General features: G+C 43.4%; 50 protein-coding genes and 2 pseudogenes (2 of these 52 cut by a window edge). 34 read left to right on the top strand and 18 right to left on the bottom strand.

Annotated elements, in window-relative coordinates; genetic code table 11:
• Both OCT63_RS12140 and aroG read left to right on the top strand, forming a co-directional pair.
• A protein-coding gene (locus tag OCT63_RS12140; protein ID WP_060469496.1) for a DUF3820 family protein crosses the window boundary here: on the top strand, window positions 1-152 show its 3' portion. Its footprint begins 67 nt before the window's first position; the window shows 152 of its 219 coding nt (coding positions 68-219); the start codon falls outside the window, past its left edge; its stop codon occupies window positions 150-152.
• Window positions 153-462: 310 nt separating this feature from the next.
• Entirely contained in the window at window positions 463-1,515 is a 1,053-nt protein-coding gene (gene aroG, locus OCT63_RS12135) for a 3-deoxy-7-phosphoheptulonate synthase AroG (RefSeq protein ID WP_161674135.1), read from the top strand.
• A gap of 115 nt (window positions 1,516-1,630) precedes the next feature.
• Here aroG and OCT63_RS12130 read toward each other — a convergent pair.
• The 3 genes and pseudogenes from OCT63_RS12130 to OCT63_RS12120 form a co-directional block, all read right to left on the bottom strand.
• Window positions 1,631-2,941: pseudogene (locus OCT63_RS12130) on the bottom strand (phosphomannomutase CpsG); the annotation flags it as partial.
• A 259-nt stretch (window positions 2,942-3,200) separates the two neighbouring features.
• Window positions 3,201-4,652, bottom strand: coding sequence for a mannose-1-phosphate guanylyltransferase/mannose-6-phosphate isomerase (locus tag OCT63_RS12125; RefSeq protein WP_269983800.1), 1,452 nt, complete (start codon window positions 4,650-4,652; stop codon window positions 3,201-3,203).
• A gap of 58 nt (window positions 4,653-4,710) precedes the next feature.
• Window positions 4,711-5,823, bottom strand: a complete 1,113-nt coding sequence (locus OCT63_RS12120) for a mechanosensitive ion channel family protein (RefSeq protein WP_060469500.1) — start codon at window positions 5,821-5,823, stop codon at window positions 4,711-4,713.
• A gap of 187 nt (window positions 5,824-6,010) precedes the next feature.
• On the opposite strand from OCT63_RS12120, the gene OCT63_RS12115 reads away from it, so the two are divergent.
• Window positions 6,011-6,667, top strand: coding sequence for a potassium channel family protein (locus OCT63_RS12115; protein ID WP_269983799.1), 657 nt, complete (start codon window positions 6,011-6,013; stop codon window positions 6,665-6,667).
• A 19-nt stretch (window positions 6,668-6,686) separates the two neighbouring features.
• Window positions 6,687-8,053, top strand: a pseudogene (locus tag OCT63_RS12110) (TrkH family potassium uptake protein).
• 130 nt (window positions 8,054-8,183) lie between these two features.
• On the opposite strand, the gene msrB reads toward OCT63_RS12110, so the two are convergent.
• Window positions 8,184-9,326, bottom strand: a complete 1,143-nt coding sequence (gene msrB / locus OCT63_RS12105) for a peptide-methionine (R)-S-oxide reductase MsrB (protein ID WP_060469503.1) — start codon at window positions 9,324-9,326, stop codon at window positions 8,184-8,186.
• Window positions 9,327-9,526: 200 nt separating this feature from the next.
• Between msrB and OCT63_RS12100 the strand changes: the two genes are divergently transcribed.
• On the top strand, window positions 9,527-9,925 hold the full coding sequence (locus tag OCT63_RS12100; RefSeq protein WP_161686897.1) for an OsmC family protein: 399 nt from the start codon (window positions 9,527-9,529) through the stop codon (window positions 9,923-9,925).
• An 88-nt stretch (window positions 9,926-10,013) separates the two neighbouring features.
• Here OCT63_RS12100 and OCT63_RS12095 read toward each other — a convergent pair whose 3' ends face one another.
• The 4 genes from OCT63_RS12095 to phnW form a co-directional block, all read right to left on the bottom strand.
• Window positions 10,014-11,081 carry an OmpA family protein gene (locus OCT63_RS12095; RefSeq protein WP_269983798.1) on the bottom strand — a complete coding sequence of 356 codons (1,068 nt, stop codon included), beginning with the start codon at window positions 11,079-11,081 and terminating at the stop codon, window positions 10,014-10,016.
• Window positions 11,082-11,465: 384 nt separating this feature from the next.
• A complete protein-coding gene (gene phnX / locus OCT63_RS12090) occupies window positions 11,466-12,308 on the bottom strand; it encodes a phosphonoacetaldehyde hydrolase (RefSeq protein ID WP_269983797.1) in 843 nt (280 codons plus the stop codon).
• 97 nt (window positions 12,309-12,405) lie between these two features.
• Window positions 12,406-13,863 carry an aspartate aminotransferase family protein gene (locus OCT63_RS12085; protein ID WP_269983796.1) on the bottom strand — a complete coding sequence of 486 codons (1,458 nt, stop codon included), beginning with the start codon at window positions 13,861-13,863 and terminating at the stop codon, window positions 12,406-12,408.
• Window positions 13,863-14,966, bottom strand: coding sequence for a 2-aminoethylphosphonate--pyruvate transaminase (gene phnW / locus OCT63_RS12080; protein WP_161686905.1), 1,104 nt, complete (start codon window positions 14,964-14,966; stop codon window positions 13,863-13,865). Before phnW ends, OCT63_RS12085 begins: the two co-directional genes overlap by 1 nt.
• Before the next feature lie 326 nt (window positions 14,967-15,292).
• On the opposite strand from phnW, the gene OCT63_RS12075 reads away from it, so the two are divergent.
• The 13 genes from OCT63_RS12075 to gntR all read left to right on the top strand — a co-directional run bounded on the left by OCT63_RS12075 (window position 15,293) and on the right by gntR (window position 29,956).
• A complete protein-coding gene (locus OCT63_RS12075) occupies window positions 15,293-16,303 on the top strand; it encodes a putative 2-aminoethylphosphonate ABC transporter substrate-binding protein (RefSeq protein WP_161686907.1) in 1,011 nt (336 codons plus the stop codon).
• Window positions 16,304-16,423: 120 nt separating this feature from the next.
• The gene (locus tag OCT63_RS12070; RefSeq protein ID WP_161686909.1) at window positions 16,424-17,842 is read left to right on the top strand and encodes an FAD-dependent oxidoreductase; all 1,419 of its coding nucleotides are present in this window, start codon (window positions 16,424-16,426) and stop codon (window positions 17,840-17,842) included.
• A gap of 74 nt (window positions 17,843-17,916) precedes the next feature.
• The gene (locus OCT63_RS12065; RefSeq protein WP_269983795.1) at window positions 17,917-18,558 is read left to right on the top strand and encodes a haloacid dehalogenase-like hydrolase; all 642 of its coding nucleotides are present in this window, start codon (window positions 17,917-17,919) and stop codon (window positions 18,556-18,558) included.
• Window positions 18,559-18,843: 285 nt separating this feature from the next.
• A complete protein-coding gene (locus tag OCT63_RS12060) occupies window positions 18,844-19,953 on the top strand; it encodes a putative 2-aminoethylphosphonate ABC transporter ATP-binding protein (RefSeq protein ID WP_161686913.1) in 1,110 nt (369 codons plus the stop codon).
• A gap of 6 nt (window positions 19,954-19,959) precedes the next feature.
• A complete protein-coding gene (locus OCT63_RS12055) occupies window positions 19,960-21,684 on the top strand; it encodes a putative 2-aminoethylphosphonate ABC transporter permease subunit (protein ID WP_161686915.1) in 1,725 nt (574 codons plus the stop codon).
• A gap of 68 nt (window positions 21,685-21,752) precedes the next feature.
• The gene (gene phnR / locus OCT63_RS12050) at window positions 21,753-22,457 is read left to right on the top strand and encodes a phosphonate utilization transcriptional regulator PhnR (RefSeq protein WP_046223986.1); all 705 of its coding nucleotides are present in this window, start codon (window positions 21,753-21,755) and stop codon (window positions 22,455-22,457) included.
• A gap of 135 nt (window positions 22,458-22,592) precedes the next feature.
• On the top strand, window positions 22,593-23,495 hold the full coding sequence (locus tag OCT63_RS12045) for a multidrug transporter (protein WP_161686916.1): 903 nt from the start codon (window positions 22,593-22,595) through the stop codon (window positions 23,493-23,495).
• Window positions 23,496-23,695: 200 nt separating this feature from the next.
• The gene (locus OCT63_RS12040) at window positions 23,696-24,712 is read left to right on the top strand and encodes a TRAP transporter substrate-binding protein (RefSeq protein WP_161686918.1); all 1,017 of its coding nucleotides are present in this window, start codon (window positions 23,696-23,698) and stop codon (window positions 24,710-24,712) included.
• A gap of 64 nt (window positions 24,713-24,776) precedes the next feature.
• Window positions 24,777-25,334 (top strand): TRAP transporter small permease subunit, encoded by a 558-nt coding sequence (locus OCT63_RS12035; protein ID WP_060469516.1) that lies wholly within the window; start codon window positions 24,777-24,779, stop codon window positions 25,332-25,334.
• Window positions 25,327-26,649, top strand: a complete 1,323-nt coding sequence (locus tag OCT63_RS12030; RefSeq protein ID WP_060469517.1) for a TRAP transporter large permease — start codon at window positions 25,327-25,329, stop codon at window positions 26,647-26,649. The genes OCT63_RS12035 and OCT63_RS12030 overlap by 8 nt, the downstream gene beginning before the upstream one ends.
• A 118-nt stretch (window positions 26,650-26,767) precedes the next feature.
• Window positions 26,768-27,265: a gluconokinase gene (locus OCT63_RS12025; protein WP_060469518.1), complete on the top strand. Its 498-nt coding sequence runs from the start codon at window positions 26,768-26,770 to the stop codon at window positions 27,263-27,265.
• 3 nt (window positions 27,266-27,268) lie between these two features.
• Window positions 27,269-28,777: an NADP-dependent phosphogluconate dehydrogenase gene (gene gndA / locus OCT63_RS12020; RefSeq protein ID WP_269983794.1), complete on the top strand. Its 1,509-nt coding sequence runs from the start codon at window positions 27,269-27,271 to the stop codon at window positions 28,775-28,777.
• Window positions 28,778-28,954: 177 nt separating this feature from the next.
• On the top strand, window positions 28,955-29,956 hold the full coding sequence (gene gntR, locus OCT63_RS12015; RefSeq protein WP_136998231.1) for a gluconate operon transcriptional repressor GntR: 1,002 nt from the start codon (window positions 28,955-28,957) through the stop codon (window positions 29,954-29,956).
• Between the two features lie 143 nt (window positions 29,957-30,099).
• Here the strand turns inward: gntR and OCT63_RS12010 are convergent, their stop codons facing one another.
• Window positions 30,100-30,882: a siderophore-interacting protein gene (locus tag OCT63_RS12010; RefSeq protein WP_161686926.1), complete on the bottom strand. Its 783-nt coding sequence runs from the start codon at window positions 30,880-30,882 to the stop codon at window positions 30,100-30,102.
• A gap of 329 nt (window positions 30,883-31,211) precedes the next feature.
• Complete coding sequence (locus OCT63_RS12005) at window positions 31,212-32,582, bottom strand: L-serine ammonia-lyase (RefSeq protein WP_017058616.1); 1,371 nt, start codon at window positions 32,580-32,582, stop codon at window positions 31,212-31,214.
• Window positions 32,583-32,870: 288 nt separating this feature from the next.
• On the opposite strand from OCT63_RS12005, the gene OCT63_RS12000 reads away from it, so the two are divergent.
• Entirely contained in the window at window positions 32,871-33,767 is an 897-nt protein-coding gene (locus OCT63_RS12000; RefSeq protein ID WP_269983793.1) for a YdcF family protein, read from the top strand.
• Between the two features lie 4 nt (window positions 33,768-33,771).
• On the opposite strand, the gene OCT63_RS11995 is transcribed toward OCT63_RS12000, so the two are convergent.
• Both OCT63_RS11995 and OCT63_RS11990 read right to left on the bottom strand, forming a co-directional pair.
• The gene (locus OCT63_RS11995; RefSeq protein ID WP_269983792.1) at window positions 33,772-34,449 is read right to left on the bottom strand and encodes a hypothetical protein; all 678 of its coding nucleotides are present in this window, start codon (window positions 34,447-34,449) and stop codon (window positions 33,772-33,774) included.
• 249 nt (window positions 34,450-34,698) lie between these two features.
• Window positions 34,699-34,953, bottom strand: a complete 255-nt coding sequence (locus OCT63_RS11990; protein WP_060469523.1) for a putative hemolysin — start codon at window positions 34,951-34,953, stop codon at window positions 34,699-34,701.
• A gap of 372 nt (window positions 34,954-35,325) precedes the next feature.
• Between OCT63_RS11990 and OCT63_RS11985 the strand changes: the two genes are divergently transcribed.
• From OCT63_RS11985 to OCT63_RS11960, 6 genes are all read left to right on the top strand, one after another.
• Entirely contained in the window at window positions 35,326-35,844 is a 519-nt protein-coding gene (locus tag OCT63_RS11985) for an NUDIX hydrolase (protein WP_046223978.1), read from the top strand.
• 246 nt (window positions 35,845-36,090) lie between these two features.
• Window positions 36,091-37,857, top strand: coding sequence for an ABC transporter ATP-binding protein (locus OCT63_RS11980; RefSeq protein WP_269983791.1), 1,767 nt, complete (start codon window positions 36,091-36,093; stop codon window positions 37,855-37,857).
• Entirely contained in the window at window positions 37,851-39,635 is a 1,785-nt protein-coding gene (locus OCT63_RS11975) for an ABC transporter ATP-binding protein (protein ID WP_269983790.1), read from the top strand. Before OCT63_RS11980 ends, OCT63_RS11975 begins: the two co-directional genes overlap by 7 nt.
• A gap of 234 nt (window positions 39,636-39,869) precedes the next feature.
• The gene (locus OCT63_RS11970) at window positions 39,870-40,154 is read left to right on the top strand and encodes a hypothetical protein (protein ID WP_046223975.1); all 285 of its coding nucleotides are present in this window, start codon (window positions 39,870-39,872) and stop codon (window positions 40,152-40,154) included.
• A gap of 73 nt (window positions 40,155-40,227) precedes the next feature.
• Entirely contained in the window at window positions 40,228-40,662 is a 435-nt protein-coding gene (locus OCT63_RS11965; RefSeq protein WP_161674052.1) for a hypothetical protein, read from the top strand.
• 159 nt (window positions 40,663-40,821) lie between these two features.
• Window positions 40,822-41,661, top strand: coding sequence for a tetratricopeptide repeat protein (locus tag OCT63_RS11960; protein ID WP_060469528.1), 840 nt, complete (start codon window positions 40,822-40,824; stop codon window positions 41,659-41,661).
• A 143-nt stretch (window positions 41,662-41,804) separates the two neighbouring features.
• Here the strand turns inward: OCT63_RS11960 and OCT63_RS11955 are convergent, their stop codons facing one another.
• Both OCT63_RS11955 and OCT63_RS11950 read right to left on the bottom strand, forming a co-directional pair.
• Window positions 41,805-42,125: a heavy metal-binding domain-containing protein gene (locus OCT63_RS11955; protein ID WP_004730185.1), complete on the bottom strand. Its 321-nt coding sequence runs from the start codon at window positions 42,123-42,125 to the stop codon at window positions 41,805-41,807.
• 94 nt (window positions 42,126-42,219) lie between these two features.
• Window positions 42,220-43,128 carry a LysR substrate-binding domain-containing protein gene (locus OCT63_RS11950; RefSeq protein WP_161674050.1) on the bottom strand — a complete coding sequence of 303 codons (909 nt, stop codon included), beginning with the start codon at window positions 43,126-43,128 and terminating at the stop codon, window positions 42,220-42,222.
• Between the two features lie 91 nt (window positions 43,129-43,219).
• Here OCT63_RS11950 and OCT63_RS11945 point away from each other — a divergent pair, with 91 nt between their 5' ends.
• Complete coding sequence (locus tag OCT63_RS11945; RefSeq protein WP_269983789.1) at window positions 43,220-44,239, top strand: DMT family transporter; 1,020 nt, start codon at window positions 43,220-43,222, stop codon at window positions 44,237-44,239.
• Window positions 44,240-44,254: 15 nt separating this feature from the next.
• Here OCT63_RS11945 and OCT63_RS11940 read toward each other — a convergent pair whose 3' ends face one another.
• Window positions 44,255-47,272, bottom strand: coding sequence for an HD domain-containing phosphohydrolase (locus tag OCT63_RS11940; protein ID WP_269983788.1), 3,018 nt, complete (start codon window positions 47,270-47,272; stop codon window positions 44,255-44,257).
• 319 nt (window positions 47,273-47,591) lie between these two features.
• Between OCT63_RS11940 and OCT63_RS11935 the strand changes: the two genes are divergently transcribed.
• The 4 genes from OCT63_RS11935 (at window position 47,592) to OCT63_RS11920 (ending at window position 51,193) form a co-directional block, all read left to right on the top strand.
• Entirely contained in the window at window positions 47,592-48,338 is a 747-nt protein-coding gene (locus tag OCT63_RS11935) for a phosphatase (RefSeq protein ID WP_269983787.1), read from the top strand.
• 166 nt (window positions 48,339-48,504) lie between these two features.
• Window positions 48,505-48,900 (top strand): cytochrome b562, encoded by a 396-nt coding sequence (locus OCT63_RS11930; RefSeq protein WP_017058552.1) that lies wholly within the window; start codon window positions 48,505-48,507, stop codon window positions 48,898-48,900.
• A gap of 295 nt (window positions 48,901-49,195) precedes the next feature.
• The gene (locus tag OCT63_RS11925) at window positions 49,196-49,546 is read left to right on the top strand and encodes a hypothetical protein (RefSeq protein WP_161674040.1); all 351 of its coding nucleotides are present in this window, start codon (window positions 49,196-49,198) and stop codon (window positions 49,544-49,546) included.
• Between the two features lie 111 nt (window positions 49,547-49,657).
• Window positions 49,658-51,193: a PepSY-associated TM helix domain-containing protein gene (locus tag OCT63_RS11920; protein ID WP_161686944.1), complete on the top strand. Its 1,536-nt coding sequence runs from the start codon at window positions 49,658-49,660 to the stop codon at window positions 51,191-51,193.
• 263 nt (window positions 51,194-51,456) lie between these two features.
• Here OCT63_RS11920 and OCT63_RS11915 read toward each other — a convergent pair whose 3' ends face one another.
• Entirely contained in the window at window positions 51,457-51,645 is a 189-nt protein-coding gene (locus OCT63_RS11915) for a hypothetical protein (protein WP_060469536.1), read from the bottom strand.
• Between the two features lie 160 nt (window positions 51,646-51,805).
• Between OCT63_RS11915 and OCT63_RS11910 the strand changes: the two genes are divergently transcribed.
• The gene (locus tag OCT63_RS11910) at window positions 51,806-52,633 is read left to right on the top strand and encodes a LysR family transcriptional regulator (protein ID WP_269983786.1); all 828 of its coding nucleotides are present in this window, start codon (window positions 51,806-51,808) and stop codon (window positions 52,631-52,633) included.
• Between the two features lie 49 nt (window positions 52,634-52,682).
• Here OCT63_RS11910 and OCT63_RS11905 read toward each other — a convergent pair whose 3' ends face one another.
• Entirely contained in the window at window positions 52,683-53,615 is a 933-nt protein-coding gene (locus OCT63_RS11905) for a LysR family transcriptional regulator (protein ID WP_269983785.1), read from the bottom strand.
• A 430-nt stretch (window positions 53,616-54,045) separates the two neighbouring features.
• Between OCT63_RS11905 and OCT63_RS11900 the strand changes: the two genes are divergently transcribed.
• From OCT63_RS11900 to OCT63_RS11890, 3 genes are all read left to right on the top strand, one after another.
• Window positions 54,046-55,239, top strand: a complete 1,194-nt coding sequence (locus OCT63_RS11900; protein ID WP_176679902.1) for a glycine C-acetyltransferase — start codon at window positions 54,046-54,048, stop codon at window positions 55,237-55,239.
• 110 nt (window positions 55,240-55,349) lie between these two features.
• Window positions 55,350-56,381, top strand: coding sequence for an L-threonine 3-dehydrogenase (gene tdh, locus OCT63_RS11895; RefSeq protein WP_017059546.1), 1,032 nt, complete (start codon window positions 55,350-55,352; stop codon window positions 56,379-56,381).
• Window positions 56,382-56,929: 548 nt separating this feature from the next.
• Window positions 56,930-57,364, top strand: coding sequence for a YccF domain-containing protein (locus OCT63_RS11890; RefSeq protein WP_060469540.1), 435 nt, complete (start codon window positions 56,930-56,932; stop codon window positions 57,362-57,364).
• Window positions 57,365-57,573: 209 nt separating this feature from the next.
• Here OCT63_RS11890 and yiaY read toward each other — a convergent pair whose 3' ends face one another.
• Window positions 57,574-57,671, bottom strand: partial view of an L-threonine dehydrogenase gene (gene yiaY / locus OCT63_RS11885; protein ID WP_060469541.1) — the 3' end only. The gene runs 1,051 nt beyond the window's last position; 98 of the gene's 1,149 nt are visible here — the last part of the coding sequence; its start codon lies off the right edge, out of view; it ends in the stop codon at window positions 57,574-57,576.

The following is a 57,671-nucleotide window of genomic DNA, read 5'->3' as shown; positions in this document are numbered from 1 at the left end:
GTATATTAATTGACCTGCCTGACGAATATTTGCTGTGGTTTGCTAAAAAGGGCTTTCCATCTGGCGAGCTGGGTGACTTGTTAAAATTGTGTCTTGCCTTGAAAATCGAAGGACTTGATAGTGTCGTCAAGCCATTGAAAAAATGTGAATAAATCTAAGCTCACGCTAATAACGTGAGCTTTTTAATTATCCAGTTTCAAAATATTCTATGACTAGGGCGGAGTTTGAAAAACAGCGGGGTCCTACCTTGGTATAAGTTTCGTAATTCATAGGATGTAAATTAATTTATACGGGGTGTTGTTAATGTAAAACACAAAAAAAATTGCCTTTTTTTTTAATTAGTGATTGAAACTAGAGTTTTTACTAGTTAAGTTACAGGGAACAAGAAGATTAGTGCTGATGGAAAGTTACGTGAGACGACGTACATTCAGCTCAAGGATAGAAAATAGGAAGAAGTAAGCAATGTTTCAGACTGATGATGTAAGAATTAACAAAGTAAAAGAATTATTACCCCCTGTTGCTGTTTTAGAGAAGTTTCCAGCGACAGAAACTGCTTCTTCTACAACCTTTGCAAGCCGTAAAGCCATTCACGATATTTTAGAAGAAAGTGATGATCGCCTGTTGGTGATTGTTGGCCCATGCTCGATTCATGATCCAGAAGCGGCTCTTGAATACGGTAAGCGTCTAAAAGTACTGCGTGACGAACTTGGCGATAAGCTTGAAATCGTGATGCGTGTTTACTTTGAAAAGCCACGTACAACGGTGGGTTGGAAAGGCCTAATCAACGACCCATACATGGATGACACTTTTAAGCTAAATGACGGTCTTCGTCTCGGACGTAAGCTACTGCTGGACCTAACGGATCTTGGTATGCCAACAGCAAGTGAATTTCTTGACATGATCACACCTCAATATGTGGCAGACCTGATAAGTTGGGGTGCAATTGGTGCACGTACTACTGAATCTCAAGTTCACCGTGAACTTGCTTCAGGTCTATCTTGTCCAGTTGGTTTCAAAAATGGTACAGACGGCAATATTAAAATTGCAACAGACGCGATTCGTTCGGCAAGTGCTTCACACCACTTCCTATCAGTAACAAAGTACGGTCATTCTGCAATTATTGAAACGGCAGGCAATCCTGACTGCCATATTATTTTACGGGGCGGTAAAGAGCCAAACTACAGTGCTGAGCATGTAAGTAAAATAAAAGAAGAGCTAGCTGCATCAGGCCTCCCACAGAAAGTCATGATCGACTTCAGTCATGCGAACAGCTCTAAGCAGTTTCAACGTCAAATTAATGTGTCTGATGATGTAAGCACACAAATTGCGAATGGTGACAAAGCGATTTTCGGTGTGATGATTGAATCTCATCTTGTTGAAGGTCGCCAAGACTTAGTGGACGGCAAAGCTCCGACATATGGTCAGTCTATCACTGATGCGTGTATCGGTTGGGAAGATACTGAAACAGTGCTTCGCCAGTTAGCGGATGCAGTGGAAGCTCGTCGTAATAAGTAGGTTCGTTGCCAAAAGGTAGGCCAAAAATTAAAAAGCCCTCGTTCACATTCACGAGGGCTTTTTACTGGGGCTTACTTTTTATTGGACGCTGTTTTAGTTTGAGCTATCTGCTTTTTTAAACGAGAAAAGACAACAATTCATCGACTTTCTCAGCGAGCAATTTCGGATCCTTTCTGGATTCTACGTTCAAGCGCATTAATGGTTCTGTGTTCGACATCCTTAAATTGAAACGCCAGTTACTCATTTCAACACTGATGCCATCGATATCACTGATCGTTAACGCGCTATTCTTGTAGTGATTGAGCACGTTTTCGATGACTTGTTTTGGATTTGAGACTGTACGATTTATTTCACCCGACGATGGGAAGTTACTAATACTTGCTTGGGTGAGTTGATAGAGAGATCGTCCAGATTTTGATATTAGCTCAATGATAAGTAGCCATGGAATCATGCCTGAGTCGCAATATCCAAAGTCACGAAAGTAATGATGAGCACTCATTTCACCGCCATAAACCGCATTTTTATTACGCATCGCTTCTTTGATAAGAGCGTGTCCAGCTTTCACAGCGATAGCGTTCCCATCAAGTTTATTGGCCACTTCAATTGTGTTCCATGTTAAACGCATGTCGTGTAACACGGTTGCGTTAGGCTCTTTGAGTAAGAATGCTTCGATTAGCAGGCCAACAATATAATAGCCTTCTATGTAGCGACCTGTTTCATCAAAGAAGAAACAACGATCGAAATCTCCATCCCAAGCGATGCCAATGTCTGCGGCATGCTTTAAAACCGCTTCTCTTGTCGCGTTTTGATTCTCAATTATTAACGGATTAGGGATCCCATTAGGAAACTTAGCGTCTGGTTTATGATTAATCTTGATCAGCTTTATTGGGACACCAAGATTTATAAAACGGCTTTCTAGCGCATCAATAACATGTCCTGCAACACCGTTACCTGCGTTAACCACAATCTTTATTGGTGTGAGTTCAAAAGGGTTTATATAAGAGAGCAAGTGATCTACATAGGGATCCAATACACTTATCGATTTAGAGCTGGTGTAGTGCTGAGGTGCTTGGTTAGCCTGTAACCTGTAATTAGGTGTATTACCATCAGTGTTATTGCTATTACATGTTTTACCTAAAGCCTCAACTCTCCGTTTGATCGCATTTAACCCACTATGTTTGCTGATTGGGCTCGCATCAGATCCTACCAATTTCATGCCGTTGTAATTGATTGGGTTGTGGCTTGCGGTAATTTGTACTCCGCCAATAGCATTAAGATGACGGGTAGCAAAATAGACTTCTTCAGTCCCTGTCACTCCTAAGTTAACGACGGTGATACCAGACTCGATTAAGCCTCTTGTCATGGCGTCTTGCAATGATAGAGATGTATCTCGATTATCACGACCAACCACCACCTGAGCTACAGAGTTCGAGAATTGTTTTTTACCGTCGTGGTTCCGTTGCTGATAGGTAACCTCTAACGAATGTTCGACTCTTTGGTTCAAGAGGTGTTGTCCAAATGCCTTACCGAGTAGGTAAGCAAACGGTTCATTGATTTGACTGCCGATAATGCCGCGAACGTCGTTGTTCTTAAAGCAACTGAGATCTAATGTTGGTTTCACTATATTGCCGCCGCTTAATTCCGGTTGGTTGTTAGGCTTAGAAGGTTAATGTTCTCTTTTGGGTTTAAACATCTCGCCCATAACTGTCTTGGTATCTAATGATATCGTTTTCACTGAGGTAGCTGCCGGTTTGTACTTCGATCATCTCGAGAGGTGTGTCTCCGGGATTTTCTAGACAATGAATGTGGCCTAGCGGAATATAAGTGGATTGATCTTCCTCGACTAGATAGCTTTGATTGTTATTGGTGACTTTGGCTGTGCCAGCTACGACCACCCAATGTTCGGCTCTGTGATGGTGCATTTGCAAAGACAATTTCTGCCCTGCATTTACCGTAATTCGCTTCACTTTGTCACGCTTTCCAAGATCTACGACGTCGTATTTACCCCAAGGCCTAAAGACTTCTCGGTGATGTATATGTTCGGTTCGACCTGCTTGATTAATCTGTTCAACAATCGATTTCACGCCCTGAACCTTGTCTTTATTCGCAACCAATATCGCGTCTTTGGTTTCGACAATAATCAGGTTTTCGACCCCCACAGTCGCAACCAGCTTATTTTCAGCATGAATGTAGTTGTGTTGCGAGTCGACAGTCAACACATCGCCTTCAATCACGTTGTTGTGCTCATCCTTGTCACTCACATCCCAGATCGCAGACCATGAACCAATATCATTCCAGCCAACATCCATAGGAATTACTGCAGCGTGTGAAGTTTTTTCCATCACGGCATAATCAATAGAATCGCTTGGGCTGCTTTTAAACGCTTCAGTGTCAATGCGGATAAAGTCGAGGTCAGTATTTTGTTTTTCAAGTGCGAGTTTACAGGCGGTTAAGATCTCTGGGCTATGTTCGGCTAGTTCTTCAAGATAGCGGGACGCAGTAAACATGAACATGCCGCTGTTCCATAGGTATTGTCCCGAATCAATGTACTGCTCTGCAGTTGCTAGATCGGGTTTTTCAACGAAACATTCAATCGCGTAAGCATGATTGGAGAGCGGAGCTCCTTTCTTGATATAACCATAGCCCGTTTCGGGTGCGTTCGGAGTAATACCAAATGTGACGAGTTTGCCTTGTTTCGCGTATTCGACACCTCTCGCTACCGTTTGCTGAAATTCGGTCGTTTTGGCTATGTGATGATCAGCTGCCAGTACCAATAATATTGGATCTGACTCGTTCTGTTGGTTGCTGTTTGAGTGACTTACGGCCTTTAAGGCTGCGAGTGCGATGGCGGGCGCTGTGTTTCGACCTACAGGCTCTAGCAGAATACCACTGTGTTGGATGTTAGCCGATCGAGCTTGTTCTGCAGCAATGAAGCGGTGTTCTTCGTTACAGATAATGAAGGGAGCGGCACACTCGGTATCACTTAAGTGCGCTTCAAGGCCTTGCAAACGTAAAAGGGTGTGTTGAAGCATCGATTGTTCGCCAGCGATGTTGAGGAACTGCTTGGGGTAAAGCTCACGAGATAATGGCCAAAGGCGACTACCAGAGCCGCCAGCTAAGATGACAGGTAAAATCATAAGGTGGTAATTAGGTGTATAAGGGCTACTCCCACCATATTACCACGCTTATCACTTATCAATGAGCTTCAGGATGTGAATTAATAACATCTTCAGGCAGGCTGACTTTCTGAGAGTCGATCTTAAGTGTTTGGGTTGGGAAGGCGATTTTCGCATCGTGTTTATGAATAATCGCCAATACCTGTAATAGAACGTCTTGCTTCACCCTGTGGTATCTCGCCCAATTGACCGTTTTTGTGAAGGTGTAGATAAAAAAGTTCAGCGTTGATGGACCAAATTTATCAAAGTTAACGATCAACGTCTGTTTGGCGTCAATGTCTGGGTGGGTCTCAAGCATGGATTTTACATCGTTAACAATTAGCGCGAGTTTTGAGGCATCTTGATAACGAAGTCCAAAAGTTTCATGGATCCTGCGGTTCAGCATTCTAGATGGGTTCTCCACCACAATACTGCTGAACACTGAATTTGGAACGTACAAAGGGCGCTTATCAAAAGTGCGAATGATCGTCATGCGCCAACCAATGCGCTCTACTGTACCCTCAATTTGACGATCGGGAGAGCGTATCCAGTCACCGACTTTAAAAGGACGATCGAAGTAAATCATCATACCGCCAAAGAAGTTAGACAGCAGATCTTTAGCTGCCAAACCAACGATTAAACCACCTACACCACCAAAAGTGAGTAATCCAGATAAACTGAGCCCAAATGCCTGCATGATAGTGAGGCCACCTATTGTCATAAAGAATAGTCGGGCGACTTTGGCGATAGCTTGTACAGTGGTTTCGTCTCTGGTTTTCTGTTCCAAGACGTATGCTTCTGCATTACTGATCATTCTTAATGTAAACCAAACAAAGGTACATATAATCAGTATGTGTTTGAGAGTCTTTAACCAGTTGATTTCATTGCCAAACTGGTCTTGAAGGATCAATCCAACCGATACCGTTGCGGGCCAACACCAAAGTAACGTGCTGACAGGGCTTTTTAGTGCTTCTAGCAGGAGGTCGTCCCAATGAAAAGTCGTTTTTTGAGCCAGTACTTCTAAACGACTATGGATTATTCGCCAAACCACCCAAGCTAAGAAACTCGCGATGGTGATAAATAAGACGCTACTCCACCAGTTACTGTGGCTCTGGTTGATGTAGGTTTGAACTTGGGTTATGAATTCATTCATTGTGTGTACTGCCGCAGAAATTATGAGTTGGAAATTAGCAGAAATTGCTGTTGTTCTCTACCTTTATAAATCAAACGATTATGATAATGGAATAAGCTTATTATTGCATACTCGACTTTTTTTGAGATAGAAACTAATGTAGGTTTGGCTATCCGATATAATTCAACTTCTTAAACGGGGACTTCAAATGAGCGACAAACAATATGCAGTTATCGGCTTGGGGCGTTTTGGGTTATCTGTTTGTAGAGAGCTGCAAAGTTCAGGAGCACAAGTACTCGCCGTCGACATTGATGAAGATCGAGTTAAAGAAGCTGCGGCTTTTGTTTCACAAGCGATTGTTGCGAACTGTACGAGCGAAGAGACGGTAAAAGAGTTAAGGCTAGACGATTATGACATGGTAATGGTGTCGATTGGCTCCGATGTTAACTCTAGTATTTTAACCACTTTGGTGGTGAAAGAGTCAGGATCAAAAGCGGTTTGGGTAAAGGCTAATGATAAGTTTCACGGCAAGATTCTTTCTAAGATTGGTGCTGATTATATCATTATGCCAGAACGAGATATGGGCATTCGTGTGGCGCGGAAAATGTTAGATAGACGCGTTCTAGAGTTTATTGACCTTGGAAGTGGCTTGGCGATGACGGAAGTTGTTATCGGACATAACTTATTGGGTAAGAAACTTGGTGACCTTAAGCTGTGTAAAGGGAGCGGTGTTGATGTCCTTGGTTTTAAGCGAGGACCGCATTTAACCAAAGCACCAGAGCTTGATATCAGCTTAGAAACGGGGGATGTGGTGATTCTTGTTGGGCCGAAAGAGACCTTGTCTAACAAATTACGTAATTGGTGATTGGTAATAAGGTAAGAGTATGAATTCGTTTCAACGTAAAGGTATTTTCTACACGCTTAAGAGAGATGAAAAACCACGGAAAGGGTCTGAACCTAAAATCATCCTTACGAGTTTTTTAGGCGTCCTTATCCCTGCTGCATTATTGCTTACACTCCCTGTTTTTTCTGTCTCTGGACTTAGCTTTACCGATGCGCTGTTTACTGCAACTTCAGCAATCAGTGTGACAGGTTTAGGGGTTGTTGATACGGGGCAACATTTCACTTTGGCCGGTAAAATTTTACTGATGTTTTTGATGCAAGTCGGAGGATTAGGGCAGATGACTCTGTCAGCAGTATTGCTCTATATGTTTGGTGTTAGGCTAAGTTTGAAACAACAAGCGTTGGCGAAAGAAGCGCTTGGGCAAGATCGTAAGATTAACCTTCGTAAATTAGTAAGGAAGATCATTATTTTTGCATTGGTGGCGGAGTGTATCGGCTTTATATTACTTTGTTTCCGTTGGGTGCCTGAAATGGGATGGGCAACCGGAAGTTTTTATGCGCTTTTTCACGCTATATCAGCATTCAATAACGCAGGCTTTTCTTTGTTTTCAGACAGTATGATGAGCTTTGTTGACGACCCATTGGTGATCTCTACCTTAGCAGGCTTATTCATTTTTGGGGGACTTGGTTTTACGGTGGTGGGGGATTTGTCGAGTAATTGGCGCAAAGGTTTCAGCACTTGCATTTACACACCAAGATTATGCTAACAGCGACACCGACTTTATTGTTGGTGGGAACGGTAATGTTCTGGTTGTTGGAGAGAAATAACTCTGCAACGATGGAAGGGTTATCGACACAAGGGCAGTGGCTAGCGGCATTTTTCCAGTCTGCGAGTGCTCGTACTGCAGGGTTCAATAGCGTGGATTTATCTCAGTACACTCAACCTGCATTGTTGGTGATGATTGTCCTTATGTTGATTGGTGCCGGCTCAACCTCTACGGGGGGCGGAATTAAGGTTTCGACCTTTGCAGTCGCGTTTGTCGCAACTTGGACGTTCTTACGTCAGAAAAAACATGTCGTGATGTTTAAGCGAACTGTAACTTGGCAAGCGGTAACAAAGTCATTGGCTATCATTGTGGTAAGTGGGGCACTATTAACCACCGCAATGTTTTTGTTAATGCTGACTGAAAAGGCTCAGTTTGACCGAGTAATATTTGAAGTGATTTCTGCCTTTGCGACAGTTGGACTAACGGCGGGGTTAACAGCAAGCCTCTCTGAGCCGGGAAAATACATCATGATAGTCGTGATGGTCATTGGGAGGATTGGTCCTTTGACTTTAGCTTATATGTTGGCTCGTCCAGAGCCTTCTTTATTGAAATACCCAGAAGATACGGTATTAACGGGTTAATAATGCTAACAGGCTAGGATTAACCCTTCTTATTAACGCGTTTAAAAAAGAGAGCCAGCGATACGCTGGCTTTGTTGTTTATGGAGATCGTGCTGTTGGTGAATAGAACGAGTTGGGGGTTAGTCTTTGATTAGCCCTCAAACATCTCAACGTATTCTTCGTAGCCTTCTTCCGCTAATTTATCTGCTGGGATAAAGCGCATCGCGGCTGAGTTCATGCAGTAACGCAGGCCTGTTGGTTTTGGGCCATCTTTGAACACGTGTCCAAGGTGCGAATCACCAAAGCGGCTACGAACCTCAGTTCTTGGATAAAATAGTTTATAGTCAGTGGTTGTTACCACATAAGCCTCGCTAATGGGCTGCGTAAAGCTCGGCCAACCTGTACCTGATTTGTATTTGTCTTTCGACGAGAACAACGGTTCACCTGTTACGATATCGACGTAGATACCTTCCTGTTTGTTATCCCAGTATTTGTTGTCAAACGGGCGCTCTGTAGCGTCATCTTGTGTAACATCGTATTGAAGTGCTGTTAGGCTCGCTTTGATCTCTGCATCAGACGGCTTACTGTATGTCTTAGCATTTGCACGTGCATTCTTACTATCGATAATCTGACGGAGTGTTTGCGGATTTTCCTTTCTATCCTCACCGAAGATTTTATCTAAGTACTGATCACGACCTGATGCATAGCGGTAGTAGTTATAACGAACCTTGCTCTTTTTGTAGTAATCTTGGTGATAGTCTTCTGCTGGCCAGAATTTCTCAAATTCAATCAGTTCTGTCTTTAGCGGTTCACCAAAGATTTGAGCTTTATCGATTTCCATCATGAAGTTCTGAGCGACGTCTTTCTGCTCTTGGTTTCGATAGAAAATAGCAGGTCGATATTGAGGACCTCTGTCTACGAAAGAGCCTTTATCGTCGGTTGGGTCTATGTGTCGGAAGAATTGGTCAAGTACCTGCTCATAACTAACCACATCAGGGTTATAAGCCACATTGATTACTTCGATGTGCCCTGATTTACCTGATGAAACTTGCTTGTAGGTTGGGTTTTTTAATTCACCACCAGAATATCCTGATATAACGTCGGTAACACCAGTCAATTTCTCCAAATCGGATTCTGTACACCAAAAACAACCACCAGCCAGTGTCGCGATTTCACTTTTACCTGAATTAGCCGTTTTATCCATTGTATTGGCAGTGCCAGTCTGGCTCACAAACAGCGAAATCAGTGGTAGCGCAACCACGAGTGATACCAATATTTTAGATAATTTATTCATAGATACCTCATCTTGACGTTTTCTCATTCGATTTTGAATGTACGAATAGAGACAGGTTTTAGATGGAAAAAATTGCATCATTCATAAAAAAAATGTGCCACTCAGAAAATCTTGCTCATAAATGCCGCCAGTAGTAGGGTGTAGGCATTGATGTAAAATAATAGATAATGATGACGTTTTTCGTACATCTAAGGAACAGCATGCAAGCAGAAGTTAAATGGGTCGAAGGCTTTAAATTCCTAGGTCAATCTCAATCAGGCCACTCTGTTGTTATGGACGGCAGCGGTGGTGCAACGGCGCCAAGCCCAATGGAAATGGTCCTTATGGCTGCGGGTGGCTGTAGCTCTGTTGATGTAGTAGATGGTTTGAAATCTGCGGGTCAAAGCATCACAAGCTGTAATGCAAAGCTAGAAACGACACGTCGTGAAACTGCGCCAAAGATCTTTACTGTGATTAATATTCACTTTGAAGTGTCTGGTGACAACCTTGATCCTGAGTTGGTTGCTAAAGTATGTGCTGATTCTCTAGAAAAATACTGTTCAGTATGCCTAATGTTGGGTGCTGGCGTAGAGATGACTCACAGCTGGGAAATTATCTAGTCTTCTGATTACAGCAAAGGCGGGCAAAGAAAAGGGCGGAGCACGTTGAGTGCTCCGCCTTAGTTATTTTGATTAAGGTAGAGTGCGATTATTCAGCAGTTTCTACGATAACTTCTTCTATTTGTACTTCTTCTTGATATTCGAAACCAGGGATCGTCGCTTCAACTCGACGGTTTTGAGCACGACCTTCAGCAGTATCATTTGATGCTACTGGGTTCTCTTCACCTTCACCTGTAGCTGTGATGCGGTCAGCATCAATACCTTGCTCTTCGATGTGTGCAGCTACTGCAGCGGCACGTTTTTTGGAGATCATCATGTTGTATTCAGCTGCACCTGTTGAGTCAGTGTGACCAACAACTTCAACTGTTGATTGAGGGTGAGCCTTCAGTACTTCAATTAATGGCACTAGTGCGATTTTTCCGTCTGTAGACAGCTCGGTACTGTTCGTCTCAAACATGCCTTGAGAGAAGCTTTCAGTGTGTGCTTTCGTCACAACAACTGTTGTCTTTTCTTCTTCCACAACGACTGGTTCTGTGATTGGCTCAGATGGTGCTTGTGTCATTGAAGCTGCGGCTGCGGCAGCAGCTGCCGATGCGGTAGTATTGCCTGTACCGAAGTTGTAGCTAAGACCTACAGTAACAAGGTTGGAGTTAAGATCTTGGATGATCTTATCGTCAAAATCATCGAAGTATTGATATTCAACTCGAAGTGCCCAATCGTCTGATAGCTGTTTCTCAGCACCGATACCTAGGGCTAATACAACGTCGTCTTCGTCGTCATGCATGATATATGCAGGACCTGCTTTGAAGAAAATATCAAATTCTTGTTTAATCGCTAATCGATACATTGGGCTCAAAGATATTGCTACGATAGAGTCGCTGTATCTTTGAGTTGCTCCATTATTGTTGAAGCTCGTGTCGTAATCACCTAAGTAATCGGCATTCAACTCAAGCGCGAGCGTATCAGTAAAGTTGTAGCCACCGTAAATACCACCCGCAACTGAATCATCTTCACAGTTCGTGCTGTCAACACAAGCACTGTCTAACCAACCCATACCTACTTTAGCACCAACATAAGTTGTTGCTGCGATTGACGGTGCAGCTGCTAAGCCTGAAGCGGCAACAACAGCGCACATGATTTTTGACAGTCTTTTCATAATTATTTCCTTGGATTAACTCTTATTGTTATCTGAACCTGCCAGTAAGACGATTACCTATTAGTTGATGACACTGCTTATAATAAGTAAATCAAAGCGTTGGTTCAGTTGAACCTCTTTTCTTCTCCGCAGTTATATTGTTAATCTGATTGAGTATTGGAGTCAATGAAATTGCTAACTATTGTATAGCTAATAAGTTTATTACTAATTAGCTGAATGTTTATATTTAACCTATAGATTATATATAATCATTTACAAATTATGTAGATAGTAAAATTAAGAAACTTGACCCATATCATATTTATAAAACTGAAAATCCCCATACAACATTCTGGTGTAAGGGGATTTGAATTAAAATTGATTAAATATGTATATTTTTGGATTTTATATTGCAGTTAGTTTTGTATTCTGTGGACGTTCGCCTGCCAGTAAACGCTTTTCGATATCTGCAATTACGGTTGGTAGATCGGCGATGGTGTCAACTAGATAGTGTGGGTTGGACTTGTTTAGCTTAACGCTGGCTTTTTCGCGAGCCGCTGCCAGTGTTGCTTCGTCTGCATCTAAGTATTCTTGATACGTTAATCCAGCCTCATTGCCAGATAGAACAAGGCCTACCGTCCACATGCCTGCGTTGTGGCCTTCATCAATGCCGGGTGCTGCGTCGTCTACTTTTACACACGCAGCAACGCTCGTCACACCTAGGTCGATTACGTTTTTAAGCGCCATGAATGGAGCTGGACGACCACCTTGAGGCAAGTCATCCGTTGCAACTACGTTGTCTGGTCGGTAGCCATAATCTGCAGCAGCAGGGATTAGCACATCCATTACTTCGCGTGGGTAACCAGAACAAGAGCCTATTTTTACGTTCTTTTCTTTTAGGGTATTCACGACTTCAATCGCGTTTAAAATTGGCGCTGCGTGGTCGGCTACTTTCGCTTTTTGAAGAGGCATGAATGCCGCGTAGATCGCATCAACGTCTTCGCTGGTCATTGAACGTCCGAATTGAGCATTCCAACGAGCGTCAACCGCTGGAATTCGCCCCACCGCTTGGATGTGATCCCATTTGCCGATACCCATTGGTTCACGTGCTTCTGCTAAGTCGATGTCAAAGTCGAAACCTTGCTTGAATGCTTCAACAAAAATACTGGTTGGAGCAAACGAGCCGAAATCAACGATAGTGCCAGCCCAGTCAAAGATAACCGCTTGGATAGGTGATGTTGTGTTCATAATAGTGTCCTATTTTTGTGTCACTCCCTGTTCAAATTACTGGAAGGACGAATGATTGTTTTAGGTTATTGGTTTAAATGTTGATTTAGAGAGTGAATTAAAGGTATTCAAAATCTTTGCAGACTTTTGCTATCGCTTTTTCGAAGACAGACAGAGCGACTTCTAGTTCGCTACGGCTGATGATCAATGGCGGGCTCAATTGAATCACGTTACCTTGTGACACCTTAAAGCTCAGGCCATCGTTCAGACACTGATAAAGGACGGCTTCTGCTTCATCGAACGCTCGGGTTTTGGTGATATGGTCAGTGACCAACTCCACGCCCCAAAGCAGGCCGATGCCACGAACGTCACCAATGACTGGGTATTTCTCTTTCATTTGCAGCAGTTGTTCACGAACGAATACGCTGTCCGCTTGCACTTTTTCAAGTAGGTTTTCTTGCTCAATCACTTCCATGGTCGCGAGTGCTGCCGCGCAGCCGATAGGGCTTTTCTCATGGGTGTAGTGACCAAGTGAGACTTGCGCTGCCGTGTTGTATTTGTCTTTGGTGACCATGGCTGCAATTGGAACCAAGCCGCCGCCAAAACCTTTACCGATACATAGGATGTCAGGTTCGATATCAAACGCTTGGTGAGTAAACCATTCGCCGCTACGACCCATGCCATTTGGGATGTCATCAATGATCAACATGACGTTGTGCTTATCACAGATCTCACGGACGCGTTTCCAATAAGCCTTACTTGGTACTTGAACGTCAGTGTTACGAACCGCTTCTGCAATAAAAGCTCCAATACCGCCTTCTTTTTCAATCACGTACTCTAGGTAATCTGCATAATGCACATCATATGCCGTCTCATTGTTATCGCCTGAGCTACACTCACTTAACGGAAAACTAGCGCGAAGCGATAAAGAGTCATTAAGGGGGAAAGCACCACGATAAGAGACTGCTGGTGGAATACGCTCTACGCCAGCCATTAACGGGCCCATGCCTTCGCGGAAACAGGATTCACCGCCGACAGAGATCGCATCCAGTGACGCGCCATGGAAGGAATCCCACAATGAAACGACTTTGAAATTGTTGGTGACATGTCGAGCAAGTTTAAGCGCCATGCCAATCACCGATGTACCACCTGGCGCAAACAACACACGGTTCAAATCACCACCACAGAGCTGTGTTAGCTTTTCAGCGCACTGGACGGCTGTTTCATTGGTAAAGCGACGCGGTGAAAACGGCAATGACGCCATTTGTTGAGTCACTTTATTAATGATGTGTGGGTGGCCATAACCTAACTGATGGACATTGTTGCCGTGAAAGTCCATGTACTTCTTGCCAGTCGCATCTTGAATGTAGATGCCTTCTGCGGCTTCAAGTGTGTCTAGGCAAGGTGTTGACATCGCTTGATGAAGAAATACGTCAGAGTCACGTTTTAACATTGCTTGAGTGGCATCATCGTTTAGCGACTCGTTCCATTTCTCACGCGCTGGTGTGGTGTTCACATCGCCTTCGCTTCGAAAGTGTGTCGCCTTTAGAACGGGCTCTTGATTGGTCGTCGTCATTATTTGATGTCCCAGTACATAGCGTTTTTCACTGCGCCAATGAGGGCTTCAATGTCAGACGGGTAAACTTCACCGATGTTACCGATGCGGAAGCAGTCTGCGTTTGAAACCTTGCCCGGATAAATCACAAACCCTTGCTCTTTCAAACGGTCATAGAATTCCTTGAATTGGTAATCGCTATGAATGGGGGAGTAAAAAGAGGTGATGATCGGTGAATGAAGGTCATCATTTAACAGAGGTTCAAAACCAAGAGAGCGCATACCTGCAACCAGTGTGGTTTGATTGGTTTGGTATCGAGCATGGCGAGCTTCGATGCCGCCTTCTTGTTCCAGTTCAAGCAGGGCTTGGTAAAAAGCACGCACTGTGTGAGTTGGAGAGGTGAATCGCCATTTACCGTGATTGCTTTCCATGCAGTGCCATTGGTCAAACAGATCAAGGCTTAATGAGCGAGCTTGGCCTTTGCACTTCTCTAGTTCCGATTGCTTGGCGATAACAAAGCCGAACCCCGGTACGCCTTGAATACATTTATTTGCCGAGCTGACCATGTAGTCGATGCCTAAGTCAGCAATATCCATAGGGATACCGCCAAAGCTCGACATCGCGTCAAGAATGACCGTTTTGTTGTGCTGCTTTGCCAATTTGGCAATGTCTTCAATTGGGTTCAGCATGCCAGTGGTGGTCTCACAGTGCACAATTGCGACGTGAGTAATGTCTGAATCCATGGCCAATGCCGTTTCCATTTCGTTCAAGTCAGGCTGTGATGTTTCACCTGGGGAAACGACATGGCATGGAATGTTTAAATAGTCTGCGATTTGAGCAATACGAGCACCATACGCACCGTTATCAACAACCAGAAGCTTACCGCTGTTAGAGATAACACTACCAATCGTTGCTTCAACTGAAGCCGTACCGCTACCTTGCATTAATACGCTTGTATATCCCGCTTGCTTAGTTGCCAAAGTCACTAGCTTGCTGCGAATCACTTCAACAACGTCTTTGTTGTATTCATCATCCCAAGTACACCAATCTTTTAGCATCGCTTGGCGAACGGTTTCAGAAGTAGATAGAGGACCCGGTGTCAGTAGTAAGTATTCGTTTCTCATGTTCAATTCTCGTGAAGTTCATTTTGGACTATACCAATGTTTGCGATTACTTTAACAACCAATTTAAACGGTCGTAAATAGCTCAAACACCATTTTCACAAAAGCTTCATATTAAAATGGGTCACTTGTCTTGAGAAAGCTTCCGATCTTTAAACTGCCATTTTTTGTTCATTTAATCGTCATAAAAGCCAGTTAGCTTAATACTCGAAATCTGGTACATACCACAGTTAAAGTGTGTGCTAACAACCTAAATGAATTTATGGATATAGAAGCCTCTTGATATGGCTTCTAGCTTCTAACCTTGGCATCGGGCCTGACTGGAGAAAATGATGAAAAACCGTTTTATGAAAGGATCACTTGCAGCATTAGTTACTCTATTAGCTGGTAATGCTCATGCAGCACAGGAAGTGACGGTTTACACCGCTTTTGAAACTGACATTTTAGCGAAATACAAAAACGCATTTGAAAGTGAAAACCCAGACATCCACATCAAATGGGTTCGTGATTCAACTGGAATCATGACGGCAAAACTATTGGCTGAGAAAAACAACCCTCGTGCAGAAGTGGTGTGGGGCCTTGCGGGTTCTTCAATGGCTCTGCTTAAAGAAGAGGGCATTCTTAAGCCTTACACACCTCAAGGTGTAGAAGCGTTGCGTACCAACCTTAATGATCCGCAATCTACTCAAGCTTGGTATGGCAACGATGCATTCTTCAATGCGGTTTGTTTCAACGAAGCGGTAGCGAAACAACTTAACCTACCAGCACCTAAATCTTGGGATGATCTAACCAAGCCTATCTACAAAGGTCACATTGCGATGCCAAACCCAGCGTCTTCTGGTACGGGTTACATGCAAGTGTCAGCGTGGCTACAAAACATGGGTGAAGACCAAGGTTGGAACTACATGCAGAAGCTAGACCAAAACATCGCTCACTACACGCACTCTGGTTCTAAGCCATGTGTTCAAGCGGGTATGGGGGAAGTGGCTATCGGTATTTCTATGGCGAGTCGCGGCGCTAAGCTGAAAACTCAAGGTGCGCCACTTTCTGTGATTACACCGGAAGGTATCGGTTGGGAATCTGAAGCAGTAGGTCTTGTTAAGCCCTCAGATGCAGCGCAGCGCGTGGTTGACTGGTCTATCTCTAAAGCAGCAAATGAGCTTTACATCGAAATGTACCCAGTTGTTGGTCACCAAGATGTCACAGGCAAAGCGAAGAACTTCCCGAACGTAGAGAAAAACATGGCAAACATGGATTTCGCTCGCATGGGTAGCGAACGTGCAGACGTATTGAAAACATGGTCTGAGAAGTTTGACGCTAAATCAGAGCCGAAATCTTAATCTATCGAGCTACTCAGTTAATTAACTATTGAGTTCATTAGAAGTTAGAAATCAGTAAAGGAAGGCTTCGGTCTTCCTTTTTTAGTTTTACGCCTTTAGGTTTTAAGTAAGGTACGATAAATGACAAAGCACTATTCATATTGGTTCAAACAAGCACTAGAAAAGGAATTTGGCAGCATAGACGTAGGTCTAGAATCCGCTAAACCGCTTCAAAAAGACGTTAACTGTGATATCGCCATTGTCGGCGGTGGTTACACTGGTTTATGGACGGCGATTTTAATCAAACAGCAGCAGCCTCAAAAACACGTTGTGGTGATTGAAAAAGGCTTATGTGGCAGCGGTGCTTCTGGTGCCAACGGCGGGTGTATGTTGACGTGGTCGACTAAGTATCCAACGCTGAAAAAGCTCTACGGGAAAGAGCAAGCGAAATGGCTGGTTAAAGAATCGGAAAAGGTCATTTACGAGATCGAAGCTTTCTGTAATGAACACAACATCGACGCGCATCTGTATCGCAGCGGCACTTATTACACGGCAACCAATGAAGCGCAAAAAGGTGGAATGGAGCCTGTTGTGAATGAGTTGGTCAAGCAAGGCATAAATAGTTGGAAGAAGTGTGACAACTCTTTGCCTGATAAAGCGGGATCGGATCGTCATATTGAAGGGTATTACTCGGAAGCTGCGGGCAGTGTGCAACCCGCTTTATTGGCGAGAGGGTTACGCCGAGTTGCTATTGAACTAGGTATCGAAATTCACGAAAACACAGAAATGACGTCGCTCGATTATGGCTCTCCAGCTCGAATCCAAACTAAGGGCGGATCTGTCTTTGCCGATAAAGTGATCTTGGCACTCAACGCATGGATGCTCGATCATTTCAAAGAGTTCAAACGCAGCATTGTGGTTGTCTCGTCAGACATGGTGGTGACTAAGCCAATCCCAGAAAAACTTAAGCAGTTTGGTCCCGAGAAAGGGGCAGCGGTGGTGGATTCACGTATCTTTGTTCACTATTACCGAGACACCCAAGACGGGCGGCTCATGCTAGGCAAAGGTGGCAACAAATTCTCGTTTGCGAATCAGGTTGAAAGCATGTTTAACCAAACGACCAACTATCTGCCGATTCTCAATCAATCTTTCCAAAAACTGTTTCCTAAACTGGAACAAAGTGAATTCGATTACAATTGGTCGGGTGGCTCAGACCGTTCTGTCACAGGATTGCCATTTTTCGGTAATCTAAAAGGCCAAAACAACGTCTATTATGGGCTTGGTTACTCAGGTAATGGTGTTGCTCAAACTCGTATGGGCGGAAAGATTCTGTCATCAATGGTACTCGGAACCGATAACGCTTGGACGTGCTGCGGACTAACCAAAGGACCGCTTGGTCATTTCCCGCCAGAGCCATTCCGTTGGGTGGGTGCAATGATGGTGCGTGATGCGGTACGAAGAAAAGAGAACGCGGAAGATTCTGGTAACATGCCATTATGGCTAGATAAGCAATTGGCAAAGCTGGCTGGTGCGGCAGGTAAAGCCGACAAGGTAGAGTAAATCTGTCGTTTAGATTTTTTCTCGCCCGCTAAGTCTGACTTGGAAGTTAAATTTGATTTGAAGTGAGAATTGATATGACGACCCCGCTGTACGTATTTGATCTAGATGAAACACTCATGGACGGAAACAGTGCCATGATTTGGAATGAGTTTTTGGTTGAAAAGGGCTTAGCGAGTGAACCTAGCTTTTTGAACGAAGAACGCCGGCTTATTACGCTGTACGTTCAAGGTATGCTTAATGAAGACGCTTACCTCGAATTTGCTACTCGCTCTCTAGCAAATAAGACACATCAAGAGGTGTGTGCTTTATTAGAAGAGTGTATTGATAGCAAAGTACTGAGTAGGATCCTTCTTCAAGTGATGCAGGGGAGCTGGTCTTCCAAAATACAAGGGCAGACGATGGTGATTATCTCTGCCATCGTTTCGTTCATTCCTGCCTGTGTAGCGAAAAAGCTCAATATTCCGAATGCAGTCGGCATCGAATTAATGGAAGAGTCTGGTCAATATAGTGTTAAAGTTCTGGGGCTTCCAAATCACCCGTACGGTAAGATTGTGAGTTTTAAAGAGTGGCGCACAGCATTTGATCACCAACAAGGCCTCTGTGGTTCAATTAACGACTTGCCTCAATATGATTTGGCCGATCGTCCCCATTTAGCTAATCCACATGAACGTTTAAGCACTCGAACAGATTCTATTCCGTGGTGTGCGGTGTACTGAGCTTAGCCATTGGCAGGAACTATTGCTATTAGAGATTATTGTTATTAAAGACTATGGCTATTTGGCGGTAAAAAGTACGTTAGTTTTCATCGCCAAATCCCCTTCGAGTGGTAAGCACTTTGCTATAAGTTATTAAACATTAGGACTTGTTTAATGCGTATTTTTTCCCGTTAGAATGAATTTTATTTCTGCAATATAACTGTCACTTAGCTTCTATAAATTTGTCACTCAACTGCAATATTCAAAGTTTAAATTTGGTATATACCATATGAAGAGTGCTGTAGTATGAGCAACCAAACTTATTTGAATATTGAAAACGTTGTAAAGCAATTTGGCCAATTTACAGCGTTGAAAGACATCTCCTTATCGATCGAAAAAGGTGAATTTGTCTGTTTCCTTGGCCCGTCTGGCTGTGGAAAAACCACCTTATTGCGTGCGATTGCAGGTTTAGATTTACCAACTTCAGGCTCTATAGAGCAAAACGGTAATGACACAACCTTCTTGCCGCCAGAAAAGCGCGACTTTGGCATCGTGTTCCAGTCTTACGCACTGTTCCCGAACCTTACGGTGGAAGATAACATTGCGATTGGCCTTAAAAACCAAGGTATGTCGACCAAAGAAGCCCTCGAGACGGTGGAATCTTGGCTAGAAACCATCGGTTTACCAACGTCGGCTCAAAAATTCCCGAATCAGCTGTCTGGCGGACAACAGCAGCGTGTGGCTTTGGCTCGCGCTTTGGCACTGTCTCCGGGCTTGCTACTGCTTGATGAACCGCTGTCTGCATTGGATGCAAAAGTACGAACACACTTGCGCGACGAGATCTGTCAATTGCAGCGTAAATTAGGCATCACCACAATCATGGTGACGCACGACCAAGATGAAGCCTTGACCATGGCCGACCGCATTGTGGTAATGAATCATGGAGTTATCGAGCAAGTCGGGGCTCCACAAGAGATATACCAAAAACCAGTAAGCCGTTTTGTGGCTGAGTTTGTGGGCAGTATGAACTTCATTCAAGCGTCTGTAGCAGCTCAAGGCAAGATGCGTATTGCTGAGTCTATGTTGCCATTGCCTGGGCTAGATAACTTAGAACCAAAGCAGGGTGATGTGTTTGATATCGCGGTTCGTCCAGAGCAAATCCAGTTTGTTGATCGTTTTAATGAGTCCTTACCGGTTCGAATCGTATCAAGTGAATTCTTAGGGGCGTTTTATCGCGTTGAGTGTCAATTGCAACATGACTCAACCGCGAAAGAGATCATCGTTGATGTATCAGTCAAAGAGTTCAACCGATTGAAGCTGCGTCGCAGTGATATTCGTTATGTGGCTTTTGACCAAGAAGGCCTAAGAGCTTACCCATCGAAAAGCTTGCAAGTGATGAAAGACGAGGCAGCCTAATCAATCATGGAATCGACTCAAATTATGCAATCTAATCTGCTATTTCAACGACGAGTACAACCTTTTCTTGCTCGGTTGAGTAAAGACAACGTTATCCTATTTGGGCTGTTGGCATTTTTGTCTGTAGTCATGACACTGTTTATTCTGATGCCGTTGTGGGCAATGCTGAAAAAGAGTGTTCAAAACGCAGATGGCGAATTTGTCGGTTTGCAGAATTTCGCGACGTATTTCGCGTCTCAAAGCCTGTGGCAATCCGTCGGTAACACCTTCACGTTGGGCTTGTTGGTAACGACAGTGGTTGGCGTTTTAGCGTTTGGTTATGCCTATGCTTTGACTCGTTCATGCATGCCTTTTAAGGGACTATTTCAGGTATTAGGTTCTGCGCCGATTCTTGCTCCGTCACTACTTCCGGCGATCAGCCTGATCTTCCTATTTGGTAACCAAGGTATCGCCAAAGAAGTCTTGGGCGGTAACTCGGTATACGGCTTGATTGGTATCTCACTCGGCTTGATATTTTGGACTTTTCCACACGCCTTGATGATTCTAACCACTTCACTCAGAACGTCCGATTCTCGTCTTTATGAGGCAGCACGCGCACTGAATACGTCATCGCTCAAAACCTTCTTCATGGTGACCTTACCTGCAGCCAAATATGGCTTGATCAGTACTTTGATCGTGGTGTTTACGTTGGTGGTATGTGACTTTGGTGTGCCAAAAGTGATTGGCGGCAGCTACAACGTTTTATCGACGGACATCTTTAAACAGGTGGTTGGCCAGCAAAACTTCTCGATGGGTGCGGTAACCAGTATCTTGTTGCTGTTGCCTGCATTGCTCGCGTTTACGGTTGATCGCTGGGTGCAAAAGAAACAGAAGAGCTTGTTTGATACTCGTTCTGTTGCGTACCAACCAGAGCCAAATACGATGCGTGACGGCTTGTGTTTCCTTTACTGCACGATCATCTCTGCTGCTGTCGTTATCGTGTTGGGCATGGCGATATATGGTTCTATGGTCACCTTCTGGCCTTGGAACAAAGCGCTTACACTGAACAACTACAACTTCGCAGAAATGAGTACTTATGGTTGGACTCCGTTCTTCAATTCTCTGACGCTTGGCGCATGGACTGCCATTATCGGTACCGTATTGATTTTCTTGGGTGCGTACTGCATTGAGAAGGGCAGAGCATTTGGTCCTGTTCGTCAGGCGATGCAGATGCTCAGTGTTGTGCCGATGGCGGTTCCGGGGATGGTGTTAGGTTTGGGCTACATCTTCTACTTTAATGACTTAAGTAACCCACTCAACTTCTTGTATGGAACAATGGCGTTCTTGGTGATCAATACCGTGGTTCACTACTACACGGTAGGGCACATGACGGCGTTAACGGCATTAAAACAGCTGCCTTCGGAAATTGAAGCCACCGCGGCCTCGGTTAACCTACCGCAATACAAGTTGTTCTTTAAGGTGACGGTGCCCGTTTGTCTGCCTGCGATTTTAGATATTGCGACATACCTGTTTATTAATGCACTTACCACGACATCTGCGGTAGTATTCTTGTATTCTACCGACACGATACCTGCGTCGGTTTCAGTCATGAATATGGATGATGCGGGGCAAACGGGTGCAGCAGCAGCCATGGCGGTAATGATCATGATATCTGCAGCGAGTGCGAAGTTGATTCATATGCTAATCAACAAGTTATTCGAGAAGCGCACCCAAGCTTGGCGTAAACGTTAGCGAACCATTTTATATTGCAGTTGGCCAAGGAGTGGCTGACGACAAGAACAAGAATGAAAGGAAATGAAGTGCAGTACGTAAAAATCAAAGATGTCATTGTAGAGCAGATAGAGTCGGGGATGTTAACGCCACGACAGAAGCTGCCTGCAGAACGTAAACTGGCTGAGTCGTTTGATACGACACGAGTTACGTTACGCGAAGCCTTGTCTTCACTTGAAGCGGAAGGACGCATTTATCGAGAAGACCGTCGTGGTTGGTTTATCTCGCCGGCGCCGCTTCGCTACAACCCGACACAAACATTGAATTTCACCAACATGGCTCTCTCGCAGAATCGTAAGCCAAAAACAGAGTTAGTAGCAGCGAAAGGAATGTTAGCAACCAAGGAAGCAACTAAGCTTCTTGAGTTACAACCTTTTTCAGATGTTTATCGTGTAGATAGAGTTCGCTACCTTGAAGACAGGCCTGTTGTGTATGTGACGAACTACATTCGACCAGAGTTGTTTCCTAACTTGCTCGATTATGATCTGTCCAAATCACTGACGGACATCTACCGCGAACACTTTGGCGTGGTGTATCAGAAGATCCGTTACCGTGTGAGTACAACGTCTTTGCTGGGTGAAACAGCGCAAGCACTGCGTGCGACTTCTGGCTCTCCTGCAATGGTTGTCGAGCGTGTTAACTACAATCAAAACGGCGATTTGATTGACTGCGATATTGAGTATTGGCGTCACGACGCGATCAGTATCGAGTCGATAGCGCAGTTAGAGCGTTAGTCGTACGTTAGAACGCTGGCACATCTCACTTTAGGGATTTGCCCAACTGGAATAATCAAAGGTCTCTTATCTGGAGGCCTTTTTTATCCTCTGTTTTCAGCGACTGCTTTTATCAGTCAATAAGTTAGGAATGAAATGGAATTCTCTGCCATCATCATCGTGATTATTTCGGCTCTGCTGCATGCGGGTTGGAATGTCCTAGGTAAATCAAATCAAGGTTCTGGCTCATCTTTCTTCTTAGCGTCAGGCTTTGCCGCTGCCGCGATTCTTACTCCCTATTTGATTTGGTATGTCTACAGCGTCGGCTTTGCAAACATCACAATTCTATTCTGGCAATTGCTCTTCTTGAGTGGCATTTGCCAAATCATCTACTTAATCGGTTTAGGCATCGCCTATAAACAGGCCGATATTGGTGTTATCTACCCAATGGCACGAGCGCTGCCTGTGTTAATGGTTGGTTTGGGTACAGTGTTGATTGGCTATGAGTTGTCATTGAATCAATGGATTGGCTTTGCACTGATCACATTAGGCTGTTTGTTTGTTCCACTGAAACAGTTCTCTGAGCTGAGGCTCAAGGCCTACCTGAACCTCGGTGTGCTGTGGGCACTCATCGCCGCTATTGGCACCACAGGCTATTCCATTATTGATAAAGAAGCGCTTCTGTTATTGGAGCCGTTAAGCACACCTTCTATTACTAATAAACACACGGCGATTTTCTACCTAGGTATTCAATTTTGGGCGATCGTAATTCCGCTGAGTATTTGGTTGTTGGTGACCAATCAAAGAGTCGAGTTTACCAACGCATGGATACTACGTAAAAAAGCCACGGTTGCAGGCATTATGATGGCATCGACTTACGGTTTGGTGTTGTTTGCGATGACCATGACAGAGAACGTCAGCTTGGTGGTGGCACTTAGGCAAGTAAGCATCATCTTCGGCGTCGTGATGGGGATCTACTTTTTAAAGGAAAAGTGGCACATGACTCGCGGTGTAGGCGTCATTTTTATCATTGCTGGTTTAGTTATCTCACTGAATTAAAAAGAAATTAAAATACACTTCTAACTTATAATGTGACTTTTCAGTCACATTTTCATTATTGATAGCAAACGTTTTACTAATGTTAAAGATGTGATCCTTCTCATAGACAAAGCTGTTAAGTTACCGGTAACATTCATCTTAACGTTACCGGTAACATATAACAACAAACCGGACTCTGTGAAACTCATAAGGATACCCAAATGAAAGCTCTGACTAAAACGCTGATCGCTGCTTCCCTCACTGGCCTATTTGCTACTTCAGCAATGGCTGCAGACTTCAAACTTAAGATTCAATCTTCAGATCCATCTGGTGATTTGAACTTCAAGGTTCAGCAGAAGTGGGCTGAGCGCGTAGAAACGATGTCTAACGGACGTATCGACATTGATCTTCTTCCTGTAGGCGCTGTGGTTAAGCACACTGAAACGCTAGGCGCGATCAAAATGGGCATCTTAGATGGTCATATCACAGCAACGGGTTACTTTTCTGGTAAAGATCCAGCATTCGGCCTAATCGGTAACATGGTGGGTGCATGGTCAGACACAACACAACTGCTTCAGTACATGAACTACGGTGGCGGTAACGAACTAATGACTGAGCTTTACAAGCCTTACGGTGTTCAGTTCGTTGGTGCTTCAACAACAGGTGTTGAGTCTTTCATCTCTAAAAAGCCAATTGACGGTGTTGCGGATCTTAAAGGTCTTAAATTGCGTGCGCCTGAAGGCTTAGTACAACAAGTGTTTGCAGCAGCGGGTGCGACTCCAGTAAACCTTCCGGGTTCTGAAGTATTTACCGGTCTTAGCAAGGGTGTAATTGATGCTGCGGACTACACAGTATTCTCGACAAACCAAAAAGCGGGCATGAATGACATTGCGACTCACCCAGTTCAACCGGGTTTCCACTCGCTACCGTTAATCGATATCTCTGTTTCTCAAAAGAAATGGGACAAGATGCCTGCGGATCTACAAACGATTCTACAAACATCCGTGCGTGACTTCTCTTACGACATGACGACTCAGCTAAAAATGGCTGACCAAGCGGCACTTAAAGAAGCTCAAGCGAACCCAGAAATCACAGTTCATGACTGGTCTCAAGAAGAGCGTAAGAAGTTCCGTGAAATTGCAAAAGGTCAATGGAAAGTCTTTGCAGAGCGTTCTGACAACGCAGGGAAAGTTTACACTTCCGTTACCGTGTTCCTAGAAGAAAACGGCCTACTGTAATTCAAACCTAGCTTATTGATGGGGGAGGGCATTGCTCTCCCTTTTCTCTCAGGAAATTTGGCTCATGACAGACAAAACCCCTCACGCACCAGCTGAAAACGATGAAAAGCCAAGAAACGGCCTTGATCGTCTTATCATAAAATTCAGTAACTTAGTTAGCTGGCTGTTCATCTTCACTGTATTGATCTCATTTTACGAAGTTGTGATGCGTTATGCATTTGATGCCCCGACCACATGGGTACACGAAACGGCTTCATTTATCGGTGGCTCCCTATTCATTATCGGCGGCATCTACGCTTTCGCGGCTGATAAGCATGTACGTGTTGTTCTTATCTACGATTCAGTGTCTAACCAAACACGTAAGTACCTTAATCTTGTTCACCACACAGTTGGCTTGGCCTTTGCTGGCATGCTGGCTTACGCGGCTTACTTCACAGCAGAAGAAGCATGGTTTGCACCTTGGGGTGAATTCCGCTTAGAGACATCAGGCTCAGTGTTAAACGCACCTTATCCTGCGTTGCTGAAAGGTCTGATCTTTGTCGTTTTATGTGTTCTTGTTGTCCAGTTTGTATTGCACCTAATCCAAGAGTTGATGGGTCTAAGGAAGAATGACGATGTTTGATTTATCTTCTATTGGTATCGCATGGGGCAGTTTGCTCATGCTGGTTATGATGATTGGTTTGCTACTCACGGGTATGCAGCTGGCCTTCGTAACAGGTTTTGTCGCGATTTTCTTCACCCTATGTTGGTTTGGCCCTGATGCCTTGCCTTTGATTGCGAGCCGCACTTACAGCTTTGCTTCTGGTTATGTATTCCTCGCCGTCCCAATGTTCGTATTGATGGCGGCTCTCTTAGACCGTTCGGGTATCGCGCGTGACCTGTTTGATGCCATGAAATCTGTTGGCCGTAAAGTTCGCGGTGGCGTTGCGGTACAAACGTTACTAGTTGCGGTTCTATTGGCTTCAATGTCGGGCGTTATCGGTGGTGAAACGGTACTACTTGGTATTCTCGCTCTGCCTCAAATGCTTCGCTTGGGTTACGACCGTAAGCTTGCTATCGGTACAACCTGTGCGGGTGGTGCGTTAGGCACCATGCTTCCACCAAGTATCGTATTGATCATCTACGGTATGACAGCCAGCGTATCGATTGGTGACTTGTTTAAAGCATCTTTTTTACCAGCGTTTATCCTTGCGGGTTGTTACATCGGCTACGTATTGATTCGTTGTAAGCTAAACCCTTCTCTCGCGCCTATTCCAAGTGATGATGAGACAGAAGAAGACATTGCAAATCAGCCTAGCTACTTCAAGGCTCTGTTCTTCCCACTGCTTTCAGTAGCAACTGTTCTAGGCAGTATCTACACCGGCATCGCGTCAGTAACAGAAGCTTCTGCTTTAGGTGTGGTGGGTATTATGATCAGTGCACTGATCCGTGGCGAACTGAACTTCAACATGCTGAAAGAGAGTGCCATGGCAACCATGCGTACCTGCGGCATGATCATGTGGATTGGCATCGGTGCAAGTGCACTGGTAGGTATCTACAACTTGATGGGCGGTATTGATTTTGTTGAAGAAACCATCCTTGCCCTAAGTGGCGGCAACGCAACAGTAACGCTGCTAATCATGATGGCTATCTTGTTGGTTTTAGGCATGTTCCTTGATTGGGTCGGTGTGGCGCTTCTAACAATGCCAATCTTCGTTCCAATCATTACAGGCCTTGGTTTTGACCCAGTTTGGTTTGGTGTTGTGTTCTGTCTCAACATGCAGGTGTCTTTCTTGTCGCCACCGTTTGGCCCTGCGGCATTCTACCTAAAATCGGTCGCACCAAAAGACATCAGCTTGGGCGAGATATTTACCTCACTACTGCCGTTCATTGCACTTCAAGTCTTGGTTCTGGGGCTGGTTATTATCTTCCCTCAGCTAGCACTTTGGTGGCAATAACAGTAAAGGTCCTTGAGCGGATTTAGTATTCGGGGACCGATCAGCAGCAACATAAGTTTAACTATTAGATTCGATTGTCAGCCCCAGTTTTGGTTGGGGCTTAGGGAAGGCTTGCCTTATGAAAAGCAAAAAAATACTCGTGATGGGCGTATCTGGATGCGGAAAAAGCCTGATTGGTAGCCGTATCGCAGAAGCATTAACGCTCCAGTTTTTTGATGGCGATGATTTCCATCCGCAAAGCAATGTAGAAAAGATGCGTCAAGGTATTCCACTGACAGACGACGATCGTCAAGGATGGCTGGAAACACTGAATAAGCAATATATCGAACAACCAAGCGCAGTGATTGCTTGCTCGGCACTAAAGCCGCAATACCGCGATATTCTGCGCAACAACAATGAAGATTTGGTGATTGTGTACCTACAGGGCAGTTTCGATACGATTTGGAATCGTCACAAAGCTCGTGAAAATCATTACTTTAATGGTCAAGAAATGTTGAAAAGCCAGTTTGAAACCTTGGTTGAACCTGATCTAGATGAAGCATTATTTGTCGATATCTCACAAGATGTCGAGCAAGTAGTAGAAAGTGCAGTTAAACAAATTAAGCAGATAGGCTAAACCATGACTCAGATAAAAAATGACATCGCTATGATTGGCTTAGGGGTGATGGGTAAGAGCTTAGCACTCAACCTGCTCGATAATGGATTTAACGTTGCTGGCTTTGATTTAAGCGCTGACAACATTGAGCGTGCGAGTTCAGAAGCAAAGCAGCTTAATGAATCCTTTGACGGCAAAGGTCAGTTCACCAAAGGCACGAGTCTTGAACATGTGTTGCAGAGCTTAGCAAAACCGCGTGTAATCGCACTGTCGGTTCCTGCTGGAAAGCCCGTTGATATCGTCGTGAATAATCTGCTTGATGCCGGTTTGGAGAGCGACGACATTGTTATCGATACGGGTAACAGCTTATGGACTGATACCGAGACACGTGAACAGAATTATAAAGGTAAGCTCCGTTTCTTCAGTACCGCGGTTTCTGGTGGCGAAGAGGGGGCTCGTGTTGGCCCAGCATTGATGGCGAGTGGTGACCCGTCTGCTTGGCAATATGTGAAGCCGATGTGGGAAGCAATTGCTGCAAAAGTGGATGCAAATGGTTTGCCTGTTGCCCAATTTGAAGTGGGTGAGGCATGCGCGGCGTATGTTGGCCCTTCTGGTACTGGGCACTACGTTAAGATGGTGCATAACGGCATTGAATACGCCGATATGCAGCTTATCTGCGAAGTTTATCAGTTCATGCGTGGTGTGCTTGAAATGCCTGCTCAAGAGATTGGCCAAGTCTTTGAACAATGGAATAATGGTGTACTTAATAGTTACCTGATGGAAATCAGTGCCGATATTCTTCAGCATGAAGATGTGGTGACGGGTAAGCCATTCGTTGAGGTCGTGCTAGATAAAGCTGGGCAGAAAGGCACGGGATTGTGGACGGCGGTTAATAGCCTTCAAGAAGGTTGCCCAACGCCAACCATTGCACAAGCGGTTTACGCGCGTGCGATGAGCGGTCAAAAATCACAACGTGTCCAGGGAAGTCAGCTTTTAAAAGGTAATATTGCTGATGCGAACTTGTTAGATAAAACAGAAGTGATTTCTGAACTTCACGATGCTCTGTATTGCGCCAAACTGTGCGTTTATGCGCAGGGCTTTGATTTGTTGAAAACAGCGTCAGACAAAGAAGGTTGGAACCTAGATTTCACTCAAATAGCAAAAATCTGGCGAGCGGGGTGTATTATCCGTGCGGCTTTCTTGCAAAGTATTACAGCGGCTTACCAACAAAATAATGAGCTAGCGAACCTGTTGTTTGATGAGGCTTTCATCAAACAAGTGGAAGAGCGTGAGCTGGCTTGGCGTATTGCGGTAGCGAACTCCGCTTTGTTTGGTGTGCCGATGCCGGGGATAAGCTCAGCATTAAGCTACTTCGACTCTCTGCGCTGCGAAGTGTTACCTGCGAACTTGCTGCAAGCGCAGCGTGACTATTTTGGCTCTCATACCTATTCAAGAGTCGATAGAGAGGAAGCTGAAAAATTTCACGTAACTTGGAGTCAGTCTCCAAGAACTGAAGTAAAAGTTAATACCTAAATGATGTATAACGCCCTCGCCATGAGGGCGTTATTGTTTGCACCGGAAGTAACAATAGATAGATCTTTTTTATGTTCTTGTCGTTGCATCAACCTTTTGTTAGATAAGGCTTCAAATTCCAAGTCAGTTGGATACACTGTTACCAGTAACATAACTCAAAAATAATAACTATTAATTATGTCGAATAAGAAAAAACGCCCTACATTACAAGATGTTGCCAACCTAGTTGGCGTAACTAAAATGACGGTGAGTCGCTGTTTACGTGATCCTTGCCAGGTATCAGAAGCTTTGCGAGATAAGATTAACGCAGCAGTCGATGAGCTGGGTTATATCCCTAATCGTGCCCCAGATATTCTTTCTAACGCCAAAAGTAATGCGATCGGCGTTTTAGTTCCCTCGTTAACCAACCAAGTTTTCGCTGAAGTGATCCGTGGTATTGAGCAAGTGACGGCACCAGCAGGTTATCAAACCATGATTGCCCACTATGGCTATAGCCCTGAGTTGGAAGAGCAGAGCATTGCTTCGCTGCTCTCTTACAACGTTGATGCGATTATCTTGTCAGAAAACGTTCACACCGATAGAGCTAGAAAAATGCTACAAACGGTCTCGATCCCGGTGATTGAAATCATGGATTCGGTGTCTCCAAGGATTGAACAAGCGGTTGGCTTTGATAACTTCGAAGCCGCTAGGGCGATGACTAAAACCATACTCGACAGAGGGCGGACGAATATCGCTTATTTAGCTGCTCGCATGGATGAGCGTACTCGCTTAAAAATGGCAGGCTATGAACATGCGATGCAAGAGGCCGATAAAGTGCCAGTAACATTGCAAACAGAAGACGCGTCCTCGTTTACTTTAGGCGCTAAATTGATTGGCGATTTACTCGAGAAGCACCCTGAAGTGAACGGTATCTTTTGTACTAACGATGACTTAGCTATTGGTGCTTTCTACGAGTGTGTAAGGCGTGGTATTCAAGTACCTGAACAGATGGCGATTGCAGGCTTCCATGGGCACGACATCACAGTGGCGATGACGCCTCGTTTAGCCACGGTGGTAACACCAAGAGAGCAGATTGGTAAAGTCGCTGCGCAGCAAGTGGTAGCGCGTTTACAAGGAAATAAAGAGTGGGTTGCGAAGCTGGATCTTGGTTATGAGATTGAAATCGGTGAGAGTATTTAGTTTGTATTATGCTTTGCTTTGACGGGATTAAAGCCAAACGCCCTTAACGATAGACATATCGTTAAGGGCGTTTTTATGTGCTAAGTGTTCGCTGAACGTTTTCAAAGGTGCTTAAGATCAGTCGTAGTAAACGACTGGTCATCCTAGCTTGCTAAAGCTTGCGTATCTTGTTGTTTCAATACTTTATGGCCATCTTCAGTGACGCCACGTTTCCAGTAGCTGCTGATATAGATGTTTTCTTTCGCTACGTCTTTTTCGTTTCTGAAGTACTGTCTCAGTTCACGCATGCTTTCAAACTCACACGCCGTCCATACTGAAACTTGGCCCTCTAACCATTCTGTGTTGCGCACAGTTCGTGAAAGGGTGTCTGAAGCTTCATCTGCGATTAACCAAGTGACCTTGATACCTTGTGGCGCTTCAAGTGTTTGCTTGTCTTGTTCAGAATTAATTTGAACAACAGCGTAACCCGTTGCTGATTCTGGAAGTGTTTTTAATTTGGCTGAAAGAGCAGGCAGTGACGTCATATCTGCCACTAAGAAGAACCAATCCGACTCAAGGTTTAGCCCTTGAATCAAGCCAGGGCCAACCACTGAAATAGTATCGCCCACTTGTGCGTTCATTGCCCATCTTGCAGCAAAACCACATTGCAAATCTGTGGTGATATGGCGAACGAAATCAACCTCGATAGAGTTTTCGTCAGGGTGGTATTGACGAACCGTGTAGGTACGCATGGTTGGACGATCACCGTCATTCAATTGGCTTAAATCAGTTGAGCCTAAAGGAGAGAATAAAAGCTTGATGTATCCGCCGGCACACTCTGTTGGGTATTGACTTAATCCCTCACCGCTAAGCGTTATACGTTGCATGTTCGGTGTGATTGTTGAGGTTTGACTAACGGTTAATGTGATAGGACTAGGTTTGCTCATGAAAGGCTCTCTTAGGGTTTGATTTTCACATCATAATCCTGAATAAGATAACACTCAATAGTAATAATTATCATTTACCTTTATTTACACAAGCGTGACGCATTTTGAATCATTCCTTTAGCTCGAAAGTCATCGACAAAAAAAGTTTATCGCGCCTTTATAGGGAAACCTCTTTGATCTTTAGAAAAAAAGCCAGTTGTTGGCTGGCTTTGTCTGGATAGTTAGCACTGTTAGAAGTTAGCTTATAAGAATGCAGTTTTGGTATAGGCTTTTCTTACAGTGGTTTCTAACAGTCTCGGTTTCTATCAGTTAATCATTTTTAATTTGTGCTATTCACAAGGCGGCGCCATATGGATCACTGCCAAGCCACCTAAAGAAGTCTCACGGTATTTCTTGTTCATATCTTTACCCGTTTGATACATAGTCTCGATCACTTTGTCCAAAGAGATAAGGCACTTGCTGGTACGTTTCAACGCCATGCGTGATGCGTTAATAGCTTTCATTGCACCCATTGCATTACGCTCAATACACGGCACTTGGACAAGCCCACCAATTGGATCACATGTCATGCCCAGTGAGTGCTCCATTGCGATCTCAGCAGCAATACAGATCTGTTCGTTGCTACCACCACGTAATGCAGTTAAGCCTGCAGCAGCCATTGATGAAGATACGCCGACTTCACCTTGACAGCCAACCTCAGCACCAGAAATAGACGCATTGGTTTTGTAAAGAATGCCGATCGCACCAGATACTGCTAAGAAGTCTTTAAGCTGTTTTGTATCAAGTTCTTTGATGAAGCGATGGTAATACATTAACACGGCTGGAATAACACCGGCAGCACCATTGGTTGGAGAAGTTACCACTTGTCCGCCAGCCGCATTTTCTTCACTTACTGCAAAGGCGAACAGGTTGATCCAATCCATGATCTCCATGGGATCGCTTTCGATGGAAGCATTGGCCTCAAGCTTTTTCAAAAGTGCAGGGGCACGGCGCGTGACCTCTAGGCCACCATCGAGAATACCTTCGGTATCAAAACCTCGCTGCATGCAAAGTGACATCACCTTCCAGATCTGGTCGGCTTTTTGGTCAATGACATCCATATCTTGGAACGAAATTTCATTACGCAGGATTAAACCACCCAGGCTGAGACCATTTTGTTCCGACAACTCCAACAACTGATCGGCAGAAGAAAAAGGGAACTCTACTTTTGTTTCGGACTCTTTTTTTCCGTGTTGTAGTTCGTCAGCCGTTGCGATGAAACCACCACCAATCGAGTAGTAAGTTTCCATTTCTAGAAGGCTGCCGCTTGCATCAAAGGCTGAGATAGTCATGCCGTTTTCGTGAAGTGGAAGGTTAGTTTTGTGGAATAGTAAGTCGCTTTCTACGTTGAAGTGAATTTCATGGTTACCGCTAACCATGAGAGATTTGTCTTCGATCGCTTTACGCATTGCTAAATTAGCGCTGGTTATTTTGATAGTATCAGGGCGGTTGCCAAGTAGACCTAACAGCGTTGCACGATCGGTGTGGTGACCGATACCTGTTAGCGACAGTGAACCGTATAGGTCGATCTGAATACGAGCAACTTGTTCAAGTACAGATTCAATTTTTTGTGTAAAATTAAACCCAGCGATCATTGGTCCATTTGTATGGGAGCTGGAAGGCCCGACCCCAATTTTATAGATATCAAAAATAGACAGCATAGTAACTTCCTGTGAAGACGGTTCGATGAACGAACTCTGGTTAAATTTTGTTTTGTTAGCTTTATTTCTTTGAGTGAGACAAATGCTAACAAGCATAGGTGGTGAAACTCAAGATCGTGCTATTTTTGCTTTACAGTGGCACGTGGCTCTCGTGTGTGATTTATGATACTGCTATTAATAGTGAGCATTATTGTAAGCAACATGTAAGAACTTAAAAATACTTTTGTTAACAGGTATTGTATACATAATTCACTCCATCAGAACACCAAAACGAGACTTGAACATAAAATGAGCATTAATCACCTCCTTATTGTGCTGGGTAAGCGACTTAATGAGAACAAATTGACTGATGAAGGAATGAGTCGAATTGATGCTTTAGTTGATTATCTTACGGTCGAATCTAATCAGAAACTGGCGGTTGCATTTTGCGGTGGGGTGACCAAAGGCCAAACCCGATCAGAAGCGGATGTGATGTACCAATATTATCGAAAACTTGAAGATCAGCGTGAGTATCCGTTCACCTTAGGGGCTATTTTACTGGAGAAGACATCGACAAGTACGGTTGAGAATATTCAGAATTTGGCCTCAGAAATGATTGAAAGCGGTCTGTTTACGCGTGGGCAAAATGTGAAGGTGACGTTTGTTTCCAATGACTACCACTTACAGCGTATTTTCGAAGTTCAAGCGTTGATGGATGAACAAGGCTTGCTTAAGGTTCTGGTTGAGGAGTGTTCTTCGCTTGGGATCGAATTTCAAGTAGACCGTCGGCTAGATGCTCATGTTGCGGTGCCATACCCTCATCAAAGTGTTCAGGGGCATTTGTTTTTATTGATGGATGTACTGACGACTTATCGAGTCTATCTTGAAGGTGTCTGCGCGGGGGTATTTCAGCGAGATTTAGAGTCAGTAAGACAAGAACCAGAAAGGCTCTCTTTAGAAGCCTTAGTTGTTGTAAAAGAGCTAGTCGCGAAAAGCTTCACGAAGAAAGGCTCGATGGGGTTGTCAGCCCTGTTTGATATTGTAGACAGTTTACTTCCGGTATTGGAACGCTGTATTCAACATACTCCAGCAGGTACAGATATTAAAAAAGTCAGGGAGTATCTAGCGCTACTAGACACAAACCTGACTTTGTTGAACCGATATTTAGACCCAGAATCTGACCACACACATCGCTGGTGGCGATAAGCCGTTATTTCTTTCTCGTGATGCCAAGAACCGTTTTAAGGCTAGCAAAAGCAATCAAACAATAGGCTAAAAGCTCAGTACCTTCTTCGGCGATGTTTTTAACCACGCGCACGTAATCATCCCCCATAACGTTGTGCCAAAAACTGCCCATGCCAAACAGACGAGAAAATACCAATAACAGCATTACACCAGTAACCAAAAGGTTCATGTGCGGAGATGCAAGAATAAGCGCAAGCTGGTCAATGGTTCGTTTACCATTTTTAATCGCATAGAAAATGGCACTGCCGGAAACCAATAGGGCAGGGACAACCCAAGCACCATGTACGATCTTGTCAAACCAAAAATCCATTTCACGAATAAACATCACACCGAAAAACACGCTGATGAGCAGGGCTGCGTGCTTAACTTCGGTTTTCTTTCTTGCTAGATAAGCAAAAGATCCAGACGCAATAATAAGCAGTAACTGCTGCAGCATTTCGGTCACTGACACTTCACCAACAGATCCATTTAACAATATAAAATCAATTCGAAGTGCCAAGTTTACGATAATACCAATAGCTAAAACGACTAACGCCGTTTGACACCGTTTATAGATAACTTGTGAGGTGGATTGTGAGAGCGTGAACTCAGGGAGTTCAAACGACATATGAGCTTTTGCTTCTTTTTTAGGTTGGCTTTTCATATCAATTTAACATGTAAATGTCTGTAACAGATCGATATTTTATCGACCTGACACATTCACAATGTCAGGGCTATGTCATAAATAAAACGCTGTTCAATTACTATTGTGGTAAAGTAAACCGCCGCTGAGTAGCGGGCAGTTTACGTTATATCATGGGATTTTATTGGGTGAGAGTTGTGAAGAAATAATGCTGATTATATCGATGTGACGTCATAAGCTCACAACATCACAACATCACAACATCACAGATTAGCTGTCTTCTTTTTGATCGTGGTTATTGCGGTAGTATTCCCACTGTTCGATACGTTGACCATCTTGTAATACACAATAAGTGGTTCGTTGATTATTTTCCGTTACCGTGTCCAATTCGCCGTCCTGTTGAACACAATAAACCGATGCCGGGTTAGCGACTGAAACACGTTGACCTTCGCTATATTCTGCATAGTCATTAGCACAACCGCCTAATACAAGGGCAAACACAGCCATCAAACCAATTTTTTTCATGTTTATCTCCTAAGTGATAACTCTACAAGTGAATGTGTTAAGTTCTACAGAACTAAATTTGAAGCTCTATAAAACCAGTATATTTTAGATTTAAGAAAAGGTTGTTCTAATTTGGTCAAGATATTGAAATAGGTTGATATTCCCTCATTTTTAACTGTTTTTTGAGCATGAGATCAAGCTCAGTTAGGTTGGGGCCTTAAAAAGAGAGACACCCTATGACTCGAGGTTTGTAAGATGGGAATTATTCTCTTACGACCATGAATCCCCCGCGATAAAAATAATATCTTCCGAGTTTTGTCAGTCATTCTGAGCCTCTAATCTACGCTTGGTTATGATATGATGCCGCCCAAATTCAGTTGAGCAGTCAGAACGATGAGACACCTAAAAACCACAATTCACCCAGATATCGAACACTTAGATAATAAAACGGTATATAAGCGCAATGCCGCCCGTGCAATTGTTTTAGATGGTGAGGACGTTCTGATGCTCTATACGGAACGTTACCACGACTACACCATTCCTGGTGGTGGCTTGGACGAAGGCGAAGACGTGATCGCGGGTATGGTTCGTGAACTTGAAGAAGAGACTGGTGCTAAGAATATTCACAGTATTAAGCCGTTCGGGATATTTGAAGAATTTCGTCCTTGGTATAAAGACGATGCAGATATGATGCACATGATCTCTTATTGTTATTCGTGCAAGATTGATCGTGAGCTTGGTGAGACGGATTACGAAGACTACGAAGTGAAAAACGGGATGAAGCCTGTTTGGATGAATATCCATGAAGCGATTGCCCATAATGAAAAAACCATAGCGGAAAGCCCTAAAAAAGGCATGAGCATTGAACGTGAGACATTTTTATTGCACTTGATCGCTAAAGAAATGTTGTAAATGGTCTTCGACTTCTAAACCTCCTTTTTTAAGCTCGTTAATTGTGCACCGCCTGAAAGTGGCCGGCTTTGGGCGGTTTTCCCCAGCGTCAAACACAACATGTAGTTTGGCATTGTACATAGGTTGTTCAATGTGGTTGATGCTACTAGCTAAATTGTTTTGGTGTCTATTTGCCTCTGCGATTGTTCAACTTAGCTTGAGTTATATATCCAATTGCTGTGAACCTGCCTTAAGCAAAGAATCCTTATGAAGAATAAAAGACAGTTTATTGCCCATTATCTGCGCATGAATCGCACCTCTTACTTGATGGCGGTCGTGTTCATTTTCCTCGTTAACTGGCTACAGGTTGAGATCCCTCGTTATATTCAATTATCGATAGATTTGATTGATGATGCTTCATTTAGTGGTCATCAACAGCTTCAACATTATGTTTGGATTGTAGTCGGCATGTCAGTCGCTATGGTTGTAGTGCGTATTCTGTCTCGTATTTACGCGCTTAACCCGGGCCGAATCACCGAGGCGGCATTAAAAAGTACACTTCTACAAAAACTCAATCGTTTACCTAATAGCTTTCATGAGCGTTTTGCTTCTGGTCGGCTAATCTCAATAATCAATAACGACCTTAGTGGCATACGTTTGTTGTTTGGCGTAGGTTTTCTCCAGTTCTTCAATGTGTTACTTGCACTGTCACTGACGCCTCTCTATATGTGGCGTATATCTTCAGAATTAACGCTCTATTCGATTATTCCTATCTCAATAGCCTTTGTGATTTTTCGTGTCGGCTTTAAACGTATGAAAACGCTGCATTTAGAACATATGAAGCGATTACAAAACCTGTCGGCTCAATTGATGAGTTACTTGTCTGGAATTGATCTGATTAAAAGTCAACAGATGTCACCTTGGGTGATAGCGGAAACTGAAAAACTCAACCAACTATTGCTTGAGTGTCGTCTCAAGATTACCCGCATTCAAGTCTTCTTTATGCCTGTACTTGATTATGCTAATGACCTGATGAAAATCATTATCCTAGGTTTTGGCGGTTACATGTTAATGAGACAGGAACTTACCTTAGGCGAGATAACCGCTTTTCTGACTTACTCTGTGTTACTCGCTATGCCATTGATGCAGTTAGGTAGGATCGCGACTATTTATCAGCGAGGCATGGTTGGCATTCAAAGTGTGCAGACGATTCTTAATGCTAAAGTTCCAAAGCTTGATGAAGGTAAACTGTCTGAGAACGATATTGAGTCCCTAAAGGGAAAAACGTTTTCCATTCGCAATCTCAGCTTTAGTTATTCAGGTGAAGAACGTCTGATTCTTGATAACATCAGCTTTGATATCCCAGCGGGTAAGAAAGTCGGTGTACTTGGTGGCATAGGGGCGGGTAAAACGACATTAGTGAACTGTTTGAACCATCACTTGGACGTTCCTAGAGGTTCTGTTTTCCTTGGAGAAAAAGATGTAACCAGCTTCTCACGCAGTGACTTGCGCCGTTATGTTAAAACCGTTACTCAAGACCCTTACCTGTTTTCCGCCACCGTCGAAGACAATATTCGTTTTGGTAGCCTAGATACAGATTTGGCGAAGAGTCAGGTTGATGAAGTGCTGGAACTCAGCCAGTTGGCCGGTGATGTCACACGCTTTGAAGGTGGAGATCAAACCTTAGTTGGTGAAAAAGGCATCATGCTGTCGGGTGGCCAGAAGCAGCGTCTGAGTATTGCGCGAGCCCTGTTGCAACCGACCGATCTGATTATCATGGATAACGTTTTATCCGCTGTCGACTATGAAACAGAACGAAAAATATTGGAAGGCTTGTTTAAACGCTTAGAAAATCAGTCGGTTCTTGTGGTTTCACACCGTGTAAATGCCCTTGAATATATGGACGAAATTATCGTGTTAAATGAAGGTAAGGTCATTGCCAAGGGCAGCCATGCCACGTTACTAAAATCGTGCGATTACTATTACGACACATGGCAATTACAGCAGAATGAAACGGAGGCAACAGCATGTTAAAAGGTGTTGATCTCAAGTACCTCAAGCACTTTTTTAAGTTTGCTAAAAAATACAAAGGCTCTGCGATTCTGGGTATTGCTATGCTTCCGCTCTCTGTCCTCACAAGCTTATTGTTTCCTTGGCTTATTATTCAAGTGATCGATGTTCATTTGAGCCATGGGGATATGGATGGACTGCTCGAGTACATTTTCTACTTGGTTGCCGTGCTAGTGGCGAGTTATGTGGTGGATACCACCTATTCGTATAACCTGCGTAAAACGGGTCAATATACCATCACGGACATGCGCTCCGTGTTGTTTTCTCGTGTGCTTAAACTGCCGCGCCGCTATTTTGATAACACACCTATTGGAGTAACACTTTCACGGTTAACCAGTGACTTGGAAACCATCGGCGAGACATTTGTTCAGTCGGTTGTTGGGCTTGTTAAAGACAGCATTAATACTATTGCTCTGTTGGTGATGATGTTCTTTATTGACTGGCAGTTAACGATGATTGTGTTGATTATCATGCCACCAGTGATGTACTTGACGGTGTATGTGAGAAACCAGCTTCGCGCTCTGTATAAAGTCACGCGATCTTCGCTTGCTCGTGGAATTGGCTTTCTACAAGAAGTTTTGTTTGGCATGAAAACGGTTCAGATGTACCGAGCGGAAGGACAAGTTGAGCAGCGCTACCAAGGTTATACTGATGAGTTTTTGAGAGCGCAGAAAAAGATCAATAAATACGATGCGATTCTGTTTTCGTTTATCTCTGGCATTACTTCAATCACCATCGCGATCATGATTTGGTATGGCTCTGAGCAAGTGATTAAAGGCGCACTAACCTTAGGTGTGTTGATCGCCTTCATCAACACGTTAGAGAAAGTGTTTGTTCCGATCCGTGATTTTACCTCGCAGATCGCTTCGATTCAGAGTTCATTCGCGGCGTTTGACCATATAGAAGAGCTGTTTGTTGAGCCAACTGAAGAGGAAGAGTGTCATTTATTGCCATCAAGCAAGGTTGAAAAACAGCTAGAGCAGTTTGAGAGCCTTGAGTTTAAGAACGTGAGTTTCCGCTACAAAGGCGATGCTCCGTATGTGTTGAAAAATGTCTCTTTTGTATTGGAGAAGAGACATCAAATTGCGCTTGTCGGTTCCACTGGATCTGGCAAGTCTACGATTCTGCGTTTGATCTCTAAAACTTATCAAAACTATGAGGGCAGCATTTTATTGAATGGTATTGAGCTGTCGCAGATTTCAAGCGAAGACTCAGCTCATTTGTTCTCAATGATGATGCAAGACGTGCACTTATTTGAAGAGACAGTTCAGTTCAATATTGCGCTGGGTAAAACGCATCTATCTAAAACCGAGGTTGAGCAGGCAGCGCGTTATGTTTACGCCGATAAGTTTATTGAACAATTGCCACAAGGTTATGATTTCCACTTGGAAAAGAACGGCTCAAATTTGTCTGTGGGGCAAACGCAGCTTATTTCGTTCGCAAGAGCGGTCGCCCAGGGTGGACAGTTGATGATGCTTGATGAAGCAACTAGCTCGGTGGATTCCATTACCGAGGATCTCATCCAAAAAGCGATGCAGCGTCTTTTCAGGGAAAAAACCGTGATTGCGATTGCACACCGTCTGAGCACCGTTCGTCATTCTGATACAATTTTGGTGTTGGAAAAGGGGGAAATTGTCGAACAAGGTAACCATCAATCGTTGGTTACTCTGAATGGTGTTTATGCTGGTTTGTTGAAAGAGTCAATTGTTGAAACGAGTGATTCTCAGTCTATTCTAGCTTGAAACCTCCAACAGATTACCGCTCTTAAACAGACGATCTTAGCTTGAGCACGCCTGGCTAGTTTTCTATTGTTCTCTAGTATTCCCAATAGCTTAGAGGTAAATAAAGCCTATTTTACGAGTGTTAATATGTTATGATTTTGCGATAACTTAAGGATTGTCTTTGAGCACAAAAATGTATGTAAGCAAAACGTACGTGTTTGTGTTAGTCACTTTCTGGCGAATATGGAATCGAAAATGTTGTTGGAAGAAGTAGTAGAGATTATTGAATTCACGGACTCAGACCATTTATCTCAAGCAATGGAACGGTTTAACGAGTATGGCTTTGTTGATGCTGAGCTTTTGCCTTTCATGGATATTGTTTTTGAAACGGCGCCAGAGCAGTTAGCAAAAAAATTGTCGCAAAGTGGCTTCAACGGCCAGGTGCGAGTTGAGAAGAATGATGACGCATCCGGCTTCCTCATTATTGATGCTGGACGTACTCAATTACAAGACGCTATTCAAATCAACAAAATAGCGTAAGCAAGGCAACATTAAGTTCAGTAAATCGAACTTAGTACAGTAACACCAGTTATGATTATTAGAGGTTAATAAAGTGACAATAGCTACCGTATCACCAACAGAGCAACACATTTCCAGTGAGAATGCGCTTCTAGGTGCGTCTTTATTAGCAGCGCAAAAAGTTGAGTTAGCTCTATTCAGTGTTATTTCTAGATTAGCTAAAGCACTACCAAAGGAAAGGCAGCATCAACTAGGCTTGAATTTGGATACATTTTTAAGAGAAAAACCAAGTGAACAAGACTCGTCGCTGAGTTTTTATGAACAAACGTTTGGTGCGCAGCTTCCTCTTAAAAAAAGCGAAATTAACGAATTTATTGACCACAGAAATTTAGTGATTCATAACTTTTGGCGAGTGACTGGTGCTGATGTGAAAGGCGGTGAGAAGCTTGCTAACCCAGAGCTTTACTTAAAAGAGTTCTTAGCTAAATGTGAGTACTGGCAAATGATGCTTAATACTCAAACTAAATAACTAAATAACTAAATAACTAAATAGAAATAAGAAAACCATAGTGAGTATGCTATGGTTTTTTTACGAATAATGCTGAAGTTTAAAATTGCCGGCTTTATCGCTTGTCTCTCATTTAGGAGATACAGTGACACAACCATGAAATATATAAGGAATATGTAAATGCTTCGAATCCTATTGATTGCAGTGTTCTCACTGGTAACAACCATGAGCTTTGCAAGCGAGGAGGTTACTTACTCAGAACAAGAGTATTTAGATAGACCGCTGATGGAACGTTATATCTTAGACGAGTTGAAGCAGTTGCGAATGGAACAGCAAGATCTTGAAAGACGCTTAACCATTCAAATGACGGATCGTGAGCTTTCTGTGGCTGACAAGTCACTGAACTATGCGAATGTCACTGTGACGTATTTTTTCTATATCATTGCTGGTGTTGCTTCACTCATTGCTTTGGTTGGTTGGCAATCAATTAAAGAGCTCAAACATACCACTAAAGAAATGGCCGATCAGCGACTTAATTCTATTGCTCAAGACTATGAGAAGAAATTCAATGTTCTTGAAAGGGATCTTAAGCGTAAGACTAGAATCATCTCGGATAACAACCGAGAGATTGAAATTATCAATGAGATTCATAACTTGTGGTTGAGAGCGCAGAATGCGCAAACGGCAGAACAAAAGATTGAAATCTATGATGAAATATTAAAGATTCGTCCTGGAGATTTAGAAGCGCTAACCTCTAAAGCCGATGCTGCTATGGATATGCAGGAATACCACTGGGCAATGAGTCTATGTAATCGTGTATTAGAAGTCGATGATCAAAATGCTCACGCTTTGTATCAACGGGCTTGCTCATACGCAAGATTAGGAGCAGAAGCTCAGTCTATCGATGATTTAGAGCGCGCTATTGAAGCTAGTGGCTCAATGAGAGAACTGTTAGCTGAAGAGCCGGATTTTGAAATGTTGCGAGGCCTAGACCGCTTCGAAGCGCTTCGAGAAGAGTAATATTCACGACAAACAGTATTCGGTGATGTGATTGGCTGACTGCTGAATGGACGTTCATGTCTAGATGAGTACAATTTAACCCTTCCAAGTTTGATAGGAAGGGTTAATCGTTACGTAACACATTTTCGTGTTTACCTGCTCTATTAAGCTACGACAACCGCTGTGCCACTTGCTGAAACCATCAGCATGCCATTACCTGTGCCTAAGACTTCGTAATCGATATCAACACCAACTACCGCGTTGGCACCTGCTTCTATCGCTTTTTGCTCCAACTCTTTGAATGCGTAGTTACGTGCTTTCTCTAGCTCTTTTTCGTAAGTGCCAGAACGTCCACCCACAAAGTCACGAATTCCTGAAAACATATCTTTGAAAACGTTCACTCCTAGAATGGCTTCTCCGGCAATAACTCCTTTGTAATCGACAATGCGTTTGCCTTCGACAGATTGCGTGGTGGTAATAATCATAGTGTCCTCTTATAAGCTAGCTTTATTGTTAGATGGTTTAGATCTTATTTTTGACGTTATGGTTGGGTTCTATTCGTTATTGCTTATTGAATCACTATTGAGCGTCAGCTTTGCGTGTGAATTCATGCCTTAACCATGCTCTTAGTTGTAGCACACTTTCTTGTTTCAATTTGTTGTTAGGGCAAACAAAATAGAAATCTTGGTGTGGATTAGGGACTGGCTCTCCAAGCTCAACCAACATACCGTGGCTTATGTCATCTTTTACAAATAGGCGATGAGTGACCAAGACACCAAGCGAGCGAATTGCGGCTTGCACAGCTTGAATAGAGACATCGAACGTCAAGTTACTGTGGAAAGTGGGCATTGGAACTTGGTAATGGTCGCACCACACTTGCCAGTCTAGTTTTCGTCTAGGATTAAATACACCAATGGGTGGACGCTGTTTTACTATCTGCTCAACGCTTAAGCCCATTTGACTCTTCAATAGACTAGGACTGCACACCAACACCAGATCATCGTCGCCTAATTTTTCGCTGTAATACTGGTTCCACTCATTGGGTTTACCATGCACAAGGGCAATATCTACACCCTCTTGCTCTATATCGAAAGGGCCTGTTAACGTGGAAATACGGATATCGAGTGAGGGAGCGAAGTTTTGGAAATCAGGAACTCGAGGTATCCACCAATGCATGGCGAGTGAGTTCACCATGTTAAGAGTAATGCGGTGATCGTTAGGTGTTCTTGCCAGTTCTTCGGTAGCTTCGATTACTTGTTCTAGTGCTGGTGCTACTTTTCGATAATATCGTTTACCTGCGGCATTGAGCACAACGCGACGTCCCACTCTCTGGAACAGTGGTTTATTGATCTGTTGTTCCAACGATTTTATCGCCTGACTGACCGCTGAGTGACTGACATATAACACATGAGCAGCCTCGGTCATGCTGCCTGTTTCTGCGACAGCTACGAAAGCGTAAACAGATTTTAGTGGTACGAGTTTCTTCATTGGTAAGTTTTCCTTACAGTTATGGTTAATATTACTCGCTATTTTTCATCTCGTCATGTCTTTAAAGTAGTGGTCATAGGAGGTGATAATTATGTCTGATATTACCAAGGCAACAGTTTTCATGTTGTTGTCGACATTCAGTTTGTCTTTAAGCGGCTTATTGGCCAAGTATTTGTCTGAAACGATGACAATCTCATTGCTGAGCTTCGTCCGGTTTCTGCTGCCTAGCTTATTTCTATTTTTCTTCTTGGCCTTTTACAAAATCACTCAGCCTTCACGAGAGATGTGGAAACCTTTGGTGATGCGGGCTATCTTCATGGTTGCGTGTCAGTGGTGCTTTCTTACAGCATTACAAACCTTAACGTTGGTTGAGGGTATCGTATTATTTAGTACTGGCCCTTTATTTATACCCTTGTTAGAAAAGTTAATGTTTGGAACTAAAGTTCATACAACGACGGTGATTTGCTTGGGGGTGACATTTGTTGGCGTAGTGCTCATGGCAGGGGATTGGTCTCAGTTTGAATTTGGCTCGACATTCTTTAGGCCCGAGCTGCTGCTTGGGTTGTTAGCTGGTGTGTTTAATTCGGGCTCACAAGTGAGTTTGTATCGAGCCTCCAAGACTAGCCTTACACCAGCAGAATTAAACGCATGGACCTTCTTAGTCGCAGCAATCGTCGTTTTTCCCATGATCGTGGTAACGTCGCTCTCTTCCGCAGCGGAAGTAATTGGGAATGATAGAGGGTATGAGGCCTTAGCGACCTTATTGTCAATTGATAGCATCAGTTGGATTGGCTTTGGAGTCTTTGGGTTGGCGCTATTTACTATTAATACGCAAATTTTCCGCTCTAAAGCGTATAAGCTGGTAGACAGTGGATCTCAGTTGGCACCTCTAATTTTCACTAACATGCTGTTCAGTGCGCTATGGCAGAGCTTGTTCTTTGATGATGTGTTTTCAACTCAGCAATTAATGGGTATTAATCTAATTATCGTCGCGAGCATAACGAATACGCTACTGGCCAAAAGACACAGTAAAGCAAAAGCTAAGCAGACACCGCGAGGGACAATCAATGAGATAGCTTCCTCTGTGTTGAGCTCCGCTGCTAAAAGCTAAACGATAAATTTAAGGCTAGAACAACGAGCGTATGTACTCTTTCACTCGACGGATATGCTTATCCTGATCAATGTTACACCGTTGGTTAGGTTCAAGGAATCGAGCCGCGTATTTGTCATAAATCTTGTTCTCCAGAAACAGTAAATACAGTTTCGGATCAATGTGACCGCTGGTTGCCATGTCGGTCATGATACTCAGTGATTCATCTAAATGTTTGCCCTTCTTGTACGGACGGTCACTTGACGTTAAAGCTTCAAAGGCGCCGGCAATCGCTATTGCTCTAGAGGGTAAGGGCAATTGCTCTTCGTTTAGACCTCTTGGATAACCTTTACCGTCAATACGCTCGTGGTGGCCGCTGGCGAGATCGGGAATGTTTTTGAGATAAGACGGGTAAGGGAGTTTGCTGAGCATGATGAAAGTCTGAATGATATGGTCGTTTACCATGAAACGTTCTTCATCGTTTAGCGTACCATGGCGCACTTTCAAGTTATGCAGCTCACCTTGGTTGTATTTTGTTTCTCCGGGTTTGAGTACGAACTCTTCTTGCCACACGTCTGCTGGGTTAAAGCCGTTATCCCACGGTATTTTATGTTCGGGTTTATCAGCAAGTAATGGTTCCATTACGGGAAGCGCCTGTTTGTTGTTATTTGGTGCTGTTTCATCCTGTTCTGCTGTACCTTGGTTAGTACAGTACCTCTCTTTTTCAGCCCAAGACAAGCCTAATTGATCGTCTAATGTGCGTTTCCATTGGCGTTTTGCAATTTGGTCCAAGCGTTCTATTTGTTCTTCCGTCATTGATTCACTACCCAGGTTGCATTTAGCAACGAAGGAAAATTCTTCGTCCAGTTCTGATTGTTTTTGTTCGAGGATCTTGAGACTTTCTGCTTGAAGCGCACCATTAGCTATGGCCCTCCAATAGTCCGTTTCAGCTTGTTGTTTTAACAACTCGAAACGCATGCGAACTTCGTGGATGCGGTCGTAAACCGTCTCCAATTTAGTTGCTTTGTCTACGATATATTCAGGGGTAGTGACCTTACCGCAATCATGAAGCCAGGCGGCTAGCATCAGCTCTTCCCATTGCTTATTATCGAGTGAAAATTGCGGATAATAATGGTCATCATCAATGGTTGCTTGGGTTATCCATTTGGTGAGTTCAGGTACTTTTTGGCAGTGCCCTTGCGTATAGGGTGATTTGGTATCAATCGCTGACGCAATAAGTTCAATTAAGGCATTGAGCATGTTTTTCTGCTGTTGCATTTGGTCAATGTTATCTTTGGCTATTTCAGCAAAACTCAGCAGCTCTCTTAGAAAGGCATGTTTGTCTGTTTGAATCTTAGTAATAGGCCTCTCATAGCCAATCACGACGATGCCAACCAATAATTTCTCGCGGTTCAACAAAGGAAACAGGAACAGGTCTGAATTGAAGATCGAGTTTTGATAATAGTTAAGAACGTTATCCTCTCGGTTTAAGTGGATGGTTTCTCCATGTTTGAGCTGAGATAGCAACCAAGGAGTATGTTCGATGAAATCATTGATATCTGCTTTAAAAGGAATAATGGATAGGTTGGCCGCTGTATCAAACACGTTTTTTTCTTTTGATTGAGTAAAGAGCACAATGGTTTCTGCTTTGGTTATTAAGTAACTTTGATGAGCAATGTTCTTGGTTAATATCGAAAACTCCTGATTACCTGCGGTGTCTCGAAGTAGAGAAATAAGATCATGAAGCGTGTGTTCCATCAGCTCAATCGAGTGCGTGAGGTCAACTACTTCCTTAATCATGCTTTTGGGGGAGCGGGTTCGTCTGAAATCAAATCGTGTGATGTTGTCAGTGAGTTGCACGAGCGTATTGAGTGGTTGAGATAGGCGATTTGCGACAAACCATACAATGCCGAAGCAGATCAATAACATACCAATTGCGGCGCCAACTTGCTTATCCCGCATGGAAATAAGGTCAGAGAGCAAATCATTGTGCGGTGTTGCTTCTGCCAAATAAAGGGTGACGTTTGGAGTCAGCTCAACGGGCGTTAACGTTAGTGCCCAAGTATTTAAGTTGTAATCAACGTTTTTTAGCTTGAGATTAAATTTCTGTTCATCAGAGATAAGAGGTGCTAATACGGATGATTTTAATGCTTCCATTTGTTCTCGTTTAGGCATTTTGACGAAGCTGTGTTCTTGTTCACTACCAGAAATCTTCCCTGTAGCTTGGCCATTATGTTTAATCGAACCATCGGGTTGATCAGGGGCAAGGTTAGGTACCGGTAGATCAAGCTGATGTTGGCCAAGAAGGTTAAAGTGTTTGTCAAATAAGGCGAGTCGGGTTTGCGGGGAATAGGCCAGTTCACTGATTTGAGACGAGAGAGATTCTAATGTGAAATCGGCCCCAACCACATGCTTGTCGTCTGCAGATCGTCTAGAAAGCGTAATTCCATTGGTTTGTAAAAAATAGAACTGATAGGGCTCAGAAAGTTGTATTGAGCCACTAGGCTTTGCATTCCGAAACCAAGGGCGGGCCGTGGGGTTAAACTTGCTTTCAGCTTGCATGGTACTGATCACTTGATGTGTGCCATCAAGAAAAGTAATAAAATTTTCACCTTTAAGATTAGTACTGCTGATCATCATGGTCGCTTTGGCTGGTGCATTGTTTTCGGCTCTTTGTCTATTGGTACTTAAAGGGCGGAAAATTCTGAATTCACCATCGTCAGAGGCATAGAATAAAGCAACCAGACTTTTATTCTGCTTGAAAATGATATCGATTGATGCCAGCCAAGATTCTTTCTCGGTAGAGAAGGTTTGATGAGCCACAAATGAGCTCACAGCCATCACATTCAAGGTTGTGATAACGGGTGCGATGGCTTGCTTAAATACCGATTCCAGCTTATCGCGATGCTCATTACTAATTTCGCGCACTGTGCCTAGTAGCAATTCTTGAGAATGACGGTAGCTGATTGAGATAAGTACGGCACCGGCAAGTATTGTCAAAATTAAGAAAAGGCTAGTGATGTGGATACTCAGCGGATATTGTCTTCTTCTCATCAAACACTCCAGTTTGTTAACTTGTATAAGTATTGACGAACTTGGGTAGGTTGCAAAAAATTGGTGTAATTACCAAGTTCGTACGGTTATACGTTGATGAGAGGAAGCGTTCTAGAGGTAGTCTTTATAAGGTTTGGATAGCTCAATGTCTAACCACAGGGTGAATGAAGTAAACAAAAAGCTCTATGCTTAGGTGCTAATTGTCACTTTCAACTGATAAACTGGTTAAATTGTTGCCACGAGGCACTCCTTTTCAGAAAGCGATATCAGAGATACCTTTTTGAAAAACGTTTAGAGACCAAGCTAGAGGCATTGATTCATGGAACTAAAAGTAGATACCCATACCCACACGTACGCGAGTGGTCACGCTTACAGCACGCTGATCGAAAACGCAAAGTCGGCGAAGCAAAACGGTTTAACAATGTTTTGTACAACCGATCACTCAGAGTCGATGCCGGGCGCGCCACACTATTGGTTCTTCAGTAATCAGCGTGTACTTCCTCGTTTTATCGAAGACGTTGCTATCATCCGCGGCGTGGAATCAAACATCATGAACACACAGGGTGAAATAGATATTCACCCTAGTGTTGATAAGAACCTGGATTGGGTGATTGCCAGCTTCCACGAGCCAGTGTTTCGTCCGTCGGATGCCGCAACTCATACGGAAGCGTTGTTGAATGTGATTAGGGGTGGTCGAATTGATGCACTTGGCCACTTAGGGAACCCAAATTTTGATTTCGATTTTGAAACTGTGATTGAATGCGCAGCCCAACATAATGTCGCAATCGAGATTAATAACACCACACTCAAAGGCAATAGCCGTGTTGGTAGTGTCGACCGCTGTTTCGAGATCGCGAGAATTGCGAAAGCGAAAGGGGCTTTTATTACTACCGGAAGCGATGCCCACTTCTGCTTAGATGTAGGCGGGTTGGATCTCGTGTCTTCACTACTTGATGAGGTGGGCGTGAATTCGAGCAAGGTCGTTACCCATTCACCACAGCAATTCTTAGCCTTTTTAGCACTGCGCGGTCGTCAATCTATCACCGAGTTTTCGCTATTTGAGTGATGGAAGGCCCGATAATTTTTAGTAATTAGCTAGCTAGTTTGCATTTCGACACAATCAATTTTTGTACCCGGCAGATTTTTGTATACACTAGCCGAAAATAATAAAGTCGAAGTGCCACAATAACGATGGCGCTATCTTCGAAGACACTGCTTCACTTGGAGAAATAATGAAAACTCGCTCAATCCTTTTATCTGGTTTAATCGCTGCTTCTGTGTTGTCTGGCAACGCTTTTGCCAATGTCGACCTTAAGAAAAATATGCAAGAAATGAAGCTTGCATTCAAACAAGCGGCAGAAGCTCAAAGCATTGAAGAGATGCAAAAGCCTATCGTACGCATAGACACGTTAGTTGCAGAGCTGAAAACGGGTGTTTACCCAATTGAGAAAGAAGAACACTTCATGGAAGGTTTTAAAAAGATCAGCGCATCAATTGATAACATTGAGCAAAAGCTAGACCAAGGTGACTTTGCGTCTGCACAGCAAGAACTTCGCACTATCGATGGCCTTCGTGAAGAGTACCATGAGAAGCGTAACCCAAGCATTTGGAGCAAGATCTTCGGTTAATTCGTTAATCAAGAGCGTTTGTTTGCTAGAGAGCAAAACCTCAAGATTCGATTTCTAAAACGCCGCCTTACATTACCTTCTCTAGAGAAAGTGTAAGGCGGCGTTTTTTATTGTCTTTTTTATAAACAATTTATTGCACAGAGGTGCGTAATATTTTCTTGGCTCTTCCGTTGTCCCCCGTTTTTAACTAAAAAGAGTGTGCGTTAGATTCAATTTTTTAACCTGATGTTAATCTTTACGTTTACCTGAATAATAAGTGCCTCATAATAAGTAAGATTTATAAAGATTTGGAATAATGCGTCGAACCTCGTTCAACTTCCCCATGTTACTTGCCACAGCATTAAGCTGGGTGTTAGTAACACTAATGCCTGTTATCAATGCTCATGGTAATAGTGCGGGAGTATGGGCGTCGTTATGTACGGTCAACGGCTTTGAACTGGTTCAAATTGAAGAAGGTGAACCCAATACTCACAAAGGTAAGCCGTGTCCCTTTAGCCATTTTTCCACGTTTCACCAAGACGAACTTCCAACTACACTACTGACAACTCGATTGAGTTCTATTGTCTCAGACAGCTACGCTTTTTTGGCTCTAAGCGTACGCTACACGAGACAAGCCCCACGTGGCCCTCCCTTTGATCTTGCTTAAACCTAACTCACCAAAATAATTAAAAAATAAAGTATTAAGTAAAGTTAACCATGCTCAAGTTACTTTCTGATTTTTCAGAAGGTAAGTTTGTGTGTGTCAAAGGAAATTATAATGTTGAGAAATGAATCTCAAACCTCTGCGAAAGCACAAGCAACTTCGCAATCTAAAAGCAGTGCAACAACCGGTTCGGAAACCAATATAAAAAGCAAAGAACGCCATAAAATCCTCTATTTTCTAACCTGGCGCTGGCACTTCTATGCTGGGCTATTTGTTATTCCGTTTATGTTAATGTTGAGCATTACTGGCTTGGTGATGCTGTTTGATGATGAAATCGAACTCGCTTTCCATCACGATGCGATTGAGATTGTTGTATCGGGCGAACCTGTCAAGGTTTCACAACAGCTAACGGCAGTACAACTTCAATATCCACAAGGTTCGGTGACGCAGTTTGCTCCGAGCAAAGTGCCGGGTTTGGCGAACCGATTTTCAGTATCTCTGGAAGATGGCACATCGGTTTTCGCAACTGTGAATCAATATACTGGCGAAGTCGTCGGTGAAGTACCACGTAGTGAAAGCCTCTACGAACTCGCGAACGATATTCATGGCACGTTATTGATTGGCGATTGGGGGGATTACCTCATTGAAGTCGCAATTAGCTTATCGATTCTGCTTCTTGTCAGCGGCATTTACTTGTGGCTGCCAAGAGACAACGCGAGCCGTGCTGGATTTCTCAAACTGAGAGTTTCATCTGGCCCACGTGTGCTTTTGCGTGATTTACATGCGAATATCGGTGGCACGTTATCTCTCATCCTACTGCTGTTTATTCTCTCAGGATTGGCTTGGACAGGCTTCTGGGGAGGTAAACTAGTTCAAGCATGGAGCACTTTCCCTGCTCAAATGTGGGATGATATTCCGCTGTCTGATAAGACGCACACATCGCTTAACCATGGCTCAGAGGAAGAACTTCCATGGAATCTAGAACAGACACCGCTGCCCTTGTCTCAAGATAAGCCTGCAGAACATGTACATCACGTGGAAGAGGCATCTGAACCTCATGATCACTCTAAGATGGGCGAAGACCACTCTCAACATATGATGTCAGCAAGCAGTTTCGGGATTGATGATGTTATCCAAAAAGCGCACTCACTTGGTTTCACTCAATACAAGGTGAATTTCCCGCGTTCAGAAACCGGTGTTTACACGGTGACTGCGAATACCATGGGCGGTGATATCGTCGATCCTACTCAGGATCGTACTACTCACCTAGACCAATACTCAGGCCGTATTCTCGGTGAAGTCACATGGCAGGATTACAATATCATCGCTAAGACACTAGCGGTCGGTATTTCTCTGCACCAAGGTGACATCAGTATCATCAATAAGCTTCTAAACGCTCTGTTCTGCTTGGCGTTTATTGTTGTGTCGGTGACTGGCGGAGTGATGTGGTGGATGCGCAGACCTTCAGGCCAACGTAAGCTTGGCACGCCACCTAAGTTCGGTGATGCAGGCTTATGGAAAGCAGGTTTAGGCACAGTCGTTGTTATTTCAGTACTGTTTCCACTTGCGGGTGCAACGATTGTGGCTGCGATGCTGTTGGATTGGCTGCTGTTTTCGCGTATTGAAAAGTTCAAAACTGTTCTTAATTAGTTAATTAATACACAAACTGACCTTCTTTGTTTGAGAGGGTCAGTTTCATGATTAAGATCATATGTTCAACTTTGATTTTTTAATAAAAAATTGTAACTTAACGAAAAAATTAGTTCTAACTGGTAGACGATGATAATGAATACCGTTCTCGCTGTGGTCCATCAGGAGTTGCGACAATGTTTGTGAAATTATGCATTAACACATAAGAAACTATCTTGAAGTTTAAACAGTTTATCTTTTATTTACTGATGTTAATTGATCAATTAATCTAAACCAAGGTCTCGTTTCATGTGTTCACTAAAATCAGACGTGTTTCGAACATTGATTTTATCCTTGTTGTGACGGAAATTAATTTCATCACCAAATAACGTAACAAAAACTTTTGTATAAAAATTTATAATGTTATTTATCAAGTTGTATATTTTTTTTGAAATTTGTTTTTCTTTTTTCATGGTATGTACCCGTATATAGTTTATGGATTTAATTTTTTTAAAATATTTCTATTACTTGAATATTATTTCTAATGCCACTTCCCCCCTTCGACTAAATGTAGTTATACTAAGGAGACATTTTAAATACAACGTGACCCAGAGTTGCAAATAGGTAACAATCATGGAATTGATGAACAATGAACTAATCTGCTTTGCAGCAGTTTGTAAGCACCTTTCCTTGACGGAGGCTTCCAAGGAACTGGGAAAGTCGAAGGCTCAAGTCAGTCGCCAACTAGCAGCCTTAGAGATGCAAATTGGAGTGACACTCGTTCACAGAACAACAAGAAAACTCGTTTTGACTGATCACGGAGAAAGTATCAAAGAGCTTGCCATCGAAGCTTTAGATAATTTACAAGCGTTGAATTATAGAGCGAAATCACTTAGTGATTGTATTAGTGGAAAATTTAAAATAACAATGCCTAACTCAGTCGCCTCTTCTATTTTTGGTGAAATTCTTAAAGGCCTTAAAGAACGATACCCAGCCGTGAACTTTGAAGTATCATCAAATAATAATGTTGAAAATTTATTGGAAAGCAATATCGATATTGCAATTAGACTAAATAACGTTGTTGATGAAACATTGATTGCACATGAAGTTGGAAATTATAATGATATTGTAATCTCGCAACTTGATAACACTCAAAATAACACGTTATTAATCTATAAAAGACACTCTAATAAAGAGGAGATAAAGCAGAGGTATAGTGATGTAATTGAAGTTGATAATACATCTATTCTAATGAACTTTGTTTCTAAAGGCGTAGGCGTGGGTGTGATTCCGAATTATCTTATGAAAGGAAGCCAAATAAATAAGAACATTCATATTACGCAGGTTTTTGACACAGAAAGATCCATGTATATTGCCTACCCTTACCAAAATCCACTGCCGAGAAAATTGGTCGAAATTTCAGCATTTATTAGAATGGAACTGGATAGGATTTTGAATTAATAATCCTTTTAGTTAGTCTGATATTGTGAGCAGCAGATCTCTATCAATATTACTTTAGTTCCCTGGCTAACTTATCACCCAAGTGCTCCATGGCGTAATTAATGAACACACGAAGGCGAGCGGGCATATATTTGGTTTGAGCAAATTGCATCGCGATTGCACCATGGTAGTTACTCTTGATGGTCCAATTTTCTAGCACTTGCACCACAGAGCCTTCAGCCAACGCATCTTGAATAACAAAGTCGTGGAAAATACCTACGCCAAGGCCTTCTTTCGCACCTTTGAGTCGCATCTGAGAGTGGTTTACCGCGTAACGGCCACTGACGGATACCGTGTGAAATTCATCGTCTTTCAAGAAGTCCCAAATGTGGTCTTTGTCTGTCTCTGCAAGATACAAACAGTCATGTTCCGAAAGGTCAGTTGGGTGGCTAGGAACCCCTTTGGCTTTCAGATAGTCGGGGCTCGCACATAACACGAGGTTTGTCTTTCCAAGCTCTTTCAAAACCAAGCTTTCGTCGGGCTTATCGGTAAGGCGAAACGCGATGTCGATGCCTTGGCGTAATATGTCGATGTCGCCATCAGCCGCTCTTAATTTAAGTTGGATCTCAGGATACTGGTTTAAGAATGGAACAACGAAAGGCTGAAGAACAGAGTTTAGGAAGGCTTCTGGTGCCGCCACCGTTATAGACCCCGCAGGTTCTGTGTGGTCAGAGGTAGACAGTTCAACCGCTTGCTGCGCCGCATTAATCATAACCACGCTTTGGTCGTAAACCAGTTGGCCAGCTTGCGTGATGATCAATGTACGAGTCGTGCGTTCAAACAGCTTTACTGAAAGTGCTTTTTCTAAACGTGTGATCAGCTTACTCAACGCAGAGGGTGTAACCCCTAACTGTTTTGCTGCAGCGGTAAAGCTCCCTTCATTCACCACTAAAATGAACGAGGCGAGATCAGGAAGTAGGGCAATGAGCTTAGGGTTGATCATAAGTATCCAGTTAAACAAGTTTCAACGATGAGCGTAATGGCAATTGTGAGTGATTACGTGTGATTTGTGAATCAATTTCATCAATTAAATGGCTGGATTTTCTGAGACAAACCTAAATTCATCACTATATCGTTCTGAGATGAAAAATTGATATTTGATATGAAAGCGAAATTAGGCCGATATGGAAGGCAATTTGACGTTAAAAAGAGCAGGTAAGACGCGTTTATGTGCCCTGTGTCACTGGGATGAATTATTATTCGTGCCTCAGGTTCACTAATGTTTTTCCAACTAAAGGGATAATCGGACTGCGGATGTTCAACTAGAATATAGGCATTAGTTTTACAGTGTAAATGATCGTTTTGAGATCGTTTATATCCCTACATAAAGCGGCGCGCGATGCTGCTGAATAATAATTAGGAAGGAATGAACAATGTCTTCTGCATTTTACCAACAGATTCAAACTCAAATCGAAGAAGTTAAAGAAGAAGGTCTTTACAAGTCTGAGCGCATTATCACTTCTGCTCAAAAAGCAGCGGTTTCTATCTCGACTGGTGAAGAAGTATTAAATTTCTGTGCAAACAACTACTTAGGCCTTGCTAACCACCCTGAACTGATCGAAGCTGCGAAAGGTGGTATGGATCAACACGGTTTTGGTATGGCTTCAGTGCGTTTCATCTGTGGTACTCAAGACTCTCACAAAGAACTAGAGCAAAAGCTATCTACGTTCCTTGGTAAAGAAGACACAATCCTGTACACATCTTGTTTTGATGCGAACGCTGGCCTATTCGAAACAATTCTAGGCAAAGAAGACGCAATCATTTCTGATGCTCTAAACCACGCATCTATCATCGATGGTGTTCGTCTGTGTAAAGCAATGCGCTTCCGCTACGCGAACAACAACATGGAAGAGCTAGAGCAACAACTTATCGCAGCTAAAGAAGCTGGCGCTCGTCACACGCTTATCGTAACTGACGGCGTATTCTCTATGGACGGCGTAGTGGCTAACCTTCCTGCTATCTGTGACCTTGCAGACAAGTACGGCGCACTAGTAATGGTTGATGATTCTCACGCAGTGGGCTTCATGGGCGAAAACGGCGCGGGTACTCACGAGTTCCACAACGTTGTTGACCGTATCGACATCATCACAGGTACGCTTGGTAAAGCAATGGGTGGCGCTTCAGGCGGTTACACTTCTGGTAAGAAAGAAGTAATCGATTGGTTACGTCAGCGTTCTCGTCCATACCTATTCTCTAACTCTGTTGCACCTGCAATCGTATCGGCGTCTATCCGTGTTCTAGATCTTCTAGCGGAATCTGGCGATCTACGTACTCAACTATGGGAAAACTCTGCTCACTTCCGTACTCGCATGGAAGAAGCGGGTTTCACAATGGGTGGTGCTGACCACGCTATCATCCCAATCATGCTTGGTGATGCAAAAGTAGCAGCTGAATTCGCAGAGCGCGCTCTAGAGAAAGGCATCTACGTTGTAGGTTTCTCTTTCCCTGTAGTACCAAAAGGCCAAGCGCGTATCCGTACACAAATGTCTGCTGCACACTCTCGTGAGCAACTAGACCGCGCAATCGATGCGTTCATCCAAGTTGGTAAAGATATGGGTATCATCTAATTTTAAAGGGGTGCCTTGTGCATCCTTTAGTTAGATAGAGCAACGCCCAATAGCACATATAGATTTTTGATTCTCGCCTTACAGTTAGGCGAGATGAACTGGATAACATTATGAAAATTAAAGCACTTTCTAAGCTTAAGCCTGAAGAAGGCATCTGGATGACCGAGGTTGAAAAACCTGAAATGGGTCATAATGATCTTCTTATCCGTATTAAGAAAACCGCAATTTGTGGTACTGACGTACACATCTACAACTGGGATGAGTGGTCACAAAACACAATTCCAGTACCTATGGTAGTAGGTCATGAATACGTGGGTGAAGTTGTTGGCATCGGCCAAGAAGTTCGTGGTTTTGAAATCGGCGACCGTGTATCTGGCGAAGGTCACATCACATGTGGTCACTGTCGTAACTGTCGTGGCGGACGTACTCACCTTTGTCGTAACACAACAGGTGTTGGTGTTAATCGCACTGGTGCGTTCTCTGAGTTCCTTGTGATCCCAGCGTTCAACGCATTTAAGATCCCTGCAGAAATCTCTGATGATCTAGCATCAATCTTTGACCCGTTTGGCAACGCAGTACATACAGCGCTTTCTTTCGACCTAGTAGGCGAAGACGTGCTAATCACTGGTGCTGGTCCAATAGGTATCATGGCTGCTGCTGTTGCTAAGCACGTTGGTGCTCGTCACGTTGTCATTACTGATGTAAACGAATACCGCCTAGATCTTGCTAAGAAAATGGGCGTAACTCGCGCAGTAAACGTGATGGAAGAGAAGCTTGAAGACGTAATGTCTGATCTTGGCATGACTGAAGGCTTCGATGTAGGCCTAGAAATGTCTGGTAACCCATCTGCGTTCAACAGCATGCTGACTAACATGAACCACGGCGGTAAGATCTCTCTACTAGGTATTCCACCATCAGACATGGCAGTAGACTGGAACCAAGTAATCTTCAAAGGCTTGGTTATCAAAGGTATCTACGGTCGTGAGATGTTCGAAACTTGGTACAAGATGGCTTCTTTGATTCAATCTGGCCTAGATCTAACACCAATCATTACTCACCACTACAAAGTGGACGACTTCCAGAAAGGCTTCGACATGATGCGATCTGGTATGTCTGGTAAGGTAATTTTAGACTGGGAATAAGCTTAACAGTTAATCAATAACAAAAAGGCGATAGTTGATACTGTCGCCTTTTTTGTTTTTAAACGAGAACAGCTGTTAGTTAGTTGAGATGAATACAGGACATAATTACTGTATTCATTATCACTCAGATAGGATGGCAGATTTTGTTACATATACTGGTTGATGTACACGTCGACTAAAAACATGAGCACAGGAACTGTACTCAGAAGTGCGAAAAAGACGATAGGCACCCAGTTTTTCATTTTCTTTTTAGGTTGCTTAGGGTTATTCATAAATTAGGCCTTAAATTAGTTGAAGTGTTTGCACTGCTGCTGGGCACGCTATGGGTGAATTAGCGTGGGGCGCTGTTTAACAGAAGGTTCTAGTTGTATATTTATGGTATCAAATAAAATAGTTGATACCTATATGGTTATGGAGATCCTTGGTGCGCGTCAAAAATATAAAGTGTAGGTGGTTCATAAAGGCTCGATAATAATGAACCTATTACAATAAACATTGCCTCACTCGGCATATGAAATAAACGTATAAAAAGATTTGGAGAATACAGAATGAGAACAATAGGAAACATCATTTGGTTTCTGTTCGGTGGCGTATTTATGGGACTGGCTTGGTGGTTCTTCGGGCTACTTGCATTCCTCACCATTGTTGGTATCCCTTGGGGCAGAGCGTGTTTTGTAATGGGTAACTTCTCTTTTTTCCCATTCGGACAAGAAGCGATTTCGCGTGATGAGTTAACTAATGAGATGGATATAGGCACGAGTCCGTTAGGTGTGATTGGGAACATCATTTGGTTTTTATTTGCGGGAATCTGGCTTGCGATGGGTCACATCATGTCAGCAGTGGCGTGCTTCATTACGATCATCGGTATTCCGTTTGCGATTCAGCATTTAAAGTTAGCGGTTATTTCACTGGCGCCAATCGGTAAAACGGTTGTCGACAAGCATGAAGCCGATGCGGCACGAGTAAGAAACTACAAAGGCTAAGGCTCCGGTCTTCTGAGCTTGATATAAAGTTGAAAAGCATATCGTATGATGTGCTTTTTTTACGTCGTGGTTCCTATCGAGTGTCTAATTTGACGGTGCCAGAGGCAAAGGCTTGATGTGATACGACTGATAAAAGAAAACGGGCTCAGAAGGTGAGCCCGTTTGTGTTTGTTTTGACCTGTTTTAATAACAAGTGACGGGTAGCTAGACTACATCGCTGCTTCGAAGATCGCTGAAATTTCTTCGTGCGTGGCTTGTTTAGGGTTAGTGAAACCACATGCGTCTTTCAGTGCGTTGTCTGATAGGG

The sequence above is a fragment of the Vibrio sp. RW genome (genome assembly GCF_027587105.1).
GTDB lineage: Bacteria > Pseudomonadota > Gammaproteobacteria > Enterobacterales > Vibrionaceae > Vibrio > Vibrio toranzoniae.
Note: the sequence above shows the minus strand (reverse complement) of the source record. Positions and strands in the feature narration are given on the sequence as shown.

Excerpts from the sequence above, each read along its gene's own strand:
- aroG (WP_161674135.1), top strand. The coding sequence starts at position 463 with ATGTTTCAGACTGATGATGTAAGAATTAACAAAGTAAAAGAATTATTA.
- OCT63_RS12125 (WP_269983800.1), bottom strand. The coding sequence starts at position 4,652 with ATGATTTTACCTGTCATCTTAGCTGGCGGCTCTGGTAGTCGCCTTTGG.
- OCT63_RS12120 (WP_060469500.1), bottom strand. The coding sequence starts at position 5,823 with ATGAATGAATTCATAACCCAAGTTCAAACCTACATCAACCAGAGCCAC.
- OCT63_RS12115 (WP_269983799.1), top strand. The coding sequence starts at position 6,011 with ATGAGCGACAAACAATATGCAGTTATCGGCTTGGGGCGTTTTGGGTTA.
- msrB (WP_060469503.1), bottom strand. The coding sequence starts at position 9,326 with ATGAATAAATTATCTAAAATATTGGTATCACTCGTGGTTGCGCTACCA.
- OCT63_RS12100 (WP_161686897.1), top strand. The coding sequence starts at position 9,527 with ATGCAAGCAGAAGTTAAATGGGTCGAAGGCTTTAAATTCCTAGGTCAA.
- OCT63_RS12095 (WP_269983798.1), bottom strand. The coding sequence starts at position 11,081 with ATGAAAAGACTGTCAAAAATCATGTGCGCTGTTGTTGCCGCTTCAGGC.
- phnX (WP_269983797.1), bottom strand. The coding sequence starts at position 12,308 with ATGAACACAACATCACCTATCCAAGCGGTTATCTTTGACTGGGCTGGC.
- OCT63_RS12085 (WP_269983796.1), bottom strand. The coding sequence starts at position 13,863 with ATGACGACGACCAATCAAGAGCCCGTTCTAAAGGCGACACACTTTCGA.
- phnW (WP_161686905.1), bottom strand. The coding sequence starts at position 14,966 with ATGAGAAACGAATACTTACTACTGACACCGGGTCCTCTATCTACTTCT.
- OCT63_RS12075 (WP_161686907.1), top strand. The coding sequence starts at position 15,293 with ATGATGAAAAACCGTTTTATGAAAGGATCACTTGCAGCATTAGTTACT.
- OCT63_RS12070 (WP_161686909.1), top strand. The coding sequence starts at position 16,424 with ATGACAAAGCACTATTCATATTGGTTCAAACAAGCACTAGAAAAGGAA.
- OCT63_RS12065 (WP_269983795.1), top strand. The coding sequence starts at position 17,917 with ATGACGACCCCGCTGTACGTATTTGATCTAGATGAAACACTCATGGAC.
- OCT63_RS12060 (WP_161686913.1), top strand. The coding sequence starts at position 18,844 with ATGAGCAACCAAACTTATTTGAATATTGAAAACGTTGTAAAGCAATTT.
- OCT63_RS12055 (WP_161686915.1), top strand. The coding sequence starts at position 19,960 with ATGGAATCGACTCAAATTATGCAATCTAATCTGCTATTTCAACGACGA.
- OCT63_RS12045 (WP_161686916.1), top strand. The coding sequence starts at position 22,593 with ATGGAATTCTCTGCCATCATCATCGTGATTATTTCGGCTCTGCTGCAT.
- OCT63_RS12040 (WP_161686918.1), top strand. The coding sequence starts at position 23,696 with ATGAAAGCTCTGACTAAAACGCTGATCGCTGCTTCCCTCACTGGCCTA.
- OCT63_RS12035 (WP_060469516.1), top strand. The coding sequence starts at position 24,777 with ATGACAGACAAAACCCCTCACGCACCAGCTGAAAACGATGAAAAGCCA.
- OCT63_RS12030 (WP_060469517.1), top strand. The coding sequence starts at position 25,327 with ATGTTTGATTTATCTTCTATTGGTATCGCATGGGGCAGTTTGCTCATG.
- OCT63_RS12025 (WP_060469518.1), top strand. The coding sequence starts at position 26,768 with ATGAAAAGCAAAAAAATACTCGTGATGGGCGTATCTGGATGCGGAAAA.
- gndA (WP_269983794.1), top strand. The coding sequence starts at position 27,269 with ATGACTCAGATAAAAAATGACATCGCTATGATTGGCTTAGGGGTGATG.
- gntR (WP_136998231.1), top strand. The coding sequence starts at position 28,955 with ATGTCGAATAAGAAAAAACGCCCTACATTACAAGATGTTGCCAACCTA.
- OCT63_RS12010 (WP_161686926.1), bottom strand. The coding sequence starts at position 30,882 with ATGAGCAAACCTAGTCCTATCACATTAACCGTTAGTCAAACCTCAACA.
- OCT63_RS12005 (WP_017058616.1), bottom strand. The coding sequence starts at position 32,582 with ATGCTGTCTATTTTTGATATCTATAAAATTGGGGTCGGGCCTTCCAGC.
- OCT63_RS12000 (WP_269983793.1), top strand. The coding sequence starts at position 32,871 with ATGAGCATTAATCACCTCCTTATTGTGCTGGGTAAGCGACTTAATGAG.
- OCT63_RS11995 (WP_269983792.1), bottom strand. The coding sequence starts at position 34,449 with ATGAAAAGCCAACCTAAAAAAGAAGCAAAAGCTCATATGTCGTTTGAA.
- OCT63_RS11990 (WP_060469523.1), bottom strand. The coding sequence starts at position 34,953 with ATGAAAAAAATTGGTTTGATGGCTGTGTTTGCCCTTGTATTAGGCGGT.
- OCT63_RS11985 (WP_046223978.1), top strand. The coding sequence starts at position 35,326 with ATGAGACACCTAAAAACCACAATTCACCCAGATATCGAACACTTAGAT.
- OCT63_RS11980 (WP_269983791.1), top strand. The coding sequence starts at position 36,091 with ATGAAGAATAAAAGACAGTTTATTGCCCATTATCTGCGCATGAATCGC.
- OCT63_RS11975 (WP_269983790.1), top strand. The coding sequence starts at position 37,851 with ATGTTAAAAGGTGTTGATCTCAAGTACCTCAAGCACTTTTTTAAGTTT.
- OCT63_RS11970 (WP_046223975.1), top strand. The coding sequence starts at position 39,870 with ATGTTGTTGGAAGAAGTAGTAGAGATTATTGAATTCACGGACTCAGAC.
- OCT63_RS11960 (WP_060469528.1), top strand. The coding sequence starts at position 40,822 with ATGCTTCGAATCCTATTGATTGCAGTGTTCTCACTGGTAACAACCATG.
- OCT63_RS11955 (WP_004730185.1), bottom strand. The coding sequence starts at position 42,125 with ATGATTATTACCACCACGCAATCTGTCGAAGGCAAACGCATTGTCGAT.
- OCT63_RS11950 (WP_161674050.1), bottom strand. The coding sequence starts at position 43,128 with ATGAAGAAACTCGTACCACTAAAATCTGTTTACGCTTTCGTAGCTGTC.
- OCT63_RS11945 (WP_269983789.1), top strand. The coding sequence starts at position 43,220 with ATGTCTGATATTACCAAGGCAACAGTTTTCATGTTGTTGTCGACATTC.
- OCT63_RS11940 (WP_269983788.1), bottom strand. The coding sequence starts at position 47,272 with ATGAGAAGAAGACAATATCCGCTGAGTATCCACATCACTAGCCTTTTC.
- OCT63_RS11935 (WP_269983787.1), top strand. The coding sequence starts at position 47,592 with ATGGAACTAAAAGTAGATACCCATACCCACACGTACGCGAGTGGTCAC.
- OCT63_RS11930 (WP_017058552.1), top strand. The coding sequence starts at position 48,505 with ATGAAAACTCGCTCAATCCTTTTATCTGGTTTAATCGCTGCTTCTGTG.
- OCT63_RS11925 (WP_161674040.1), top strand. The coding sequence starts at position 49,196 with ATGCGTCGAACCTCGTTCAACTTCCCCATGTTACTTGCCACAGCATTA.
- OCT63_RS11920 (WP_161686944.1), top strand. The coding sequence starts at position 49,658 with ATGTTGAGAAATGAATCTCAAACCTCTGCGAAAGCACAAGCAACTTCG.
- OCT63_RS11915 (WP_060469536.1), bottom strand. The coding sequence starts at position 51,645 with ATGAAAAAAGAAAAACAAATTTCAAAAAAAATATACAACTTGATAAAT.
- OCT63_RS11910 (WP_269983786.1), top strand. The coding sequence starts at position 51,806 with ATGGAATTGATGAACAATGAACTAATCTGCTTTGCAGCAGTTTGTAAG.
- OCT63_RS11905 (WP_269983785.1), bottom strand. The coding sequence starts at position 53,615 with ATGATCAACCCTAAGCTCATTGCCCTACTTCCTGATCTCGCCTCGTTC.
- OCT63_RS11900 (WP_176679902.1), top strand. The coding sequence starts at position 54,046 with ATGTCTTCTGCATTTTACCAACAGATTCAAACTCAAATCGAAGAAGTT.
- tdh (WP_017059546.1), top strand. The coding sequence starts at position 55,350 with ATGAAAATTAAAGCACTTTCTAAGCTTAAGCCTGAAGAAGGCATCTGG.
- OCT63_RS11890 (WP_060469540.1), top strand. The coding sequence starts at position 56,930 with ATGAGAACAATAGGAAACATCATTTGGTTTCTGTTCGGTGGCGTATTT.